Source organism: Lactobacillus amylolyticus DSM 11664 (genome assembly GCF_000178475.1).
Classification (GTDB): domain Bacteria; phylum Bacillota; class Bacilli; order Lactobacillales; family Lactobacillaceae; genus Lactobacillus; species Lactobacillus amylolyticus.
Genome location: NZ_ADNY01000035.1, coordinates 1 through 40,683, shown reverse-complemented (window position 1 = coordinate 40,683; position 40,683 = coordinate 1). Strand labels below are relative to the sequence as shown.

Genomic DNA, 40,683 nt, shown 5'->3' with positions numbered 1-40,683 from the left:
ATTTCGAAATTGATAATTATTTAAAAAGTTCTGACTGGCGTAATTAATTGAATGAATTGAACATCGTCTTTGTTTGGCGTAACAGTAAACGGACGAAGTGGTTGCGTAAATTTCATGACAATAGCATCCGTAACTGACGCACGTAATGCATCCCGCAAATAATCAGGATTAAATGAAATCGTCAAATTCTTACCATCAAGATTCTTAAAGTTAACGTCTTCTTCAACGTTACCAATTTCAGCTGATGTACCCGTTAATTTCACTTTTCCATTTTCGGTATCCAAATTTAAGTTGACAACGTTATTACGGCCAGCATGAGTTAACAAACTTGCACGATCAAGGGCACTTGAAAGATCTGCTAAATCAAATTCAACACTAGTTGTACTTTCAGTTGGAAGCAAACGATCAGTATCAGGATAATTGCCATCAAGCAGTCTTGAATAGAAGGCAATATTGCCAATGCGGCAAAGTACTTGATTATCGCCTGGACAAACTTTAACTTCTGGATCTGCCTCACCAATAATTCTTGAAAGTTCTTGCAAACTTTTACCTGGAATAATCAAATCTGTCTTAGTTTGTGGTCCGTTTTCTAAAGCAATGGTTCTTTCTGACAATCGGTGTGAGTCGGTTGCAACAGCCTTAATTGAATCAGGACTAAAAGTAAAGTGAACCCCACTCAAAACCAATCGACTTTCTTGAGTAGCAACAGCGAATTGAGTTTCATTAATAATTTCACGCAAAATTTTGCCTGCAATTGTAAATGAAGATTCTTCTGGAATTTCAGGTAATCTAGGATAATTGTTTGCATCTAGACCATTGATTGTAAATTCACTGTTTTCTGAAGAAATCTTAGTTTGAAAACTTTCCTTTACTTCAAATGAAAAATCTTTACCTGGAAGTTTTTTAACAATTTCACTAAAGAACCGTGCTGGTAAAACAATTGAACCTGTAGATTCTACACTTAAGTCTTCACTTACTGGAATTTTAATTTCAATAGAGATATCAGTATCACTACCAGTAAGAACCAATTGGTCTTCTGATAAATCTAATTTGATACCGCTCAAAATTGGAATAGTTGCTCTAGAAGAAATTGCTCGCATTACATTGTTCAAATTTTCGATGAACAAATTTCTATTGATTGTAAATTTCATTATTGCCTCCTGTTTTTCAGGTACGTTTTCTTTATTAATTATATATTTAATTAATTAGTAGTAGTAGGTCCTGTGTTTTATGTTGAAAACTCTAAGAATCCTTAAGATAACGGAATTATGTCAGTTAACAAAATGTGTAAAAATCAAAAAGTTTTCCACAGTGGATAACTTTTAGCGATCAAGCATTTGCCGTAAATCAAAAATAGCGGATTTGATATCAGCATCAGTTTTAATTTGCTGCTGGATTTTCTCATAGGCGTGCATTACTGTCGTATGATCTTTCCCGCCGAATTCCTGACCAATTTTTGGCAGACTGGCATCGGTTAACTCACGTGAAAGATACATTGCGACTTGCCGCGGTACAACGATTTGCCTTACCCGCTTCTTACCTTTCAATTCTGCAATTGATGTCTGGAAATAATTGGCAACCACTTCTTGAATCTTAGAGATTTGCAAACCTCGATTCTTTTGTACCAGCTTAAGATCTGCCAGAGCATCACGTGCCAGATTTACATTGATGTCTTCTTTTTCAATTGTGGCATGAGCTTCTACTTTTACCAGAGCGCCTTCAAGTTCACGGATATTGGTATCGACTTGAGAAGCAATGTAGTCCAAGGTGTTGTCGTCAATTGTCAAGCCATCAGCTTCTGCCTTTTTACGGAGAATTGCAATTCTAGTTTCAAGATCAGGTGGTGTAATTTCGACTTGCAGACCCCAAGTAAATCTGGAAACCAATCTTTCTGATAAATCAGGAATTTCTGTCGGAAGTCGATCACTGGTCATGACAATTTGCTTTTGATCGTTGTAGAGCGTTTCAAAAGTATGGAAGAATTCTTCTTGAATCCCTTCTTTTTTAGCAAAAAATTGAATATCATCAACCAACAATAAGTCGCAGGTTCTGTATTTTTCACGGAATTGATCCTGCGTTTTATTTTTGATTGAATTAATAAAATCGTTAACGAAAGTTTCACTTTGAATGTAGACTATTTTAGCATTAGGACGCTCAGCCAGCATCTGATGACCGATGGCCTGCATCAAGTGAGTTTTACCTAAACCTACGCCACCAAAAATAAATAGTGGATTGTAAAAACTTCCGGGGCTATCAGCAACAGCTAAAGCAGCACCGGCAGCTAATTTGTTTCCTTCACCTTGAACAAAATTATCAAAAGTATATTTGTCGTTTAATTTTAAATCCTTAGCAAATTCATCTTGACGTGGTTGAGGAATATTTTGCTGAATTTCATGGCGTGGTTCTGGAGTAACAATTCTCTCAGGACCAGTATCACCTTCTATTTGAAAAGTAGGCAAAATTTCAATTCCTGCATAGCCATAGGCTGATTGAATTAATTGCGAAGAAAGGTTCTTTTCCCAGTAGCCCTTTGAGACAGGGTTTTGAACGGCAATTTTTAATTCATGACTATTTTTGTCATATGAAAGAGGTTTTGTATTTTTAAACCATGCATTGTAAGCAACTTCATTAAAACGCTCGCGCATTTCATCATTGAAGTGCTGCCAAAATTTATCAATATCGAACAAAATAAATTCCCCCAATAAATAAAGCAAATTTATTTTATCATTTTAAATATAAGTTTTCCACAAGTGCAAAACAGTAATTCAGAATCTACAGGCTGTGGATTATTTCTTTAATCTATTTTTAATTTCTTGTGTGCATATTTGAACAGCTTGAGTTTTTAACAGCTCAGCTGTGTATATTTTTTATTGATTTGATAGTAAACCAACCACTTTTTTATATAAAGTATCCACAGGCTGTGAATTTATTTTTGAACATGGTGTGAGTTGTGGAAAAGACTGGGAATTTCTTTGTGCCTTTCTTTTTGTGGAAAACTTTTACAGAACTTTATCCACATTCTTAACAAGAAAAATCGGCCTTGGCTTGCGTCTTTTTTGGGCTTAGCCCTTGGCAATTTTGATTAAACATGCTATTCTAAATAAGAAATTGTGCAGTTAGCACATGAATATTGGAGGTGCATTTTATGTCAACTAAGAGAACTTACCAACCTAAGAAGCGTCACCGTTCACGCGTTCATGGTTTTATGAAGCGTATGAGCACATCTAGTGGCCGTAAGGTTTTAGCAAGACGCCGTGCAAAGGGTAGAAAAGTCTTATCTGCTTAAAACCACTGAAATCCCAGTGGTTTTTTTAGTCTACTAGAGTGGAATGAAACGTTTTGAGAAAATCTTATCGTGTAAAATCTGAAAAGGATTTTCAGCATGTATTTAAAGCTGGCGAATCTGTCGCTAATCGGGCTTTTGTCATCTATAAAATAGAAAAAACAGAAAACAAACACTTCCGAGTGGGCATTTCTGTCGGCAAGAAGGTCGGACATACTGCCGTTATTCGAAATCGACTCAAGCGTTACATTCGGGCGGTAATTACTGAATATAAAACAGAAATTGATCCGCATATTGATTTTCTGGTAATTACGAGGCCCTACGCTCGCAATTTTGACATGACTGAGGTGCGCAAAAATTTAATTCATGCCTTGACCTTGGCTCACGTCATTGAAAAGATGCCGGATGGAATTGAGGAAAATAAGAGTGAAAGACATTCTGACTAAAAGAAATGTCAAGCGTCTATTAGCTGTCCTGGCAGTAATTTCGATTGCTGTTGTTTTGGTTGGGTGTGCTCCAACGAGTGGCACTCACCAAGCACCTGTTTCTCATACAAGTGGAAATTGGTGGGATCGCTGGATCATTTATTACGTTTCCGCATTCTTGTTGTGGCTTGCTAAATTAATGGGGAACAATTATGGAGTGACGATTATCGTCTTTACCATTCTTGTCCGGATTATCCTTTTACCTCTGAATGCTATTTCAATCAGAAGTTCTACCAAGATGCAGCAAATTCAACCACAAGTTGATGCGTTACGTAAGAAATATCCTGGACGTGATACAGAATCTAGACAATTATTATCACAAGAAACTAATAAGCTTTATAAGGAAGCTGGAGTAAATCCATATACTGGTTGTCTTCCGTTATTAATTCAGTTGCCTGTTATGTATGCTTTGTACATGGCAATTTTGCGGACGCCACAACTGCAAAATGGACATTTCTTATGGATGGACCTTGGGAAACCGGACCCTTACTATATCATGCCGATTTTGGCGATGGTTTTCACTTTCCTTTCAACCTATATTAGTCAAATATCAACACCTAAGTCAGCCCAAAACGGGATGACTAAGTTCATGACATATGGAATGTCAATCATGGTTGGTGCAGTGGCAATTGGTTTCCAATCAGCTATTACCTTGTACTGGGTTATTTCTAACCTCTTCCAGGCAGTTCAAACTTTCTTCTTGCAAAACCCTATTAAATATAAGCGTGAACAAGAAGCAAAGGTTACAGCTGAACGTGAGCGCAAGCATCGCATTAGAAAAGCTTATAAGCGTTTAGGACGCAAAAAATAAATATTTCGTCTAAAATCATTTTTAGATAAAGTAGTCAAAGTGCTTTATCCATCGTGATCAATCATGGTGGTATAATGCACTTTTTTTATTGAAAAAGGAACAGGGATTAAGATGGCTCAAACTTTAACTGAATTCGATACGATTGCTGCTATTTCAACACCGATTGGTGAAGGTGGAATTTCAATTGTACGAATGTCTGGTGAAGATGCAGTTAAAATTGCTAATCAAGTATTTAAAGGTGCTGATTTGACTAAAGTACCAACTCATACTATCCATTACGGTCATATCATTGATCCGGATACTAATAAGACAATTGATGAAGCAATGGTAACGGTCTTGAGAGCGCCAAAAACTTTTACGCGTGAAGACATTATTGAAATTAATTGTCACGGTGGCATCGTAGTTACTAATCATGTTTTGCAATTGTTGTTGGCACATGGTGCTAGAATGGCTGATCCGGGTGAATTTACTAAGCGAGCATTTGTTAACGGCAGAATTGATTTAACCCAAGCTGAAAGCGTAATGGATATCGTGCGGGCTAAAACTGATAAAGCTCGTCAGGTGGCAGTTGGTCAATTAGCTGGCGGCCTGATGCATAAAATTCGTGCAATGAGAAAAGAAATTCTGGATACTCTTGCCAATGTTGAGGTTAATATTGATTATCCTGAATATGATGCCGACCAGGTAACTGCCAAACAAATGGCCGATACTTCTAAAAATGTAATTCAAAAAATTGATCGTTTGTTAAAAACAGCACAGGAAGGGACGATTTTGCGCAATGGCTTGGCTACAGCGATTGTAGGCCGTCCAAACGTAGGTAAGTCTTCCCTTTTGAATTATTTGACGCAAAGCGACAAGGCTATCGTAACTGATGTTGCCGGAACTACTCGTGATACGCTTGAAGAATATATTTCAGTTAATAGCGTTCCACTTAAATTAATTGATACTGCCGGCATTCACCATACTGATGATAAAGTTGAAAAAATCGGAGTTGAACGTTCACAAAAAGCACTTAAACAGGCCGATTTAGTTTTGCTTTTGCTCGATGGCAGTCAAGAATTAACCGATGAAGACAAGACTTTGCTTAAAGAAACAGAAAACAAGAAACGAATTATCATCTTGAATAAAATGGATTTAGGTCAAAAATTAACCGCCAAAGGGATGCATGATTCAACTGGAAGCGAAGTGGTTTCAACTTCAATTTTGAAAGAGACTAATCTGGATGAATTAGAAGATTTAATCAAAAAGATGTTCTTCTCAGGAATTACCAACTCCAATGATCAAATTATGGTTACTAATCAGCGCCAAGCTGGTTTATTGGCCAAGGCTAAGAAACAGCTGCAAGATGTAGTTAAAGCAGTAGAAGATGGCGTGCCTGTTGATATTGCCCAAATTGATTTCAATGGTGCATGGGATACGTTAGGCGAAATTACTGGTGATAGTGCACCTGATGAACTGGTTAACGCCCTGTTTAGTCAATTCTGTTTAGGAAAGTAGGATAAAAATGAAAACTTACGATACCGATGAATATGATGTAATTGTCGTTGGTGCCGGTCATGCTGGCTGTGAAGCAGCACTTGCCAGTGCTCATATGGGATTAAAAACTTTAGTTGTTACAATTGGTCTAGATATGGTTGCTTTTATGCCATGCAATCCATCTGTTGGTGGCCCTGCTAAAGGAACCGTGGTCCGTGAAATTGATGCCTTAGGCGGACAAATGGGTAAAAATATTGACGCAACCTACATTCAAATGAGAATGCTGAATACAGGCAAAGGTCCTGCAGTTCGTGCTCTTCGTGCGCAGGCTGATAAATGGCAATACCATGAACATATGAAGGATGTAATTGAAAATACACCTAATTTGACCTTGCGTCAGGCAATTGTTGATCAACTAGTAGTTAAAGACGGCGTTTGTCGCGGCGTGATTACTAATACTGGTGCGGAATATCATGCTAAAAGTGTCGTTCTTACTACGGGGACAGCTGCTCGTGGCCGTATCTTCATAGGCGAATTAAATTATTCATCAGGTCCAAACAATACAATTCCGGCTATTAAGCTTTCTGAAAATTTGGAAAAACTTGGTTTTAAACTTCGTCGGTTTAAGACTGGTACGCCTCCTCGGGTTAACGGCAATACAATTGATTATTCTAAGACTGAAGAAGAACCAGCTGATAAAATTCCTCGGCACTTTTCATACGAGACCAGTGATGCCGATTATTTAAAGGATCAAGTATCTTGCTGGATGACCTATACTAATCCAACTACTCATAAAATTATTCGCGATAACCTTGATCGCTCCCCAATGTTCTCTGGCGATATTGTTGGTGTGGGTCCACGTTACTGCCCTTCGATTGAGACTAAAGTAGTTCGTTTTGCCGATAAAAATCGTCACCAACTGTTTCTTGAACCCGAAGGCAGACATACTAAAGAAGTTTATGTGGGTGATTTTTCTACTTCTATGCCAGAAGAAGTTCAACTTAAAATGCTCCACACCGTTGCGGGACTTGAACATGCGGAGATGATGCGTCCAGGTTATGCGATTGAATATGATGTAATCGAACCATGGCAATTGAAGCATACTTTGGAAACAAAAAATATCAAAAATCTCTTCACCGCTGGGCAAATGAACGGTACTTCTGGCTACGAGGAAGCTGCTGGCCAAGGTTTGATTGCCGGCATTAATGCGGCTTTGCGTGCAAAGGGCAAGCCTGGCTTTACTTTAGGCAGAGATGAAGCTTATATTGGAGTTTTGATTGATGATTTGGTAACTAAAGGTACTAATGAGCCATATCGTTTGCTTACTTCGCGTGCCGAATATCGTTTGATTTTGCGTCATGATAACGCAGACTTGCGTTTGACCCCGTATGGTCACAAGTTAGGACTTATTTCTGACAAACGGTATGCTGCTTTTGAAGAAAAGAAGAAAGAAATTGCAGCGGCAAAAGAAAAGTTAGCAACAATAACCATCCATCCTACTGATGAAGTACAAGAATATTTGCAAAATATTGGTGAGGATAAATTGAGTGCCGGCTTGAAAGCAGATATTTTCTTGCGTCGTCCACGTGTTAAGATTGATGACATTGAAAAATTAACGGGCGAAAAGATTGCAGATGATCGATATGTTAAAGAACAAGTAGAAATCAATATCAAGTACGCTGGCTACATTAAGAAAGAGCAAGTACGGATTGATCGTCTTCACCGACAAGAGGCTAAGAAGATTCCAGCAGACATCGATTATGGTGCAATTGAAGGATTAGCAACTGAAGCTCGGCAGAAATTTGAAAAGATTCGTCCGGAAACTTTAGCTCAAGCCGAAAGAATTTCTGGAGTTAACCCGGCTGACTTAGCAATCTTGAGTGTTTATATTCAAAATGGTCGCTACAGTAAAGTGAATAAGTAAAAATTAGTAATCTGAAAACAGCGTATCCATGTTTAAGCATGAATACACTGTTTTTTTATTGCGAGAAAAATTTTAATTAAGAACACTCAGAGAAACAATTTCGTTAACTTATGAAAAATAGAGCTAATAATAATAATTTTTAAAAAAATTGCATCTTTTTTATCCTATATTTTTATGAGAAAATACCTAATAACAATAAAAAAAACAGTTGTGCTTGCGCAGGCATTCACATATAAAAGCGCTATCATTGAAACATTATAAATATTTTCTTATCTAACTTTGTGAAATCCATATTTATATAAAAGCGGTTACATCATTGATATAATGCGGTTAAACAACATTTGCAAATGTGGAAAAATATGTTTCAATAAGGTATGAAAGAAAGAACTTATTGTTAAGGAGATGCACTTATTATGGCAAAGATTAATGGTTCAGATGCAATGTTCAAAGTTTTGTACGAGTGGAACATTGATCATGTTTATGGTTTCCCAGGCGGTTCATTTGACTCAAGCATGAACGCAATTCATAACTGGCAAGATAAGATTAAATTTATTGAAGTTCGTCATGAAGAAGCAGGCTCTTTAGCTGCTTCTGCAGAATATAAATTAACTGGTAAAGTTGGTGTTTGCTTTGCATCAGCAGGTCCAGGTGCTGCTCACTTATTTAATGGCTTATACGATGCCAAATATGATCACACACCAATGGTTGCTATTGTGGCCAACGTTCCAACCAGCAAACAAGATATTGACTTCTTCCAAGCTTTTGATGAAGATAAATGGTTCTTAGATGCAAGCGTATGGTGTGCTCAAGCTAAAACAGCTGAACTTCTTCCAGTCTTAATGGATGAAGCAATTCGTCAAGCATATGCCAAGAAAGGCCCAGCTGTTTTAATTATTTCTAAAGACTACGGCTGGCAAAAGATTGAGGATAACTTCCGCGTTAACTACGATGCTCACGTTGAAGACAACTATCCAGCACCAACTAAGGCTTCTGTTGAAGACGCAGTTAAGCTTTTGAAAGAAGCTAAGAACCCTGTTGTTTACTTTGGTTTAGGTGCTAAGGATGCAGGCTCAGAATTAAAGGAATTTGCTGAAAAATTCAAGACCCCACTTCTTTCATCATACTTGGGTAAAGGAATTGTTGAAGACAACTTCCCTGCTTACATGGGTACAATCGGCCGGATTGGTCCAAAACCTGCTAATGAAATTCAAAGTCATGCTGACTTGGTAGTCTGGGTTGGTAATAACTCCCCATTCTCAGTTCTTTGGTTCAACAAGAATGCTAAAGTTATTCAAATTGATGTTGACTCAGCTAAATTCGGCAAACGTCACAGCACAGATGTTTCAATGTTGGCTGATAGCAAGAAAGGCTTACGTGCAATTATTGATGCTGGTGAAGATCGCATGGAATCACCTTTGTACAAGGCTTCAATTGCTGACCGTGAAAACTGGGACGCATGGCAAGCAAGCTTTAAGGATTCAGATGAAAGTCCAGTTCGTCCTGAACCAATCTGGGATGTTATTAACAAAGAAGCTGCAGATGATGCTATCTTTGCAGTTGATGTAGGTAACGTTAATGTTGACCAATGTCGTTTGCTTAAGATGCATGACGATCAAAAGTTGGCAACTTCAGGCTTGCATGCAACAATGGGCTTCGGTGCTCCAGCTGCTTTGGCTGCCGCTGAAGTTTATCCAGATCGTGAAGTATGGCAATTAGCCGGTGATGGTGGCTTTGCTATGATGAACCAAGAACTTTTAACAATGGCACGCTACAACATGCACATTTTGAATATCGTCTTTACTAATGAAACTCTTGGCTTCATTCAAGCAGAACAAGAAGACGAATCTAACCAACCACTATCAGGTGTTATTCTTCCAGACAATGACTGGGCAAAAGTTGCTGAAGGTATGAACGTCAAAGGTGTTACTGTTCGCACTAAGGCTGAATTTGAAGCAGCTGTTAAGGAATGGAAGAAGATGGACGGTCCAATGTTAATTGACGTCAAATACACCCATAAAATGCCTTATTCAACTGAATTGAACAGCCTTGACGATCCAGCCTTCGTCAAGAAGTATCAAGCAGAAGACTTGAAGCCATTCAGCTACTTTGCTGATAAATACGGAATGGAAACTGATGCTGCCACTGGTGCATCTCAACATGCAGAACCAGAGCCAGATCCTGAACCAGATACTACTTCTGGTGCTTCACGACACTAATCTGTTTGATAAATAAAATTTATGAGAAAGCGAAACCTTTTGGTTTCGCTTTTTTCTTTGTCTACTCGTATAATATAAAATGAGAAAATTTTGATGGAGGAAATTAAAAAATGCAACAATTTGGCGTTATTGGCTTATCCGTTATGGGTAAGAATTTAGCCTTGAATATTAGAAATCATGGTTATTCAGTCTCTGGCTTCAGTATTGATAAATCTGAAGTTGATGCTTTTGCTAAATATGAAGATGATAAGTTAAAACCTTGCTACACTTGGGAAGAATTCGTTAATTCACTTGAAAAGCCACGCAAGATCTTAATTCAAATTATGGCTGGTGATCCAGTTGATCAAACTCTGCAAAAGCTGTTGCCTCTTCTTGATAAAGGCGACATCTTAATTGATGGTGGTAACTCAAACTTCCATGATACTACCCGTCGTTTTGAAGAAATGGAAAAGCATGGCATTCACTTTATCGGAATGGGAGTTTCCGGTGGTGAAGAAGGTGCCTTAAATGGCCCAGCTTTGATGCCAGGCGGTGACGAAGAAGCTTACAAGAAAGTTGCACCGATCTTAGAAGCAATCGCTGCTAAGACCCCTGAAGGCCGTCCATGCGTATCTTATATTGGCCCAAGTTCTAGTGGCCACTATGTCAAGATGGTACATAATGGTATTGAATATGCTATTATACAAGAATTCTCAGAAGTTTACGATATTTTACGCAAAATCGCTAGCAAGAGCGATGATGAAATGTCAGCTATCTTCGACAAGTGGAATCAAGGTCTTGTCCATGCTTACTTGACTGAAATCACTGCTAATGTTTTGAAGCAAAAAGACAATTTGACCCAAGATCACGTTATTGACCATATTTTAAACGTAGCTTCTTATAAGGGTACTGGTAATTGGATGCTTGAAGACGGTGTTGCTTTAGGTGCTCCAATTAATGTTGTAGCAGAGGCTGTTATTGCACGTTTCATGTCAAAGGCTACTACGCGTGAAGGAAAAGAAATTGTATGGAACGGTGATGTTCCAGACAACTTGATCGATAATTTGGAAAAATCATTGCAATTAACACAAGCTGTTGCTTATGCTCAAGGCTTCCAACAATTAACAATGGCTGCTAAAGCATATGATTGGAATCTTCGTTACCCTGCAATTGCACAAAACTGGGAAGCTGGTTGTATCATTCGTTCATCAATGTTGAAAGATATTGAGAAAGCATACGAAGATGGCAAGCAACTTGAAGTCTTGTTCCAAGATCCATACTTCAACCAATTGATGGTAAACAATATTCCTGCTTTGCGTGAAGTTGTTAGTTTAGTAACTAAGGCTGGCATTCCAACTCCAGCTTTGAGTGCATCATTGAATTACTTGGAATCAATTTTTGATCCAAGTTTGCCAGCTAACCTTATTCAAGGCCAACGTGACTACTTCGGTGCTCACACTTACCTTAGAAATGACCGTGAAGGCACATTCCACACCGAATGGTATGAAGAAAAATAATTTTGTTACACGTGTAACAAAAAAAGAGAACTCGTGAGAGTTCTCTTTTTTGATGTAGAATATTAGTGTTACTGTAAATTATTGGTAAAGTGGAGAGTTGATAAAGATGAAAAATGAAAATAATACTAGTCTAAAGCTCCTAGGACAAGCCTTGATCGTGGGAATCTGTACAGGAATTGTCGTAGGATTATTTAGATTTGGCATTGAAAAAACTACTGCTTTTTGGCTGCATTTGTTTTCATTAGCACATCGAAATCCTGTTTGGTTTATTGCAATTATTGTGGGTTTTCTATTAGTTGCAGTAGTAGCAGGATATTTTGTTAAACAGCAACCGCACGTTGGTGGTTCAGGTATTCCTGAAGTAAAACTTGAGTTACAGGGAAAATTATCTGTTAAGTGGTTCCCTATTCTTTGGCGAAAATTAATCGGTGGCATTCTGGTGATTGGAACTGGTTTGTTTCTTGGCCCAGAAGGTCCCTCACTTCAATTAGGATCATCAATTGGGCAAGGAGTTGGCGAGAGTTTTAAACAAACAAAAACTAATTCTCGCGTCTTACTTGCTACAGGAGCAGCGAGCGGTTTATCTGCTGCCTTCGGTGCTCCACTTTCAGGCTCTCTTTTTGTGTTAGAGGAAGTTTTCCATAATTTCTCGCCACGAGTTTGGATGAATGCCTTGGCTGGTGCGATTGCGGCCAACTTTGTTGTTTCTAATTTCTTTGGTCTTCATCCAGCGCTTGCAATTCCATACAACCATTCATTTCCAATCCCGTTATATTGGCATCTAGTCTTACTGGGACTTGTACTTGGACTATGTGGTCACTTGTATAAGGTTGGCCTCTTCGGGTTAAAAAAAGTATATTTAAAGATCAAAATTTTGCCTAGATGGTTGCATGGATTAATTCCTTTGGCAATTTTGATTCCAATGGCTTATGCTTGGCCGCTCATCACTGGTCCGGGCAATCGCTTGATTTTATCTTTATCAGATATGATTACGACTCAAGGCTGGGTAACTGTCGGGATGCTGGCCTTCTTCTTCGTTTTGAGACTAGTATTTTCAATTGTCTCCTATGATTCAGGTCTACCAAGCGGCATCTTCCTCCCTATCTTGACGATGGGAGCTTTGATTGGCGGCACTTATGGTACCTTCATGGTTCAGCTGGGACTTTTACCACAAAAACTGGTTGTCAATCTGGTTATTTTCTCAATGGCCGGCTTATTTGCTGCAATTATTCGAGCTCCGTTTACAGCTGTTATTTTGATTACTGAAATGGTTGGCTCGCTGCTTCACTTAATGCCACTTGCAGTCGTTGCCTTCATTGCCCTTTTGGTTGATGAATTCTTAGGCGGACGGCCAATATACGACAGTCTTGCAGAAGCAATGGAAGGTAAAAACGGTGTAGCTAAAGAATCATATCGTGAAGATCAATTGACGGTGCCGGTATATGAAAGCAGTCAGTTGGTTGATAAAAAAGTTGCGGATATTGATTGGCCTGAAAACACGTTGGTTAAGTTAATTAGACGTGGCAGTGAAGAAATTATTCCAAACGGGAAAACGGTTATTGCTGCTGGCGATATGCTTATTCTGGCGGTAGATCAGAATATGCGCGGCAAAGTTTACGATGAAATGAAGAAACTGCAAGAAGTTGAATTTGACGGATAAAAATAATCGATTACAAAACAGACTAACCTAGTGTTGGATTATGAATCGACGGATTCATGATCCGGCACTTTTTATTTTGCTTAAAATAAAAAGCGAAGATAAAGCAAAAGACATCCTGTGATGGGATGCCTTTTTATCTAGAAAAAATATTTAGTGACTTCTACTCTTGGCTGATTACTTTACCCACTTGTCCATTATTTTCTTTAAGCAAAACTTGGGCTGCTTCTTTATCTTTCTTTGTCTTAAGCATCACAATTGCTAAGCCAACATCATTATTTGTTTTCTTAAGCGTTGACAAGGCTGTTTCCTTATCAGCACCGGTGGCAATATTGATAATTCGACAAGCACGATCAACTAGCTTGGAATTGGTAGGTTGAACATCAATCATAATGTTTTCATAGACTTTTCCCTGACGAATCATAACACCAGTTGAAATCATGTTAAGGATCATTTTTTGTGCAGTTCCCGACTTCATTCTAGTTGAACCAGTAATAACTTCAGGCCCTACTACTGCCTCAATTTTGATATCGGAGTGCTGTCCAATTTCTGAATTTGGTACGCAAGCAATTGAAACAGTTAATGCTCCAACTTTTTTAGCATAATTGAGACAGCCAATTACATATGGCGTGCGGCCACTGGCAGACAAACCAAGAACAGTATCGTTAGCGGTTAAATTAAGCTCTCTGAGATCTTTTTCACCAAGCTCCGGGGAATCTTCCGCCCCTTCTACTGCACGGTACATGGCTCCTTTACCGCCGGCAATGAGACCGACTGCGCGTTCAGGCTTAATGCCATAAGTCGGTACAAGCTCTACCGCATCGAGAACTCCGAGGCGGCCACTTGTCCCTGCGCCTACGTAGACAAGCCTTCCGCCTTTAGCATATCTTTCAGAAGCTTGATCAATAGCTTGAGCAATTTGAGCATCCTGTGTACCAACAGCAGCAACTTTTTGATCTTCATGATTAATGGTTTTTACTATCTCTAATGTCGACATTGTGTCGATATGAAGAGTAGCAGGATTGCGAGTTTCCGTAATCAAATTTTTGATCTGCATATTCATATCCCTAAATTTCTATCGTTTTTATTTATTAACTAAACTACCATCTTTATTTTTGGCAACCATAGCTGATTTTGGTGTACCGAAGAAGTAGGTAGCAATAAAACCACCAATGTAAGCTGCAAGCAAGCCTAAGCAGTATGCCCACCACATGTTATGAGCGATAAGTGGAATTAAAGCCCAACCTGATGTACCAATTGCAATCGCACCTAAGTGTGGGAACATGCCAATAACGGCACCACCTATACCACCACCAACACAGGCAGTAATAAATGGTCGACCTAAAGGTAAAGTTACACCATAAATTAATGGTTCACCAACACCTAAAATACCGACAGGCAAAGCCCCTTTAATCAATTTAGTCAATTGTTTGTTGTGACGGCATTTAATCCAAAGTGCAATTGCAGCACCTACTTGACCAGCACCGGCCATTGCTAAGATTGGAAGAAGTGGAGTATAACCCATCTTTTGAATCATTTGCAAGTGAATTGGGGTCAAAATTTGGTGTAAACCAAGCATTACCATTGGTAAGAAGAACAGACCGAGAATAAATCCGGCAAATGGACCACCAACAGCTAATACCCAGTTAATTGAGCCAACTAGTGAGTTAGATACCCAACCAGCTAAAGGCATAATCAGGAAGACTGTAAATAGTCCCATAATTAAAACAGTTAAAAATGGAGTAACAAGGATATCTACACTGTCCCATACATGCTTATGGAAGAATTTTTCTATATAAGACATTAACCATACGGCAAGAAGGACACCAATAATACCACCTTGTCCAGCAGCTAACGGCTGACCATCAAAAATGTTAGGAATTGTTACTGGAGCAACTACTCCTGGCAAGTAAACAACACCGCCGATAATACCGCCAAGACCTGGAGTGGCACCAAATTCTTTGGCAGTGTTAATCCCAACGTAGATGTTTAAGTAAGCAAAAAGAGCGCTGGAAATCATGCTTAAAACGGTAATTCCAAGACTCCAACTGCTTGGCAGCATTTTTACAGCCAACATGTTCTTCAAAATACCGGCGACACCTGAAATTAAACCGGCACCGATGAAGGCTGGAATTAATGGAACGAAAATTGAAGAAATATGTTGTAAAGCTGCACGCCACCAAGTTTTCTTAAGAGCTGCTTTATGAGCGGCATGAACTTCGGCAGCTTTTTTTTCTACTTCTTTTTTGCTAGATTGATAGCTGCTTTCGGTAGTTTTCAGATTGTCTGGAAATACTTCCCCTTCTTTTACACCGACTTCGGCACACATCTATGCGGCCACTTTAGTGTTGATACCAGGGCCTAATACTATTTCGAGAGTCTCAGCTTCAACTACGCCAATTACGTCATTGATAGCCTTTAATCCGTCAACGTCGACCTTAGACATGTCTTTGATAGTGATTCTTAAACGTGTCATACAGTGAATTAATTTAGTGACGTTCTGTGGACCACCGATTTTTTCATAAATCTGGTCGCCGAGAACTTTATATTTGTTTTCCGACATTGTTCTTCTCCTCCCTTAGAGTTGAATTTTTTGAAATTTTATTTCAGCCGAAAAGCAGATTCTTAACTGAAAGTGCTTTCTAAAATTAAGATTAATGCCAATATTAGCGGGTGTCAATAAATATTTACAATATAATTTAATTATTAGAATGTGAATTTTTTGAAATAATATTTCAATATTTAGAATAAAAAAAGCCCCAAATTGGGGTGATAGATTAGTTTTTCTCCTTCAGATGATTGGTAATCCTGGAGGTTGCTTTCATCCTATTTTCTAATTTGGGCACGTCTTTTGCAATTAAACATAAATAGAGCAAACATGACATTGTCATTTCACTGAATAAAGAGTTAATTGCTCCTACTCGCAGCAACTGTTCATTACTTGGGAGGGGCAAAATGATGCTAGCCAATTGAGAAAGTGCAGAATTTGAGTCGCGGGTGATGGCGATTATCGGTGTTTGATTATGATGAGCTTGTCGAGCAGCCAGCAAGATCTCCTCGGTTTGTCCGCTGTATGAAAAAATAATCATTACATCTTTGGGTGTAGTGAAATATGACTGCTCTAAAGCAATATGAACGTCATCATCATAAAAAGCTTTTCGTCCAATTCTAATTAGTTTGTAGTATAAGTCCTTAGCTGGAAGTCCTGATGCTGCCACCCCTTCTAAATAGATGCTATCTGCTTGTTGCAGTAAGGAAGCGGCGATTCCTATTTCTTTTGTATTATTTAATTTAACGAATTCTGTTAGATTTTGCTGCAACGATTTTTCCAATTTTAATAAGACTGTTGTCGATGTATCACCGTTTGCAACAATGGTATCGAAATCATCGTTCTCTTTTTGCGGCGCATCTTGTGCAAGCTGCAATTGAAAATCTTTTAATCCTTTGAACTCCAATTGCTGACAAAAGCGTACAACCGAAGCTGCACTAGTTTTAGTGATTTTTCCCAATTCTTGCGCATTGTTGGTTAAGAAGGCAGCAGGATTTTCCAACAAATAATCAGCAATCTGCCTAGAGGTTTTTGATAATTTTGGGTAATCGTGCAGAACTTTGTCTTTTATTTTCATTTTGATGCCTCGCTATTCTAAGAACTCCTTTTCATTTCAAATATTAGCTATAATGAAATAATTTTTCAATTAAAAGCTTTTTTGAGCAACTGAAAAAATGAAGTGGACTCCTAAATATTAATTTTTCAAAAATAAAAATCCCTTTAAACTAATAGCTTGAAGGGATTTTTGCTGTCTATTTTTCTTTTTTATTTCTTGTAAAAGGTATCTTCTACGGCTCTGGTGATCGCAATTTTATCATGCGCATAAGATAACCCACCTTGGATGTAAAGGCGGTATGGTGGACGAATTGGACCATCAGATGACAATTCAATAGTTGAGCCTTCTACAAAACTCCCAGAGGCCATAACGACTTGATCTTCATAACCATCTTGGTGGTAAGGAATTGGATCAACGAAGGAGTTCATTGGAGAATAGTGTTGAATTGCAGCACAGAATTTAACCATTGGATCTGGATCACCGAAAGTTACGGTTTGGACAATATCAGTTCTTGGATCATTCCATTTTGGCATGACTTTCATACCCATTTCTTCAAGTAAAGCAGCGGTATAAACCATGCCTTTGAGAGCCTCACCTGTTGTGTGAGGAGCCATAAAGAAGCCTTGGTAAATGTCGCGTAAGAAGCCCCAGGTTGGGCCTTCACCCTTACCGGCACCAGGAACATTTAGTCTGGAACCAGCTTGTTCGATCAAATCTTTGCGCCCGACTAAGAAGGCACCACCTTTGACAATACCAGCACCTGCATTTTTGAATAAAGATCCAGCCATCATGTCAGCACCGTAAAATGTTGGCTCTTCGCATTCGGAAAATTCACCGTAGCAATTATCGATAAAGATATTAACATCAGGACGCACTTCTTTGATAAATTTAAGCATCTTCTTGATCTTTGCCATCGTAAAGCTTGGGCGAACAGCATAACCAAGTGAACGTTGAATGGCAACTACCCTGATGGACTTGTCCTGCAAGTCTTTGCGCGCTTTTTCATAATCGACCTCATTGTTTGGGAGCAATTCAGTAGTTTTGAAGTTAATGCCCCATTCCTTCATGTTTCCCGGCTTGTTCCCGGCCAAACCGATTACTTCTTGAATGGTGTCGTAAGGAGTTCCTGTTAAGTAATAGAGCGTATCACCAGGCCGAAGCATGCTAAATAAAGCGGTGGCAATGGCGTGCGTTCCAGATGAAAACTGATTTCTTACTAAAGCGTCGTCAGTCTTGAAGTAATCTGCATAAATTTGTTCAATCTTGTCACGACCGATATCATCGTAGCCGTAACCAGTAGAAGGAACCAAATCTTCTTCACCGACATTATGCTTTCTAAATAAGTCCAAAACACGTTGCTGGTTATAAAGAACCTGCTCATCAATTTCTTTTAATCGAGATGCAATTAATTGATCAACTTTGTCGACTTTTGCGCTTAATTCTTTAGGCAAATTTTCTTTCCATGATAAAACCATAATTTTCTCCTTTATTTATTTTTCCTTCAATACTTCTGCTTGTACTAAAATCTTGCCATCTTTTTGCTCAGAAACATAGACTCCTTGAATTTCTGGTACAAAGCCAGGGAACTTTTCAATTGCGCCTGCCAGAACTTCGAAATACTTTTGGTCAATAGCCGACCATCTTTCTCCTGGAGCTACGATGAAGACGCCTGGTGGATAAGGCAAAGCTCCTTCGGCTGCGATGCGTCCTTCTACGTTCTGCAGATCGACCAGTTCGCTTTGGTTGCGCATAAACAAGTCGTCGGCCCTAGCTGGGATCATTACATAGTTTTGCATATCTTTTTTAGCAAAAAGCTCCTTTTGCAAAGTAAAAGTTTGATTTTGTTTGTAATACTCATGCATTTCTTGGCATAAACGCTTTAATGTATAGCCAGCATAACGTTTAGGATAGCGTTTGGCCAGTTTAGGCAAGGCTTCAGCTAATGGAGCATCTTCATTGTAGAATTCTTCGAATTTCAAAAATGCATCCAGTAGCGTGTTGAGCTCTTCTTCAGTATCTCCTGGTGTCAGTAAAAACAGCAGAGAGTTCAAGTCTGCCTTGGCCCGAATGATTCTTTTTTCCATTAAAAATTCAGAAACGACTGCTCCCGGAATGCCATTTTCCTCATACCGGTCATGTTTAATATCAATTCCTGGAGTGACAACGGTGATCTTAAGCGGATCAAGCATTGCCTCACCGTTTGCAATTTGATTGAAACCATGCCAAGAGTCTTCATGCTTGAAATTCCAGTATTCGCTGTGGGTCATTAGTTCTTCAGTTGGGATTTTAGCAAAATTGTCAGGGACAAACGGCCGGAATAATTTAGATTTTTTCAGCAGCTTTTTTCTGAATTCAATTCCTAATCTTAAAGTTTGGTCCCACCATTTCTTGTTGCCAGTTCCAGCCGTCAAATAAGAATTAACGGTTAGCGAAGCATAGAGCGGATAAGAGTAGCTGGAAGTGACAAATTTTAGGTATGCATTGTTGAAATGCTTGTGGTCAACATAGCGTGCCTGCCCTTTGATGTGCGAGTCTTTTTTCAAAATCTGTGAAGCTTGAGCCATACCGGCTTGTTGCTTGTGCAAAGACTGAGTAACCAGAATGCCGGGGTCATCAGGGCCATAATTGTAAGCCAATGGCGATAAGTGCTTCATGATTGGTACGAATTGCTCAAATCCGCCCCAAGCACAGTCGAATAAGATGTAGTCACATAGCGAACCAATTTTGTCGATCAGCCATTTGGCATTGTAAAAGAGACCGTCATAGGTTTCAGATTGAATAATCGCTAATCTAAATGGACGCTTGGCCTTGGCTTTTTCGGGTTCGACCTTGGCAATTTCTTGTCGTAAGTATTTTTCATCTAATGCACGTGGATTCATTTCACCGATTAAGCCTAATGGATTACGGTCCGTAGGAATGTAAACGGGTTTGGCTCCCGTCATGACTAGAGCACTGTTATAGAGCGATTTATGGTTGTTGCGGTCAAATAAGACTAAGTCTCCTTCACGCAGAATAGCCTTCGCACAAATCGAATTGGCACTAGTTGTACCATTTGTACAAAAGTAAACTTTGTCAGCATTGTAGGTTTGTGCAGCCTTTTGTTCGGCCGTTAAAGGCGTTCCAGCATGCATCATTGTGTCGCCTAATTCAGCGACGGTATCGCTGGTATCGGCGAACATTAAATTTTTACCGAAAAAGTGATTGAAAATAGCACCAGCTGGGTGTTTAGCATAATATTGCCCATTGTGGTGGCCTGGCGTGGTGAAGCTGATAGGCTTATCTTGGGCAAAATGAATTAAATCGGATAAGAAGCCAGGAACCATTTCTTGCGTGTATTTCTGTGCAGCCTTTTCTGTTTGGGCGAGCTCATTTTTATTTAGCGTTGCATCTGCAATTTCGATAATTGGGATTCCTAAACCGGATGCTTTTTGCAAATCATGTGCCAATCTTAATGATGCTTGATCACTGGCGTTAACAACGATTGCGGCAAGAGATGCAGGGTCAGTGTTTTCAGTTAGAGAAATGGTGTGCCAATTTTCTAATTGCTTGAACTTCACATTCTTGCCATAGGCGATTTTTAGAAAATTCATAAATTATTCTCCAAAAACTATTGCAAATAAAGAATAAATCTTTATAATCTTTGACGTACATTTTTACACTTTATGATTAAAATTAATATTGAATTGAGAATAATGTACTAAGATTAGATTATATCTACATTGAGGCTATATACAAGTGAATTTGCGGAATCTATGTACTTGCATACAATTGAAGCCACCAAATATTAATCGCGGGAATTAGCAATATAATTTAATATTTGGAGGATTAAAAGTTGGATACTTTGGAACCGACGAAAAAGCATTATATGAGTTGGCCAGTAATTGCATTGATTGACTTTGTAACCATCATTAGTTTTGAAAATATCTTTTATCCTTTTCAAAACCAAGGTTTATCAGTTGTAATTTCCTGGATTTTCTTACTGTTTACTTATGTTATTCCCTATGCTTTGATTTCTAGTCAAATGAGTTTGACCTTCGACAATCAAGCGGGAGGCCTTGCTTCATGGGTGCGTCATAGCAGCAATGATACTTTGGGCTATTGGACTTCATGGATGTATTGGGTTCAGAGCGTACCATATATCGTTGATGTTTCTAACTCGATAATCGTTTCTTTTAGTTGGATCATTTTTGGTGACAATTCATTGGATAAAAGAATGTCGACCTTCTGGTTTGGGATGCTGACTTTTGTCATCATTTTGATTTTCATTCTATTGGAAAATCGTTTGAAGAATTCATTGGAAATTCTTTCTTTAATTGGTGGTGGCGCAATGTTTATTATGTCCATGCTGTTTGTTTTGCTAGCAGGCTGGGCTGTTATGCATGGTCACCATATTGCAACGCAGCCATTTAACTTGGGTGCATTTAAACCATCATTCAGTTTGAACTACTTCTCAACTACAGGATTGCTGATCTTTGCCATGTCTGGTGCTGAATTGGCTGCGCCTTATGTATCGCAAATGCGCAATCCTAAGAGAGATTTTCCTAAGGCAATGTGGATGTTGGCAATTATGACCGGATTCTTAACAATTTTTGGGACTTTGGCTTTGGCAATGTTCTTTAATGCACACCATATTCCACATGACTTTAAGATGAATGGTCCATACTATGCTTTTCAATTATTAGGAAACAGTTTAGGTATCGGCAAGACTTTGATGTACATCTTTGCCGTAGTTCAAGCACTGTTTATGATGGCCCAATTGGCGGTATTGCTTGATGCTTCAAGTCGTGTATTTGCTGGGGATGTTGCTGACAGATTTATGCCTAAATGGTTAACTGAAAAGAAAAATAAGAGCGGACGTCCGGTCCACTCCTACACTTTTACTGTTGGCTTGAGCTTGTTCTTGCTTTTGCTGACGGGAACTTTGCCTAATATTAATACCATCTATAATTGGTTGTTGAACATCAACGGAATTATTTCACCATATAAGACTTGCTGGGTTTTCTTCGCCTTCGTAGCAATGCGGATGCACCAAGAAAGATACCACTCAGATTATGTTTTTATCAAAAATAAAACTGGAGCTTTAACCGTTGGTTGGTGGTGCCTGATCTTCACTTTCGTTTGTGCTACTTTAGGATTTATTCCACAAAATGTAAAAATGGGTACACCTGCATTTAGCCACCAATTGATTATGAACTTTATCACTGTTTTCGTACTCTTTGGTTTAGGGTTGATCTTGCCATGGATGCGTAAGCATGAGGAAAAGAAAAATAAGCAATAAGACAATAATTATAATTAAAAAAGACGTAGCTTTAATGCTACGCCTTTTTGCTATCACCAGCAATTTTGGCTTTATTCAAAAGCAAGGAGCTGCTGACAACAGACACGGATGAGAATGCCATTGCTAAACCGGCAAGTTCAGGACTTAAGGTCAAACCTAATCCAACGAATAAGCCGGCGGCAATTGGAATGCCGATCGTGTTGTAAATGAGTGCCCAGAAGAGGTTTAATTTAATTCGGTTGAAAGTTTTCTTGGAAATATCAAGAGCCCGTACAACACCGCACAGATCGTTTTGGACAAGGACAATTCCACCAGAATCAATGGCAATATCAGTACCAGAACCCATAGCAATTCCAACATCGGCGGTTGATAGTGCTGGTGCATCATTTATACCGTCGCCGACAAAAGCTACTTTACGACCTTCAGACTGCAACTGTTTGATTTCACGTGCTTTTTCCGTGGGCAAAATTCCAGCGATTACTTGATCAATTCCAACTTCGTTTGCAATTGCTGCGGCTACTTTTTCATTATCGCCTGTCAGCATGATTGTCTTTAAGCCACGCTTTTTAAGTTCAGCAATTGCTTCCTTGGAACTAGGCTTAGGAGTATCTTGGATTGCAATTAAGCCAATAATGGTAGTGTCTAAGCCAACATAGACCACTGTTTTTGCTTGGCTTTGCAATTTTGCAGCTTGTTCAATTATTTCCTGGGAAATTTTTGCATCTTTCAAAATTTTTTCACTGCCGACAAAAGCATTTTGCTTTTGATAAATAGCTCTTATACCCTTTCCCTCGACTGCGTGAAATTGAGTGATTTGCTCTAGGGGTACCTTTGCTTCTTTAGCCTTATTGACGATTGCTGCAGCCAATGGGTGCTCAGAATTTTCTTCGAGGCTGGCCGCAATGGTCAGCACTTCGTCTTGCTTTCCGACAATATCGGTAACAACTGGCTTACCAATGGTAATTGTTCCAGTTTTATCAAAAACAACAGTATCAATGTCGCTAGCTTCTTCTAGAACTTCCCCATTTTTTATCAAGACTCCCATTCTGGCACTTCTTGCAGTTCCTACCATTAAAGCAGTAGGTGTTGCCAGTCCGAGTGCACATGGACATGCAATAACAATTACAGAAACAGCGAACAGCATTGCTTCAACAGCAGTTGCACCCAGAAACGCAAACCAAATAATAAAAGTCAAAATAGCAATAATGAGAACGGCTGGGACGAAAATATTGGAAATTTTGTCAGTAATATTTTGGATTGGTGCATGGCTGGTCTGGGCCTTTTTGACCAAATCTACGATTTGACTCAGCATGGTATCTTTTCCAACTTTAGTTGCTTTGAAAATTATCGTTCCATTGCTGTTGATGGTTGAACCAACGACAGCATCGCCTTTTTTCTTAGCAACTGGCATGCTTTCACCTGTTACCATTGATTCATCGATCGTAGATGAACCATCGGTAATAACACCGTCAACAGGAATTTTTTCACCGGGTTTAACGCGAATTAAATCGCCAACTTCTACTTCTACAAGTGGAATTTTAATGTATTCGCCGTTGCGCCAAACTTCAGCGTCCTTTGCCTGTAGATTCATTAATTTTGCTAAGGCATTTGAGGCGTTGTCATGCATTTTTTCTTCCATTGCATCGCCCAGAAGAACGAAAATGGTTACAAAAGCAGCACTTTCAAAGTAGACTTCTCGACCAGTGAACATCGCAAAAATACTGTAAAAATAGGCCACGGATGTACTCACAGCAACTAGCGTATTCATATTGGCGTTATGCTTTTGAAACGCTGCCCAGGCGCTTTCCCAATATGGAGCGGCTGAAATTGCCATGATGATTGTCGTTGTGATCAGAGCGATCCAATTATATCCTGGCATCATCCAGTGAAATGGCATGGCCACCATTTGAATCAACATCGGAATAGCCAAAATAAAAGATATCCAAAAGCGCTTAATATTTGAAAGTTTCATTACTTCACAATGACCTTTCCATGAAACATGTCCATTCCGCAAGCAAAATTATAGGTAGTAGCCTTGTCGGTTGGAATATTGATTTTAGTAACTTTTTGCTTAGTTAAATCTTTATTAATGCCTAGTTGTTCAAAAACTACATGTGATAAACATGCTGTGGAGTCCTGCATGTCAAACGCGATTTGGGCAGGCACACCCTTTTTCAGTACAATCGTTGATGGTGAATAGCCGCCTTTTACAACGATTGTCGCGTTTTGCTGGTTGTTTGAAACATGGCTGCTGCCCACTGCCTCAGTGTGTTTGCCAAAGAACCACCAAATAATAAAACCAATTAATCCAAGTCCGATAATAATTGCCAAAATTTGAAAAACAGTCATTTTATTCACTCCTAACATAAATGCGCTTTATCCGGTAAACAGTTGCAGGGAACCTTTTCCGGTGCGTCTTTTTCTTTTTCAGTGATAACCTCTTTCATCTGAGCTAAATCTTTTTTAGAAATTGGTGAATCAGATAATAGCTTTAAGATGACTTCGCCTTTATGCATGTCACACATGCGGTTTAAGCGCTCCTGAGCGGCTTCAATCATAATCTGCGTCTGACTAACCGTAGCTGTGTATATAAACCGTCTGCCGTCCTTTTTTGTTGCAATGAGTCCTTTTTTAACCAAACGGCGCAATAAAGTTTTGATTGTTGACTCCGTCCAGTTCTTTTTAGCTTGCAACTCTTCGATTACTTGAGTAGAACTAGCGTGCTTTAATTTTCAACCAATGCGCATAATTTCCCACTCGCTATCAGAAATGGTGCTTTCGTTTTCTTGCAATTTAACCATAATAGTTTTCCTTTCGTTTACAATGTAACTATACTCTTTAAGTTTACAAATGTAAACAATGATGCAACAAAAAAGAGAGTCTTCTTGACTCTCTGATTTTATTGCACAATATTTGCGACCCAGTAAATTCGATTTTCAGATACGGAATGAGCTTTATTCTTTTTATGATATGCCGTAGTTAAGCTTAGATTAGTTGCTGAAACATCAACACTTTCTAGCTCAGTCGCAATTTTGCGCCAGTGAGAACTGGTTACTTTATAATGCGTCCATTGAGTATATGATGTTGCGCCCAATGGGATTTTAACTAGTTCACGTGGAAACGAGCTCTTGGTTCGAGTTGGACGACGCTCACGTGAAATATAGATAGTTAAATTATTATCAATTGCGTATCCTTAAATAGAGTTTAACTGGTGTTTTTTATGTCCGAACAAATGATTAATATGAAATGCTTTTACTTTTTCTATTGAATTAAGGTTAACGGCCTTATTCTTCTTATGAGCTACGCAATCCAATACATAATTGACAGAGTTTAAGCTGTGATCTCTTTACGTGCGGATAAGCAGCTTGCACTACATCAGTAGCGTAATTAAATGCGTTAAATGGGGAAAAGAACTTAGTTTGGTTACTAGTTATGATCCTTTAGGAAATCTTACGCGAGCAAGTTCGGTATCCCAGCCTCTCTTAGTATGACGTGGTTTAGCACCGACGAACCATCTACCGCTTTTGGCATGGCACGTTCAATGATTGAATCATTGCCTACCTCTTGCAATGAATAAATGTATTTTGATTTGATAACTGCTTTTTTGAACAACATCAGCGGTTAAATTTTTAAGTCGATAAACTAACCGGGGTGTGGCAGTCATAGTAGCTAAAACAGTGGTTCGACAGTTTGCTAATAAAGCAAAGGCAAAAATACTGACAGAACCGATAATAAATTTATGTATAATGCGATCTTTCATTCTTTCCCAATTCTCCAAAAAATACAACCAGATATCTATGATAGGATAATGAGAATGAATGTAAATGAATGAAAGGGCTTAAAAAGGACAAATTTTCAGATTTAATAAAATTTGTCCTTTTAAAAATTGTTTTTATCTATAAATTAGTGATCAGGAAGAAGCCGATAAAGATGAAGAACAGAATATACATCATTATTGAAACTTCTTTATAACGCTTAGTTGCGATCATTGTAATTGGGTAAGCGATCATACCTAAGGCAAGTCCGTCAGAAATACTGTAGGTAAGTGGCATACCGACAACGATTAAGAAAGCAGGAAAAGCAATTTCAAATTTTTCCCAATCGATTTTCTTAAGGTTGGATGCCATCAAAACACCAACAATAATTAATGCCGGTGCTGTTACAGTGGTTGGAATAACCGTCAAAAGTGGACTGAAAATCATTGAAATCAAGAAGAAGATTCCGATGAAAATCGCAGTTAAACCAGTACGTCCGCCCATTGCAATACCGGCACTTGATTCAACAGATGTACCAAGTGGAGCAGTACCACAAATTGCACCTTCGATCATTGCAGTTGAATCTGCGGCGAAGGCTCGACCAATCCGTGGAATTTTGCCATTTTCATCAACCAAACCAGCTTGTTCAGTCATTCCGATTAAAGTTCCCGCAGTATCAAAGAAGGTAACAAGCAAGAAGGTCAAAACGACGATAAACAATTGAGGAGTGTTAATATCCTTCAAGTGGAAAATGGCCTGTCCAAAAGTTGGTCCCATAGATGGTGGGGTAGAAATAAATGTATGTGGCAAAGGAATTTGACCAATACAGATTCCGAAAATCGCGGTAACGATCATGCCGATAAAAATCGAACCTGGAACATTCATTGCCATTAAAATAACTGTAAGTACAAGGCCAAATAAGGTGATCCAAACGGCTGGTGAAGAGAATTTACCCAGAGTTACAAGTGAAGAACTGCTATCAACAATCAATTTACCATTTTGTAAACCGATGAAGGCAATAAATAACCCAATTCCGGCAGAAATAGCATATTTTAAATCCTGTGGAATGGCATCAACGACTAATTCACGCAGGTGAAGAGTCGTAATTAATACGAACAAAATTGAAGCAACTAAGACAGCTGCTAACGCTGTTTGCCAATTAATGTGCATATTGCCACAGACATTATAAGCAAAGAAGGCAGCACTTCCTAAAGTGGGAGCCAATGCGATAGGATAGTTGGCAACTAATCCCATAATGAAACATCCGATTGCGGTAGCGATCGCTGTTACGGTAAAGGCAGCTCCAGAAGGGATTCCAGCTGCGTGCAAAATGTTTGGGTTAACGAATAAGATGTAGGAGAGACTGACAAACGTGGTTAAAGCAGCGATTAACTCACGTTTAACAGTGGTATGAGCATCTTGTAAATGAAAGACTTTATCTAATGTCTGCATTTAAAAATTTCCTCTAAAATATTAATACTATAAAATGTATTGTATTTAGTTTAGCACAGATTGTTCGTGTTTGAAGTGACATTTCCTGGGAAATAAAAAAAGAGGCTTGACCTTAACGCATCGTAAACCTGTATTTTATATAGTAGAAAGAGGTGACAGTAATGTCAGATGATAAATATAGTGTTAGCGAGGCTGCAAAATTGGCTAACGTTTCGCCGAGGACGGTTCGATTTTATGATGAAAAGAATTTAGTTTCACCATCAAGCGTTGGAGAAAATGGCTATCGGATTTATACAGCCAAAGAAGTAGAACAATTAAAATTGATTTCGTATTTAAGAGAACTGGGTCTTTCTTTGAAAGACATCAAAAAATTGCTAGCTGACAAGAATAGCACGCGGTCATTTCAGCTTTTGATTGAAAGACAAAAAGAAATTAACGAAGAAAAAATAGAAGCCTTAAAAGATAAACAAAGGCAAATAAAAAATTTTGAAAAAATCTTGCGTCCACGAAACTTGAAAAATGAAAATGTTGCTGACATTACAAAAATTATGAGAAATGAAATTAAATTGACGCATTACAGAAGAAAAATGTGGGTTTATGCAGCGATGCTTTTCTTAATTGAAATAATCGGAATTTATGGCACAGTGCTAATGGCTAAACAAGAAAAAGCTTTTGCAGCAAGTCTGACTTTTGCCATAATGATGATTTTAATTATTATTGGTGGCACGTTATTAACGTTGATGTATTATCGTAATGTAGCGTATATTTGCCCGAATTGCGGTAGAAAATTTGTTCCAAAACTTAAACAGTTTTTCTGGGCTGCTCATACGCCTAAATTCAGAAGACTGCGTTGCCCTGAATGCCATAAAAAATCATATTGTCTGGAAGTATCACGATAAACAATAAAACCGAGTTCAAATTTGGACTCGGTTTTTTCTATGATTGAAAGAGATTTTTATATAAGGTTAGATGTTTAATACTGCAAAGTAAATGATGAAGACAACGAACAGCAACCACATTATAGGTGTAATTTGCTTGAACTTCTTAGCAGCAATCATTGAAAGTGGGTAAACAATAATTCCCCAAGCTAAACCATCGGAAATTGAATAAGTAAGTGGCATACCTAAAACAATTAAGAAACATGGAATAGCAACTTCCAGGTTGGTCCAGTGAACGTGGGCCAAGTTTTCAGCCATTAATACACCAACGATGATTAAGGCTGGAGCAGTGACTTGAGTGGTAAAAGCACTAAGGATTGGACTGAAAATCATTGAAATCAAGAAGAAGATCCCTGTCCAAACAGCGGTTAAACCGGTTCTACCACCGACGGCAATACCAGTACTTGATTCAATGAAAGCACCAACTGGTGAAGTACCAAGAACAGAACCAACAAGCATACCAGAAGAGTCGGCAGCCAAAGCTCGACCTGCACGTGACATCTTGTTGTCCTTCATTAAGCCAGCTTGTTGAACCAATCCGATTAAAGTACCAGTAGTGTCAAAGAAGGTAACAAGCAAGAAGGTTAAAACGATGATCCACATCTGAATGGTATTAATATAGCTAACGTGGAAAATAGCTTGACCAAAGGTTGGTGCGATGCTTGGAATTGATGAAACGATAGAAGTAGGCATTGGAATTTGGCCGATGCAGATTCCAAAAATAGCTGCCAAAATCATTCCGATAAAGATAGCACCAGGGACACGAGCGATCATCAAGAAAATAGTGACAATTAAACCAAAGATCGTAATCCAAACGGTTGGGTTGTTTAGAGCACCGATTGTAACCAAGGTTGAATCACTGTTTTGGATTAATTTACCACCTTGCAAACCAATGAAAGCAATAAATAAACCAATACCAGCTGAAATAGCATATTTGATATCTGCTGGAATCGCATCAATGATCATCTCACGGATTTTAAATACCGTTAACAAAATGAACAAAATTGAAGCTACGAAAACGGCAGCCAATGCTGTTTCCCATTTAACTTTCATTCCTAGGCAGACGGTGTAAGTAAAGAACGCATTCAAGCCTAATGTTGGAGCAGAAGCAATTGGATAATTAGCTACAAGCCCCATCACAATACAAGTAAAAGCAGCTGCTAAGGCTGTAACCGTGAAGACAGCGCCTTTATTCATTCCGCTGGCACCCAACACGTTAGGGTTAACGAAAAGAATATAAGACATACTTACAAAAGTAGTCAAACCTGCTAATAATTCTGTTTTAAATGAGGTTTTGTTCTCACTTAAATGAAAAAAACTATTGATAGAATTCATGTAATCCTCCAGAATATATTGTTCGTAAATATCTGATTATATTCTATAAATTAAAGATAAAATACGAAGATTGTAATAAAATACCGAATGTTCAATTTTTATTATAACTAAATAGTTAACAATTACAACGTTTTTAATTAAATATATTCGGTTTTTCTTAAATAAATCTTTGGCAATAAAAAAACTGACCTAAGTTTTCACTTAGATCAGCAACATTAATTACTAAAATTAGAAATTCAAAACCCACAAGAAAATTATAAAGACAACGAACAATACCCACATCATCGGGCTAATTTCCTTGCCACGTTTTGCAGCAAGCATACAAATTGGGTAGGTGACCATTCCCCATGATAAACCATCAGAAATACTGTAGGTAAGTGGCATTCCTAAGATGATTAAGAATGAAGGAACGGCAATTTCAAGCTTATTCCAGTGAATATGAGCGGTATTTTGAGCCATCAAGACACCAACAATGATCAAAGCTGGAGCAGTAACTTGAACGGTAAAGACACCTAAAAGGGGGCTGAAGATCATTGAAATTAAGAAGAAAATAGCTACAAAAACGGCTGTCAAGCCAGTTCTACCACCTACAGCGATTCCGGCACTTGATTCAACGAAAGCACCAACTGGTGAAGTACCAAGAACGGAACCAACCATCATCGCACTTGAGTCAGCAGTTAAAGCTTTACCGATACGTGGCATCTTATTGTTTTTCATAAAGCCAGCTTGTTGGGCCAAACCAATCAAAGTACCGGCTGTATCAAAGAAGGTAACTAATAAGAAGGTCAAAACAACAACCCACATTTGAACGGTATTAATATCTTTAATGTGGAAAACAGCTTGACCAAAAGTTGGAGCCAAACTTGGAGCTACGGAAATTACCTTATGTGGAAGGGCAATTTGTCCAGTGCAAATACCGAAAACAGCAGATAAAACCATTCCGATGAAGATTGCACCAGGCACTTTCAAAATCATTAAGACAACCGTTACAATCAAACCAAAAATGGTGATCCAAACGAGTGGATCGTGGAAGGAGCCTAAACCAACCAAGGTTGATTTGTTAGCAACAATCAGCTTACTATTTTGCAAACCTAAAAAGGCAATAAACAAACCGATACCAGATGAAATAGCAAACTTCAAATCAGCTGGAATTGCGTCAATGATCTTTTCTCTCAACTTGAACAAAGTAATCAAAATGAAGATGAAAGAAGCAACAAAAACGCTGGCCAGCGCAGTTTGCCAGGAAACATGCATGCTTACACAGACGGTATAAGCAAAGAAAGCATTGATTCCTAGAGCAGGTGCTTCACCGATTGGATAGTTGGCGACAATCCCCATAATTGCAGTACCAAGTGCTGCGGCAAGGGCAGTAGCAGTGAAAACTGCACCGGTATTCATACCAGAAGCACCTAAAACATTAGGATTAACAAATAAAATATAAGACATGCTGATAAAAGTAGTTAAACCGGCCAAAAATTCGGTTTTAACTGTCGTCTTATATTTATCAAGCTGAAAATAAGACTTAATAAAATTCATTTTTATCCCCCATATAGAATGTTCGTGTTTTTATCCCAATTCAACAACTCTTTTACTCTATCATTCTCATATAAAAATGTAAACACGAATTATGAAAGAAATCTTATTAAAAATAGTTATTTATTGTTTGGACTTATTTCTTCGATTGAATAAAATAATTGACTTTCCGGTGATTCAACCGCTAAAATAACTTCATTCACTTACTTTTAGATAATACAAACATAGGGAGAAAAAATTTATGAATATTGTGTATATGTTGCTACCGGCACTGGCTTGGGGCATTTTGCCGCTTGCCGTTGCACGGATTAATGGGAAACCGATTAATCAGATTTTCGGAACTACAGTTGGAACGTTAATCGTTGGATTAATTACCTTGCCTTTTATCAAGGCTGCTACTGCTCTTGATGGCAAAACATTTTTGATGGCTGCTTTGGCTGGTGCCTTTTGGGTAGTGGGCCAATTAGGTCAGTATACTGGATATGCCAAGATCGGTGTTTCTGAAACAATGCCAATCTCAACTGGTTTGCAATTAATCGGAACTTCATTGGTTGGGGTTGTGATTTTTGGAGAATGGGCTTCAACTAATGCTAAAATTTGGGGCTTTATCGGAATTGCTCTTTTAATTGTGGGAGCAATCCTTACCTCTGTTTCAGATTCCGGCACAAGTGAAGGCAGTGAAAAGAATCAAGTCGGCACTATTATCATGTTGGTCTGCACCACGCTTGGTTTTATCATTTACAACGCAATTCCACGTGCTTTGAGCGCATCTGGTTTAGCAATTTTCTTCCCAGAATCAGTTGGGATGGTTGTTGCAGTTTTAATTTATCTGCTATTTACCAAGCAAATGAAAGAAATAAAGTCAAAAAGCAGCCGGCAAAGCCTGCTTGCTGGTTTCATCTTTTCAATTGCGGCAACGACCTATATCTTGTCAGTTAAAGATAATGGTGTTAACACGGCATTCGTTGTTTCTCAACTTTCAGTAGTTATTTCTACCTTAGGCGGAATGATTTTCTTGCATGAAAAGAAGAGCAAGAAAGCTATATTCTTTACTATTACTGGTTTGATTTTAATTTTTGCTGGTGCAATTTTAACTACTATCATGCATTAATTTCATTAAATAAAAATTCCTGCGAGAATGTAATCTTGCAGGAGTTTTTTTATGCTTCGATTTGAATATCGGTTGATTTATCCCAGTTGAGTGGCAATTTGCCGATAGATTTCAATTTAGCAACGATTTGATCCAAGACGATCTCACGGTCCTTCTCAGAAGCCATAAAATCAAACTTGTCACCATCGATTTCCATCTTAGGTGAATGATCATATTTTTCATACCATGGCTTGTAGTAGCTTAATAAACGCTTATAGTAGTCTTCTAGCGTTGAATCGTAACTAAGCTGTTCATACGGACGACCACGTTTTTGAATTCGTTTGATCATCGTATCATATGAAACATTAATGTGAACAAGCAAATCTGGGTTCTTCTTCGGCATCCGCTTCAATTCGCCCATCATATTGTTCAATAATTCATAGTAGGTATCTACTTCTTCTTGTGTGGCACGACCAATATCTGCGTTCATTTGGAAAAATAAGGCATCTTCATAAATTGAACGGTCAAGTACGTTATTATCTGCGGTTAAGGCTTCTTTGATACTGTGAAAACGCGTATTTAAAAAATATACTTGAAGCAAGAATGCGTACTTTTTTGGATCAGCATAAAAGAGTGGCAGAACAGGGTTGTCGTCAACACTTTCGTAGAATGGCTTAGTTCCTAAATATTTGGATAAAATACCTGTTAAACTGGATTTACCGGCTCCAATTGGCCCGCTTAAAACAATAACTGTCATCACGTTCCTTCTTTTTTATTTCATTCATTAAGACTATAAGTTACCGATTTGGTGCAACTTATCATCAATTTCATTTAATACTTCTTGTTGAGCACCCATGTTGGTGACAAAATCAAGCTTATTACCATCGATCATCATCTTAGGAGATGCGTCATAGTGTTCATACCATGGTTCGTAGTACTTCAAAAGGCGAGCATAGTAGTCCTTTAAACCTGGATCAGTGCTGATTTGTTCAAAGGATCTGCCGCGCTTCTTGATTCTAGCAAGCATAGTATCAAGAGAAACATGGATGTAGATAAGCAAATCTGGCTTTTTGCTTGGATTGCCAGGCGTGTCTTCCATCATGTTTTCAAGCAAATCGTCGTAGATCTTGAACTCAGTTGGATCGGCAATCTTGCTATCCACGTTCATCTTGAAGAAAAGTGCATCTTCATAAATTGAACGGTCAGAAACGCTGTTCTTTTCTTGAACTGCTTGATTAATTTGAGCTAAGCGGTGGTTGAGCAGATAAGTATTAAGCAAGAAGGTATAACGCTTCATATCCTTGTAGTATAGGGGAAGAACGGGATTGTTATCGACGCCTTCATAAAATGCTTGCGTACCTAGATGTTCGGCTAAAATACTGGTTAAACTGGATTTTCCGGCTCCAATGGGCCCACTTAAGACAATAACTTGAATCACACTCTTTCTTAAACACAATATGTAGAACATTAAATAGTTTAATACGATATATTGTGTCTAACAAGCAATTTTTTAATTCTGTTAAACGGTAAAAAGTCAAGTTCTGGATTTGTATTTTGAGTAGAAATCGAATAGAAATAAAAATACCAGCTAAGCATTTTTGCTTAACTGGCATTTCTTATCATAAATTTTGTTTAGTTCTTATATTTATCGTCAAGTTCTTTGGCAGCTGCCTTGTCAACGATTACCGTTACGTCAGCATGCTTTTGCAAAATTGATGCAGGAACATCTTCAGTGATTGGACCTTCGATCATTTCTTTAACGGCATGAGCTTTCTTTTCGCCAAAGGCCATCAAAACGATCTTCTTAGAAGCCATAATGTTGGCTGGACCCATACAGATAGCACTCTTTGGCACTTCATCAATATTGTCAAAGAAGCGAGAGTTGGCCTTGATTGTATTTTCAGTCAACTTAACTTCGTGGGTGCCGATTTCAAATGAAGTACCTGGTTCGTTAAAAGCAATGTGACCATTGCGACCGATACCTAACAGTTGAATGTCGATTGGGTTGTCCTTAATGATTTGATCGTATTTTTTACAAAAAGCAGGAATATCTTTTGCCATTCCATCTGGAATATAAGTCTTCTTGAATGGCTTTTTATCAAATAAATGTTTTTGCATAAAGTAATGATAACTTTGAGGATTATCTGGCTTTAAACCAACGTATTCATCCAGGTTAATACTAGTAAGACCAGAGCAGTTAAGGTCGCTTTTTACCCAGTTTTGGTAAAGAGTTTCTGGAGTAGAACCAGTAGCAAGGCCTAAAACCTTGGCTCCGTCTTTAATCCCTTTTTCGAAAATTTCAAATGCTTTAGCTCCGCCTTCAATTTGGTCTTCTGTAACAATAACTTTCATCATGAATAAATCCTCCTTTATTTACTGGTCTAGTCCATTATAAAATGGTCTATGCCATTTTGTCAATCGAAAAATGTAGTAAAATCTAAGTGAGGTGAAAAAGATGGACTTAACTGGCTTAGGGATAGGTACCTGGAATATAGGTGAAGATCCTAAAAAGAAAAAAGACGAAATTGCAGCAATTAGATATGGATTAGATAATGGCATTAAGATTATTGATACTGCCGAGATGTATGGTGAAGGCAAAAGCGAAACCTTGGTTGGTCAAGCAATTAAAGGTTATGATCGTAGCCAAATGTATCTTATTTCTAAGTTTTACCCTTATCATGCAACGCCTGAACTTGAGCGCAAAAGTCTTGAAGCTAGTCTTAAGAGATTAGGAACGGACTACTTAGACTTATACTTGCTTCATTGGCGGGGCAGTCACCGGTTATCAGATACGATTCGTGGTTTGGAAGATCTAAAAAAGGAAGGTCTGATTCGGCAATGGGGTGTTTCAAACTTTGATACTCCTGATATGAAAGAACTTTTTTCCGTACCAGGTGGTCAAGCATGCTTTGCCAATGAAGACTTGTATAACTTGGATCACCGCGGCGTTGAATATGATCTATTGCCATGGCAAGAGAAAAATAAGGTTAACTTTATTGGCTACTCGCCATTCAATTCAGGCAAAGGCAATACGATCAGAATTACGCATAATTTAAAGACTGTAGCGCGTGATCATGATGCTACGCCACACCAAATAATGCTTGCTTGGGCCCTGCGCAGTGGGAAAATTTTATCAATTCCTAAATCAGGCAAGGTTAGTCATATGAAGGAAAATATTGCAGCACAAGAAATTAAACTTAACGATGATGAATTGCGGTTAATCAATTCTGATTTTCCACAACCGACTCACAAGCTGCCACTCGATATGATATAAAAGAAAAGCCGTCTTTCCAGATTGGAAAGGCGACGTTTTCTTTAAAGATATTCAGTTTTATTTTATGACTTTTTCACATAAAAAGTTAATGGAGCTGTTTTATTCGCTTCTAAGAGCGATTGCGGCATCCTTTTTGGCTGCCATTCTTGCTGGCAAGTGTCCACCGATTAATGTCAAAACAGTAGAGATGATGATCAGATAAAGCGCGTGAAGCGGATTTAATTGAGCTACGTTTGCCAAGTCAGTTATGTTGTAGATAACCGTATTAATTGGAAACGTCAACAAGTATCCAATTCCAACGCCAAGTACACCGGCGAAGACACCTAGAATAAAGGTTTCGGCATCAAAGACGCGTGTAATGTCGCGTTTTCTGGCACCTAATGCTTTAAGCACTCCAATTTCTTTGGTTCTTTCCAAAACAGAGGTGTAAGTAAAAATACCGATCATAATCATTGAAGTAATCAATGAAATAGCGGCAAAGGCGATCAAAATCGTTGTCACACCATTAAGCAGGCCACCAGTCATCTTGGTTACGGCGCTGGACATATCGGTATAGACAATTTGATTCTTTTTACTCTTGCCTTTGTTCCACTTATCTAAGTAATCAAGTACCTTATCTTTAGCGTCAAAATTATTTGGATAAATCATGATGCCAGTAGGGATGCTGCTGCCGCCAAGTGTTTGCATCATTTGTTTCTTTTCGGTTGCAGTCATTGCTTGACCAGTCATCACATTGCGGTTGGTCTTCTTTTGTGCCTTAACAATTGCTGAGTTTTTGTTCTCGTTGATAATTTTTTGAGTCAACTTATCGCTGTAAGCGACACCGCTTGAAAGAAGCTGCATTGAATCTTCACTCTTTGGTCGGATAACTGCAACAATTCTTAGTTTGGTACCATTGTTATACATGCTGCTAGTCGCTTTTTTCGGAATAAACATGCCAGTTGGCAATTTTTGGTAGTAGTCATCGTTAGCAACAACACTGAATTCTTTACCAATCAAGCTACTTAATTTGATCTTAGAATTGTTTTTCACATTGAGACCTAAATTCTTCAATGCATTGATATTAACCGTATTTTTGTTGTCGGCAACAATAACTAAATCTGTCGCTTTAGTTGGCCAAGTACCAGAAAGCAATTGATAATTCTGTTTCAAAAAATTGCCTTTGTTTTTATTCAAAGTAGTGGGGAATACGCTGGATCCGATTCCCATCGAGCTCAGCGCTTGGCTGCGCATTTGAGAAACCGATTGATTGGAATTAGGGTCAGTAGTAGAAAACTGTACTTTTTCAGCCTTGCCATTCTTTAGCCCTAATAGATGCAAGCTGATTGCTCGTTGATAAGAAATATTGTTGGCATAGTTAGGATTGATTTTTTTAACGTAGTTAACATAAGCTTCCGTGATTTTATTGATGTGCGTGTTCTGTTCGGCCTCGTCAGGCTTAGCCGTGACATAGCCGCGATTTTTGACATTTTTATCGGATTCCTTACGGTTCCCCATGGCTGTCATGTCAGTGGCAGTTGCCGTGATTGCCACTGGATATTTTGCCAGAGCCTTGCTCATCGTAGTATCGATTTGTTTTTGAAAACCGTTTGAAATCGACAATACGACCGCAATAGAGATAATTCCGATACTCGAAGCAAAAGCGGTTAAAATAGTTCGCCCTTTTTTAGTCATAATGTTGGTAAAACTAAGTTTAATCGCGTTCCAATAAGACATCTTTGTTCGTTTAAGGTTGAAAGTGTCTTTAACTTCGTTAACTTGGTAAGGGTCAGAATCATGCAGAATTTTGCCATCTTGGAAATTAACGATTCTAGTGGCATATTCCTTAGCTAGTTCTGGATTGTGAGTAACCATAATTACCAAGCGATTTTTGGATAGCTTCTTGATCAGTTTCATGATCTGAACGGAAGTTACAGTATCTAGCGCCCCAGTTGGTTCATCACATAGCAAGATGTCGGGATCATTTGCGATTGCCCGGGCAATTGCGACACGCTGCATTTGACCACCGGATAACTGGTTTGGATTTTTGTGCATGTGCTCTTTTAAGCCAACTTCGGTCAATGCTTGAATAGCCTTTTCATGGCGCTCTTTAGCAGGTACCCCGGATAAATTCATTCCTAATTCTACGTTATCAATAATTGATAGGTGAGAGATTAGGTTGTAGTTTTGAAAAATAAAACCGATCGTGTTGTTGCGGTAAGCATCCCAATCAGTTTCCTTAAAATTCTTGGTAGATTTTCCGTTGATAATCAAGTCACCGCTATCATAACGATCAAGTCCGCCGATAATATTTAGTATCGTAGTTTTACCAGAACCACTTGGACCTAAGATGGCTACGAATTCTTGATCACGGAAAGAAATAGAGACATCGTCCAAAGCATGAGTGACGGTGTCTCCAAGGTGGTAAGATTTACGAATATCTTTTAGTTGAAGCATACTTTTTACCTTTCCCAAACTAACAATTTATTAGTTAAAAGTAGTATAACATCGACCATTCATTAACTGTGAGATAAATGCCCTACATCATTTGCAGTTTTTCACTGCCGGTTGCGACGAGGATTGCCTGAATAATGCAGAAAATAACGATAAGACAGATAACAACTGCATGGCGCTTTTTGTGCATGACAAAAACACCAGCAAATTCACGAATAATTGCATTAGGCAGGAAGTAGAAGCGAGTATAGGAACCTACGCCATTTGCACGTAATCCCACCTTTTTTGCATAGAGTGCAGCGCGGAAAATATGATAATTGTTGCTGAAGAATTTTGCTTTGAATTTATCGCTGCCAAAATCTTTGGTGGCAACGCGCTTGGAATAGAGCATATTTTGATATGTGTTCTCGGATTTGTCTTCAAGCAAAAGATCGTCCCGTTTTATTCCGCGGCTAATAGCATAATTCATCATTGCTTGAGCTTCAGAGATCTTTTCATCGCCTCCGCGGCCGCCAGACATGATGATTTTAGGCATTTTTCTTCCTTTATCTACTTGTTTTTGCGCAAACTGGATAGCGCGATTGATTCTGCCTGCTAAAAGGGGCGTTACCCTTTCACCATTGATTAAACCGGCCCCTAGCACGATTAAATAATCTTGATTGTAGCGGCGCGGTACGAATTGGTAAAGGATGCTGTTGACTAAATAATTGTACATTAAAAAGACCAAGTAAAAGGCGATCGTTGGTGCGGCTGTCAAGAGCACATTTAACCAGTGAGGCAAGTATTTTGCTGGCCCCAAAAGCGTGATAACCCAAACAACAATTAAGCCAATACCCAAGATTAAGGTTAATAAGTTAGGCAGGGTATGACTTTCATATTTCCACACAAAATAAGCGTTCCACAGACAAAATAGCCAAGAGAAGGCGGTAATCAAGAAGATTAGCAGGAAAAACAGCAAAACAAGGCAGACATATACGATTCTGAGCGTCCTTAACTGAGTGGCGAGAACTAAAATAGTTAGCCAGCCGGCGAACATCAACAGAAAAAAAGTAAAGAAAATGCCATTAATCAATCTTCTAGGTTCAATCAGCCATGAGACTAAGAAAATAAGCAAGGCGATTGTTAGTAAAATTGAAAAATAGCTGAAGCCCCGATTTTGTTCAAAAAAGTGAATTAAATTAGTCATATAAACCATCCCTTAGGTATTTTTACACATATCCATTATAATAAAAGCATTAGTTAAATTCCTAAGAAATTAAGGTGAGTTATTGAATGAAAAAAATCTTTCATTATGGTGGCAATATTGCTGAAGCAGTAATTGCATTGTTTTTATATGGCATACTGCAAGATTTTTATTTCTTTCCTAAACAAATCAAACAACGATATCATTTACCATTATCAATTCAAGAGTTTGCAACGGCACTAGTAACAGTTGCTGTAATTTGGTTTATTTTTTGGATGTACAAAAAGCAGCTGCAATCGGTAAATGACTGGGGCTTCAATGAGCGACCGCACTGGAGTGCACGCCGGATAATGATTTTTCTTGCTGGCTTTATTTTGATCACGGTCTTAGGTGGCATTATGCTGCAATTGGTTAGTCAAGGAAAAACAGTTTCAACTAACCAGCAGAATCTAGACCAGCTTTCTAAGCAGAGTGGGAAATTATTTGAAATCATGGTTTGCTTCGTTGCTCCAGCCTGCGAAGAAGTGATCTTTAGAGGGATGTTTTTCAATACATTTTTTACTAAGGCAACTAGATTTAATAAATGGGCTGGTATCTTAGTTTCAGGCTTTTTGTTCGCTTATATGCATGATCCTGGTTTCACTAAGTTTATCTATGTTTATTGGGTTTTAGGCTGCGTTCTTGGCTGGGTATATATGTCGACAAAAGATTTGCGCTACTCAATACTGACGCATATGTGCTACAACTCATTAGGTTTTGTTCACATGATGACTTTGCTGTAGGTTACACGTGAAACTTTTAAGAAGATGAAGAGAATGAAGATTTTAGTTACGGGCTTTGATCCATTTGCTGGTGAAAAAATCAATCCGGCTATTGAGGCAGTGAAAAGATTGCCAGATAAAATCGCCGATGCTGAAGTTGTTAAGTTGGAAATACCGACGATTTTTAATAAATGCGCACAGATTGTTAAAAAGGCAATTGAACAAGAAACCCCTGATTATGTGTTGAATGTTGGACAAGCTGGCGGACGCGCGTGCTTAACGCCGGAAAGAATAGCAATCAACATTAATGATGGCAGTATTCCAGATAATGCTGGCTATCAACCATTGGGCGAAGCAATTCATGAAGATGGAGCTGCGGCGTATTTCACGCAGCTGCCAATTAAAGCTGAAGTTAAGGCAATTAGAGATGCTGGAATTCCCGCTATGGTGTCGGATACTGCAGGGACTTATGTTTGCAATCATATTTTTTATCAAGTGCAATATTTGCGGGAAAAAGAATTTCCAACGCTCAAGGCAGGTTTTATTCATATTCCGTTTTTGCCGGAACAGGTTGTAAGGCGGCCGACGATGCCATCGATGTCATTGAACAATATTGTCAAAGGCTTGACGGTAGCGATTGGTGCGATTGTTGAACGAGATGGTCAAGGCGACATTGTTGCGATTGAAGGACATACGCA

Annotated in this window: 32 protein-coding genes and 2 pseudogenes; 14 read left to right on the top strand and 20 right to left on the bottom strand. The window is 38.6% G+C overall.

Annotated features, from left to right (window positions below):
- Positions 1-20: 20 nt before the first annotated feature.
- Positions 21-1,151, bottom strand: coding sequence for a DNA polymerase III subunit beta (gene dnaN / locus HMPREF0493_RS04435; protein WP_006352100.1), 1,131 nt, complete (start codon positions 1,149-1,151; stop codon positions 21-23).
- Positions 1,152-1,322: 171 nt separating this feature from the next.
- On the bottom strand, positions 1,323-2,687 hold the full coding sequence (dnaA, locus tag HMPREF0493_RS04430; RefSeq protein WP_040457206.1) for a chromosomal replication initiator protein DnaA: 1,365 nt from the start codon (positions 2,685-2,687) through the stop codon (positions 1,323-1,325).
- Positions 2,688-3,145: 458 nt separating this feature from the next.
- Between dnaA and rpmH the strand changes: the two genes are divergently transcribed.
- From rpmH to HMPREF0493_RS04390, 8 genes are all read left to right on the top strand, one after another.
- The gene (gene rpmH / locus HMPREF0493_RS04425) at positions 3,146-3,286 is read left to right on the top strand and encodes a 50S ribosomal protein L34 (RefSeq protein ID WP_006352098.1); all 141 of its coding nucleotides are present in this window, start codon (positions 3,146-3,148) and stop codon (positions 3,284-3,286) included.
- Positions 3,287-3,339: 53 nt separating this feature from the next.
- Positions 3,340-3,729 carry a ribonuclease P protein component gene (gene rnpA, locus HMPREF0493_RS04420; protein ID WP_006352097.1) on the top strand — a complete coding sequence of 130 codons (390 nt, stop codon included), beginning with the start codon at positions 3,340-3,342 and terminating at the stop codon, positions 3,727-3,729.
- Entirely contained in the window at positions 3,710-4,579 is an 870-nt protein-coding gene (locus HMPREF0493_RS04415; protein ID WP_133286289.1) for a YidC/Oxa1 family membrane protein insertase, read from the top strand. The genes rnpA and HMPREF0493_RS04415 overlap by 20 nt, the downstream gene beginning before the upstream one ends.
- Positions 4,580-4,690: 111 nt before the next feature.
- On the top strand, positions 4,691-6,076 hold the full coding sequence (gene mnmE / locus HMPREF0493_RS04410) for a tRNA uridine-5-carboxymethylaminomethyl(34) synthesis GTPase MnmE (protein ID WP_006352095.1): 1,386 nt from the start codon (positions 4,691-4,693) through the stop codon (positions 6,074-6,076).
- Positions 6,077-6,083: 7 nt separating this feature from the next.
- On the top strand, positions 6,084-7,979 hold the full coding sequence (gene mnmG / locus HMPREF0493_RS04405) for a tRNA uridine-5-carboxymethylaminomethyl(34) synthesis enzyme MnmG (RefSeq protein ID WP_006352094.1): 1,896 nt from the start codon (positions 6,084-6,086) through the stop codon (positions 7,977-7,979).
- 413 nt (positions 7,980-8,392) lie between these two features.
- Positions 8,393-10,195, top strand: a complete 1,803-nt coding sequence (gene spxB / locus HMPREF0493_RS04400) for a pyruvate oxidase (protein WP_006352093.1) — start codon at positions 8,393-8,395, stop codon at positions 10,193-10,195.
- A 110-nt stretch (positions 10,196-10,305) separates the two neighbouring features.
- Entirely contained in the window at positions 10,306-11,691 is a 1,386-nt protein-coding gene (gene gndA, locus HMPREF0493_RS04395) for an NADP-dependent phosphogluconate dehydrogenase (protein ID WP_006352092.1), read from the top strand.
- Between the two features lie 106 nt (positions 11,692-11,797).
- Positions 11,798-13,351 (top strand): ClC family H(+)/Cl(-) exchange transporter, encoded by a 1,554-nt coding sequence (locus HMPREF0493_RS04390; protein ID WP_006352091.1) that lies wholly within the window; start codon positions 11,798-11,800, stop codon positions 13,349-13,351.
- A 160-nt stretch (positions 13,352-13,511) separates the two neighbouring features.
- Here the strand turns inward: HMPREF0493_RS04390 and murQ are convergent, their stop codons facing one another.
- The 5 genes and pseudogenes from murQ to HMPREF0493_RS04365 form a co-directional block, all read right to left on the bottom strand.
- Positions 13,512-14,405, bottom strand: a complete 894-nt coding sequence (murQ, locus tag HMPREF0493_RS04385; protein WP_040457203.1) for an N-acetylmuramic acid 6-phosphate etherase — start codon at positions 14,403-14,405, stop codon at positions 13,512-13,514.
- Positions 14,406-14,441: 36 nt separating this feature from the next.
- Positions 14,442-15,911 (bottom strand): annotated as a pseudogene (locus tag HMPREF0493_RS04380) (PTS transporter subunit EIIC); the annotation flags it as partial.
- 214 nt (positions 15,912-16,125) lie between these two features.
- Positions 16,126-16,974: a MurR/RpiR family transcriptional regulator gene (locus HMPREF0493_RS04375; protein ID WP_006352087.1), complete on the bottom strand. Its 849-nt coding sequence runs from the start codon at positions 16,972-16,974 to the stop codon at positions 16,126-16,128.
- Positions 16,975-17,162: 188 nt separating this feature from the next.
- Positions 17,163-18,428, bottom strand: coding sequence for a methionine gamma-lyase family protein (locus HMPREF0493_RS04370; RefSeq protein WP_006352086.1), 1,266 nt, complete (start codon positions 18,426-18,428; stop codon positions 17,163-17,165).
- 15 nt (positions 18,429-18,443) lie between these two features.
- Positions 18,444-20,543 carry a putative ornithine decarboxylase gene (locus HMPREF0493_RS04365; protein WP_006352085.1) on the bottom strand — a complete coding sequence of 700 codons (2,100 nt, stop codon included), beginning with the start codon at positions 20,541-20,543 and terminating at the stop codon, positions 18,444-18,446.
- A gap of 275 nt (positions 20,544-20,818) precedes the next feature.
- Here HMPREF0493_RS04365 and HMPREF0493_RS04360 point away from each other — a divergent pair, with 275 nt between their 5' ends.
- Complete coding sequence (locus HMPREF0493_RS04360; RefSeq protein WP_050776636.1) at positions 20,819-22,231, top strand: APC family permease; 1,413 nt, start codon at positions 20,819-20,821, stop codon at positions 22,229-22,231.
- A 37-nt stretch (positions 22,232-22,268) separates the two neighbouring features.
- Here HMPREF0493_RS04360 and HMPREF0493_RS04355 read toward each other — a convergent pair whose 3' ends face one another.
- The 6 genes and pseudogenes from HMPREF0493_RS04355 to HMPREF0493_RS04330 all read right to left on the bottom strand — a co-directional run bounded on the left by HMPREF0493_RS04355 (position 22,269) and on the right by HMPREF0493_RS04330 (position 27,438).
- The gene (locus tag HMPREF0493_RS04355; protein ID WP_006352083.1) at positions 22,269-24,203 is read right to left on the bottom strand and encodes a copper-translocating P-type ATPase; all 1,935 of its coding nucleotides are present in this window, start codon (positions 24,201-24,203) and stop codon (positions 22,269-22,271) included.
- Positions 24,203-24,580, bottom strand: a complete 378-nt coding sequence (locus HMPREF0493_RS04350; RefSeq protein ID WP_040457202.1) for a cupredoxin domain-containing protein — start codon at positions 24,578-24,580, stop codon at positions 24,203-24,205. Before HMPREF0493_RS04350 ends, HMPREF0493_RS04355 begins: the two co-directional genes overlap by 1 nt.
- A gap of 11 nt (positions 24,581-24,591) precedes the next feature.
- Positions 24,592-25,032, bottom strand: a pseudogene (locus HMPREF0493_RS04345) (CopY/TcrY family copper transport repressor).
- Positions 25,033-25,130: 98 nt separating this feature from the next.
- A complete protein-coding gene (locus HMPREF0493_RS09355) occupies positions 25,131-25,415 on the bottom strand; it encodes a helveticin J family class III bacteriocin (protein WP_162041371.1) in 285 nt (94 codons plus the stop codon).
- Positions 25,416-25,781: 366 nt separating this feature from the next.
- The gene (locus HMPREF0493_RS04335) at positions 25,782-25,991 is read right to left on the bottom strand and encodes a hypothetical protein (RefSeq protein ID WP_006352079.1); all 210 of its coding nucleotides are present in this window, start codon (positions 25,989-25,991) and stop codon (positions 25,782-25,784) included.
- 136 nt (positions 25,992-26,127) lie between these two features.
- A complete protein-coding gene (locus HMPREF0493_RS04330; RefSeq protein WP_006352078.1) occupies positions 26,128-27,438 on the bottom strand; it encodes an NCS2 family permease in 1,311 nt (436 codons plus the stop codon).
- Positions 27,439-27,599: 161 nt separating this feature from the next.
- On the opposite strand from HMPREF0493_RS04330, the gene HMPREF0493_RS04325 reads away from it, so the two are divergent.
- The gene (locus tag HMPREF0493_RS04325) at positions 27,600-28,337 is read left to right on the top strand and encodes a MerR family transcriptional regulator (protein WP_006352077.1); all 738 of its coding nucleotides are present in this window, start codon (positions 27,600-27,602) and stop codon (positions 28,335-28,337) included.
- 66 nt (positions 28,338-28,403) lie between these two features.
- Here the strand turns inward: HMPREF0493_RS04325 and HMPREF0493_RS04320 are convergent, their stop codons facing one another.
- The gene (locus HMPREF0493_RS04320) at positions 28,404-29,711 is read right to left on the bottom strand and encodes an NCS2 family permease (protein WP_006352076.1); all 1,308 of its coding nucleotides are present in this window, start codon (positions 29,709-29,711) and stop codon (positions 28,404-28,406) included.
- Positions 29,712-29,939: 228 nt separating this feature from the next.
- Entirely contained in the window at positions 29,940-31,247 is a 1,308-nt protein-coding gene (locus tag HMPREF0493_RS04315) for an NCS2 family permease (protein ID WP_006352075.1), read from the bottom strand.
- Positions 31,248-31,485: 238 nt separating this feature from the next.
- Between HMPREF0493_RS04315 and HMPREF0493_RS04310 the strand changes: the two genes are divergently transcribed.
- Complete coding sequence (locus HMPREF0493_RS04310) at positions 31,486-32,355, top strand: GRP family sugar transporter (protein ID WP_006352074.1); 870 nt, start codon at positions 31,486-31,488, stop codon at positions 32,353-32,355.
- A gap of 49 nt (positions 32,356-32,404) precedes the next feature.
- On the opposite strand, the gene HMPREF0493_RS04305 is transcribed toward HMPREF0493_RS04310, so the two are convergent.
- The 3 genes from HMPREF0493_RS04305 to nagB form a co-directional block, all read right to left on the bottom strand.
- Complete coding sequence (locus tag HMPREF0493_RS04305; protein ID WP_006352073.1) at positions 32,405-33,091, bottom strand: deoxynucleoside kinase; 687 nt, start codon at positions 33,089-33,091, stop codon at positions 32,405-32,407.
- A 33-nt stretch (positions 33,092-33,124) separates the two neighbouring features.
- Positions 33,125-33,772 (bottom strand): deoxynucleoside kinase, encoded by a 648-nt coding sequence (locus tag HMPREF0493_RS04300; protein WP_040457201.1) that lies wholly within the window; start codon positions 33,770-33,772, stop codon positions 33,125-33,127.
- Positions 33,773-33,966: 194 nt separating this feature from the next.
- Positions 33,967-34,686 carry a glucosamine-6-phosphate deaminase gene (gene nagB, locus HMPREF0493_RS04295; protein WP_040457207.1) on the bottom strand — a complete coding sequence of 240 codons (720 nt, stop codon included), beginning with the start codon at positions 34,684-34,686 and terminating at the stop codon, positions 33,967-33,969.
- Between the two features lie 103 nt (positions 34,687-34,789).
- Here nagB and HMPREF0493_RS04290 point away from each other — a divergent pair, with 103 nt between their 5' ends.
- The gene (locus HMPREF0493_RS04290) at positions 34,790-35,608 is read left to right on the top strand and encodes an aldo/keto reductase (RefSeq protein ID WP_006352070.1); all 819 of its coding nucleotides are present in this window, start codon (positions 34,790-34,792) and stop codon (positions 35,606-35,608) included.
- A gap of 99 nt (positions 35,609-35,707) precedes the next feature.
- On the opposite strand, the gene HMPREF0493_RS04285 is transcribed toward HMPREF0493_RS04290, so the two are convergent.
- Together HMPREF0493_RS04285 and HMPREF0493_RS04280 are read right to left on the bottom strand one after the other, a co-directional pair.
- Positions 35,708-38,044, bottom strand: a complete 2,337-nt coding sequence (locus tag HMPREF0493_RS04285; protein WP_006352069.1) for an ABC transporter ATP-binding protein/permease — start codon at positions 38,042-38,044, stop codon at positions 35,708-35,710.
- An 82-nt stretch (positions 38,045-38,126) separates the two neighbouring features.
- Positions 38,127-39,227 carry a YdcF family protein gene (locus tag HMPREF0493_RS04280; RefSeq protein ID WP_006352068.1) on the bottom strand — a complete coding sequence of 367 codons (1,101 nt, stop codon included), beginning with the start codon at positions 39,225-39,227 and terminating at the stop codon, positions 38,127-38,129.
- 86 nt (positions 39,228-39,313) lie between these two features.
- Here HMPREF0493_RS04280 and HMPREF0493_RS04275 point away from each other — a divergent pair, with 86 nt between their 5' ends.
- Together HMPREF0493_RS04275 and pcp are read left to right on the top strand one after the other, a co-directional pair.
- The gene (locus HMPREF0493_RS04275; RefSeq protein WP_006352067.1) at positions 39,314-40,006 is read left to right on the top strand and encodes a CPBP family intramembrane glutamic endopeptidase; all 693 of its coding nucleotides are present in this window, start codon (positions 39,314-39,316) and stop codon (positions 40,004-40,006) included.
- A gap of 33 nt (positions 40,007-40,039) precedes the next feature.
- The coding region (pcp, locus tag HMPREF0493_RS04270; RefSeq protein WP_040457199.1) for a pyroglutamyl-peptidase I at positions 40,040-40,683 on the top strand (644 nt) is incomplete at its 3' end.

What these genes read in the sequence shown, in the direction of transcription:
- HMPREF0493_RS04330 (WP_006352078.1), bottom strand. Translation starts at nt 27,438, where the DNA reads ATGCAGACATTAGATAAAGTCTTTCATTTACAAGATGCTCATACCACT.
- mnmG (WP_006352094.1), top strand. Translation starts at nt 6,084, where the DNA reads ATGAAAACTTACGATACCGATGAATATGATGTAATTGTCGTTGGTGCC.
- HMPREF0493_RS04335 (WP_006352079.1), bottom strand. Translation starts at nt 25,991, where the DNA reads ATGAAAGATCGCATTATACATAAATTTATTATCGGTTCTGTCAGTATT.
- mnmE (WP_006352095.1), top strand. Translation starts at nt 4,691, where the DNA reads ATGGCTCAAACTTTAACTGAATTCGATACGATTGCTGCTATTTCAACA.
- HMPREF0493_RS04275 (WP_006352067.1), top strand. Translation starts at nt 39,314, where the DNA reads ATGAAAAAAATCTTTCATTATGGTGGCAATATTGCTGAAGCAGTAATT.
- HMPREF0493_RS04290 (WP_006352070.1), top strand. Translation starts at nt 34,790, where the DNA reads ATGGACTTAACTGGCTTAGGGATAGGTACCTGGAATATAGGTGAAGAT.
- gndA (WP_006352092.1), top strand. Translation starts at nt 10,306, where the DNA reads ATGCAACAATTTGGCGTTATTGGCTTATCCGTTATGGGTAAGAATTTA.
- HMPREF0493_RS04360 (WP_050776636.1), top strand. Translation starts at nt 20,819, where the DNA reads ATGAGTTGGCCAGTAATTGCATTGATTGACTTTGTAACCATCATTAGT.
- dnaN (WP_006352100.1), bottom strand. Translation starts at nt 1,151, where the DNA reads ATGAAATTTACAATCAATAGAAATTTGTTCATCGAAAATTTGAACAAT.
- HMPREF0493_RS04325 (WP_006352077.1), top strand. Translation starts at nt 27,600, where the DNA reads ATGTCAGATGATAAATATAGTGTTAGCGAGGCTGCAAAATTGGCTAAC.
- HMPREF0493_RS04315 (WP_006352075.1), bottom strand. Translation starts at nt 31,247, where the DNA reads ATGAATTTTATTAAGTCTTATTTTCAGCTTGATAAATATAAGACGACA.
- HMPREF0493_RS04310 (WP_006352074.1), top strand. Translation starts at nt 31,486, where the DNA reads ATGAATATTGTGTATATGTTGCTACCGGCACTGGCTTGGGGCATTTTG.
- nagB (WP_040457207.1), bottom strand. Translation starts at nt 34,686, where the DNA reads ATGAAAGTTATTGTTACAGAAGACCAAATTGAAGGCGGAGCTAAAGCA.
- HMPREF0493_RS04355 (WP_006352083.1), bottom strand. Translation starts at nt 24,203, where the DNA reads ATGAAACTTTCAAATATTAAGCGCTTTTGGATATCTTTTATTTTGGCT.
- HMPREF0493_RS04370 (WP_006352086.1), bottom strand. Translation starts at nt 18,428, where the DNA reads ATGGTTTTATCATGGAAAGAAAATTTGCCTAAAGAATTAAGCGCAAAA.
- HMPREF0493_RS04375 (WP_006352087.1), bottom strand. Translation starts at nt 16,974, where the DNA reads ATGAAAATAAAAGACAAAGTTCTGCACGATTACCCAAAATTATCAAAA.
- HMPREF0493_RS04305 (WP_006352073.1), bottom strand. Translation starts at nt 33,091, where the DNA reads ATGACAGTTATTGTTTTAAGCGGGCCAATTGGAGCCGGTAAATCCAGT.
- murQ (WP_040457203.1), bottom strand. Translation starts at nt 14,405, where the DNA reads ATGCAGATCAAAAATTTGATTACGGAAACTCGCAATCCTGCTACTCTT.
- HMPREF0493_RS04280 (WP_006352068.1), bottom strand. Translation starts at nt 39,227, where the DNA reads ATGACTAATTTAATTCACTTTTTTGAACAAAATCGGGGCTTCAGCTAT.
- HMPREF0493_RS04285 (WP_006352069.1), bottom strand. Translation starts at nt 38,044, where the DNA reads ATGCTTCAACTAAAAGATATTCGTAAATCTTACCACCTTGGAGACACC.
- rpmH (WP_006352098.1), top strand. Translation starts at nt 3,146, where the DNA reads ATGTCAACTAAGAGAACTTACCAACCTAAGAAGCGTCACCGTTCACGC.
- HMPREF0493_RS04390 (WP_006352091.1), top strand. Translation starts at nt 11,798, where the DNA reads ATGAAAAATGAAAATAATACTAGTCTAAAGCTCCTAGGACAAGCCTTG.
- HMPREF0493_RS04365 (WP_006352085.1), bottom strand. Translation starts at nt 20,543, where the DNA reads ATGAATTTTCTAAAAATCGCCTATGGCAAGAATGTGAAGTTCAAGCAA.
- spxB (WP_006352093.1), top strand. Translation starts at nt 8,393, where the DNA reads ATGGCAAAGATTAATGGTTCAGATGCAATGTTCAAAGTTTTGTACGAG.
- HMPREF0493_RS04350 (WP_040457202.1), bottom strand. Translation starts at nt 24,580, where the DNA reads ATGACTGTTTTTCAAATTTTGGCAATTATTATCGGACTTGGATTAATT.
- HMPREF0493_RS04320 (WP_006352076.1), bottom strand. Translation starts at nt 29,711, where the DNA reads ATGAATTCTATCAATAGTTTTTTTCATTTAAGTGAGAACAAAACCTCA.